Origin of the sequence: Providencia alcalifaciens, from assembly GCF_020271745.1 — a bacterium.
In the GTDB taxonomy this organism is placed as follows: domain Bacteria; phylum Pseudomonadota; class Gammaproteobacteria; order Enterobacterales; family Enterobacteriaceae; genus Providencia; species Providencia alcalifaciens_B.
Genome location: NZ_CP084296.1, coordinates 3,920,118 through 3,977,788 on the forward strand (window position 1 = coordinate 3,920,118; position 57,671 = coordinate 3,977,788).

Here is a 57,671-nt window from a genome sequence, read left to right on the forward strand (position 1 = left end):
AATGCCGCTAGCGGCAGCAGGTGTTGGCTTCACTGGAATAGTATGTTTGTTAATTGGTTTATGGATGCTAATGAGTTATACCTCATTACTACTGGTCGAAGTTTATCAGCATAATCCTGCCAATATGGGTCTCGGTAGTGTCGCGAAAAAGTACCTTGGTCCCATCGGTCAAGTTGTCACTGGTTTGAGTATGTTATTGCTGATGTATGCTCTGACAACTGCCTATATTGGCGGAGCTGGAGTGCTAATCTCTGATAGCCTATCCTCTTGGTGGGGGTTCACCGTTTCGACTCAAACTGCCATTATCATGTTTACTATTGTTGGTGGTGCCGTGGTCTGTGTGGGGACTCATTCCGTCGATTTTATTAACCGAATTCTTTTCACGGCGAAAACTATTTTCTTAGTGATCATGCTTGCCGTTATGATGCCCCATGCCGAGGCGGTTAACCTAAGCACCATGCCGCTGGAAAAAGGTCTTATACTCGCCGCTGTTCCCGTGATTTTTACCTCTTTTGGGTTCCACGGAAGCGTACCAAGTTTAGTCAATTACATGAATGGGGATGTACGCAAGCTGCGTATCATTTTCATTACAGGGAGTGCTATTCCTCTCGTTGCCTATATTTTATGGCAGATTGCGACTCTCGGGGCCATTCCATCCAATACATTTATGGGGATCCTTGCCCAGTCTTCAGGTTTAAATGGATTATTAACCGCAATCCGTGACGTGGTTGCCACCCCACGAGTGAATATGGCGGTTGCTCTGTTTATGGATTTAGCATTAGCGACTTCGTTCTTAGGTGTGGCTTTAGGTTTGTTTGATTACCTTGCAGACTTATTTAAGCGTAGTAATGATTTCATTGGTCGTGTGCAAACCACGCTGCTGACCTTCGTCCCCCCGTTACTCGCAGCATTGTTCTTCAGTAGTTTCGTCCAAGCATTGACCTACGCCGCTGTCGCATTATCTGTCTTAGCATTAATCATACCGGCACTATTAACTATGCGCGTACGCAAGTTAGAAGCCAATGGCATTTACCGCGTCAAAGGCGGCACGCCAATCCTCACTTTAGTCCTGCTGTGTGGTATTGCGGTCATCGCCATCCAGTTCGCCATTGTGGCCGGCTTCCTACCGAATGTAGGTTAATCCCTCACAAATTTCACACATAAAAAAACACCCCAATATGGGGTGTTTTTGCTTTATCTTTTTGCTTTGCTCTTGAAAAAATTGAACACTGCTATTTTTCAAAATAGTTCATGTTGTAGCTAGGCGGCAAACGCGCTAATCCCTAGGAGCATACACAAGTATGTGACTAGGGTTGGCAAGAGCAGCCAACAACGCTACAGCGTGAAATATGAAGAAAAATCTATCCCAGGGAGCATACATAAGTATGCGACCAGGGTTAGCAAGTGCGGCCAACAACGCCACAAATCAAAATATAACGAGAATATTAGAAGGATAGGCCGGCACCTACATACCACCCATCCGCCAGCTTCTCATTACGATCATCATGCGCACCCTTCATCTCAATCAGACGATAACCCGCATCAACCGACAGCGGTTTAAACACGGTATAGCGCGCACCTGCTTTCGCTTCTACATAAGATTTGCTACCTGAAGTCAGTGATTCTGGTGCGCCATACGCTTCACCGTAGAAGCTTAAAGATGGCAGAGCTTGCCAGCTTAAACCGCCACCTAAGGCTGCTGCTGCACCGTTAGAACCATCTTCAGGGGATAAATACAGAGCTTTACCACCTACATAGGCATTAAATGGTCCTAATGGCAAACCGAACGTTGCGCCTAGGCTACCTAACTCGCCATTGTGGTCACTGCGCGCCCATGAACCATTAAATGCTAATCCTGAACCTTGGGTTCCGAAACCACCGCTTAATTCGGTAAAGTGCTCACCTGCACTGAAATCAGCAGAAATCGCTTGGGCTGCCCCCATATAAAATGCGGATGTTGCCGCAACGGCTAAAAGAACTTTGCGCATTATTATTTCCTTTATTATTAAAAATTAAAGTATCATGACGATGTTACGTGATTTAGTGCACGTACTCAGTCTTTTTTGCCTAAATTTACGTTAGAACACCTTTTAACGCACGATAAGTTAAATTTATCAGTGAGTTACTTCAATTTAATTATTTTCTGACTAAACTTCTTACTATGATTACAGTAATTGGTCAGAGCGATTAGATAATTATTTCTTTACTTATTATAGTATTTATCAAGTTTATTATAGAGATGAAGTGATATTCTACAAACATTCATCCAGTTAGTTACTTTTGTATAGCCTATAAATCTAATAGCTTGGGAGTATTGTAATGAAAAAAAGAGGTTTAACTACCGCTTCAGGTGCACCTGTTGTAGATAACAATAACGTGATGACCGCGGGTAAACGTGGCCCGATGCTGTTGCAAGATGTTTGGTTTTTGGAAAAACTCGCCCACTTCGATCGTGAAGTGATCCCAGAGCGTCGCATGCACGCGAAAGGTTCAGGGGCATTCGGTACCTTTACCGTCACCCATGATATTACTCGTTATACTCGCGCAAAATTATTCAGTGAAGTAGGTAAAAAAACGGATCTATTCGTACGTTTCTCCACTGTAGCGGGTGAACGTGGTGCCGCTGATGCCGAGCGCGATATTCGTGGTTTTGCCATGAAGTTTTATACCGAAGAAGGTAACTGGGATATGGTGGGTAACAACACCCCTGTATTCTATCTGCGTGACCCATTGAAATTCCCTGACTTAAACCACGTTGTCAAACGCTGCCCTTACACTAATATGCGTAGCGCTGCCTATAAATGGGATTTCTTCTCCCATTTACCTGAAGCACTTCATCAATTAACCATTGATGTCAGCGACCGTGGCTTACCGAAAAGTTATCGCTTTATGCACGGTTTTGGTAGCCATACCTATAGCTTTATCAATGCGAATAACGAACGTTTTTGGGTGAAATTCCACTTCCGTAGCCAGCAAGGTATCGAAAACCTCATGGATGACGAAGCAGAAGCGCTGATTGGTAAAGATCGTGAAAGCTCTCAACGTGACCTGTTTGACGCTATCCAACGTAAAGAATATCCTCGCTGGAACTTACAGATTCAGGTCATGCCAGAAAAAGAGGCGTCAACCGTCCCTTATAACCCATTTGACCTAACCAAAGTATGGCCACACAAAGATTATCCATTGATTGATGTGGGCTATTTTGAACTGAACCGTAACCCAGACAACTATTTCTCTGATGTGGAACAAGCTGCATTTAGCCCTGCGAACATCGTACCGGGGATTGGATTCTCTCCAGACAAAATGCTGCAAGGCCGCTTGTTCTCTTATGGGGATACTCAGCGTTATCGTTTAGGTGTTAATCACTATCAAATTCCGGTGAATTCCCCACGCTGCCCATTCCATAATTATCATCGTGATGGTGCAATGCGCGTTGATGGCAATAGCAGCAATACCGTGACCTATGAGCCAAACAGCGCGGGTATGTTCCAAGAACAACCTGATTACAGTGAACCACCATTATCTATCGAAGGTGCTGCTGATCATTGGAATCACCGTGAAGATGAGGACTACTTCAGCCAGCCTCGTGCACTGTATGAATTGCTGGACGATGCTGAACATCAACGTATGTTCCAACGTTTAGCAGGCGAACTGATTGAAGCGTCAGAAGAGACACAAAAACGTCAAATCGAGTTGTTTAAGAAAGTGCACCCAGAATACGGTGCTGGCGTTGAAAACGCATTGAATGCGCTGAAATAAGCAAGCATTTCCTATGATGACCAAGCGCTAGAACTTTCTAGCGCTTTTATTTATTCCTTAATGAGTTCATTCCACGCTTAATTCGTCACTATCTTTGTGTTAACACCCACTGCTTCACCTGCTGGCGAGAAACTTTAATCCCCCCAGCTTTCAATTCAGGAACTAAACGATAAAACGCCATTGGGAATTGATATGGGGCAAGTTTATCTTTTAGCCAATCCGCCAGTATGTTCAAGTCGATTGATTCATCAGCGTCAATCACTGCCACCGGACGCTGTCCAAATTGCACATCATCAACAGGAACAATAAAGCTTTGGTGCACATTAGAATGAGCATTGATCACCGCTTCAATATCTTCCGGCTGCACACACTCCCCACCACTGATAAATAAATTATCTAAACGGCCTAAAACCTGATATTCACCATCAATAAAGGCACCTTTATCATTCGTTTTAAACCATCCATCCACTAAATTTAAAGGATGTAATTCACCATCAAACCAATACCCTAAGGATTGACTGTCCGACTGAATTTGAATTTCATCATCCACCAGCCGTACTTGTTTCCCCATTAACGCAAGCCCTACACCTTTCTTACCATCTGTACGTTTGGCGCACACGGTTGACGCCATTTCTGTCATCCCATAACCACTCCAACATACAATACCGCGCTGCTCGGCTAGCTCCGTTAAACTGGTTGGGATCATCGCGCCCCCCAACAACACCTCTTTCAACGCAATATTGAATGGCATCTCGTCATTTAATAACCGCCATAGCTGAGTCGGCACTAATGATGCATGGGTGACCCCCTGTAATGCCTCTGGTAATGGTGTAGAACGAATAGCGAGTTTTGCACCGCTCAGTAACCAACGCCATACAATCCCTTGCCCTGAAACGTGAAATAGTGGCAACGAAAGTAACCAGCAATCATCTTGCTGATAATTCATGGCATCCAGTACGCCAGCCGCACTGTTCAGATGGGCTGAAACACTGTGTACTGCCGCTTTTGGTAACCCTGTTGAACCAGAGGTTAATATCAGCGTGGCGGGCTGGTTATAAGCTTTTTGAAAGCTAACTGGCGGGAAATCATCATGCTCAGTAAAATGATAATAAAACGGATAGTCTAAATGGCGGTAACCAGACAATGCATCAGATTCATCAGTAAAATCCATCACTGAGCTGATATCAAGATGAGGAAGCAACTCAGTCAACAAGCGTTCAGGAAGACGAGGATTGAGAGGAAGCACCCTCACCCCACATGCAATAAGCGCCAGCTGGCTCAGTAACAGTTCCTTGGAGTTTTTACCGCGTAACGCAACACATTGCCCTTTGCTGACACCTTGCATCGTGAAGTAAGTGACTAAATCCGCAATTTGCTGATTTAACACCGCCCACGTCACCGCGTCAGTATCATTAAAAAGTGCAATGTTATTTGGTTGAAGACTGGCCCAATGCTGCCAAGGCCAGTCGGTAAAGCGGATAGACGATAATGTTAACTCTGCCATACAACCGTCAGTTCATCTAACTGTTGAACAGGAATTTGGCATTGTGGCCAAGGTCTAACTAACTGAGATTGGATCAGCGAAACCGTATCTAAACCTGGAATAGTGTTCGGTGTTAACCAATTTGCGACCCGCGCCAATTGGGTTAAGCCAAAGCTACTCTCGATGGATGAGCTGATCACTGCCTGCATCCCTAACTGATGAGCTTGTTCCACCAAGCTACGGCAATAACTCAAACTGCCCGTTAAGGTCGGCTTAATGATAATAGCTGCCACACCTGGTTGTGCTTCTACTTTGAAGCCTTCTTCACGCACACTTTCATCCCATGCGATAGCGATGCCAGTATCCGCAGAAAATTGCAATGATTCTTCACGGGTTTTGCAAGGCTCTTCAAGGAACGCAATGCGCGCACGGTAATCTGGGTTCACATATTTAGCGAAACCATCTGCTTTTGCACGAGTCCAGCTGCGGTTAGCATCCAAACGCAATTTTAGCTCAGGCACCGCTTCCAATAATAAGTTTGCCACCATGCCATCACGCACAGCTTCGTAGAGCCCCACTTTCACTTTGGCGACTTTTTCCCCTTCCATTGCATCAAGGCTCAGGATCAGATCATCAGGGTCACCGCTGCATAATGGTGCTTTACGATAATCCGCTTGTTGTGGAAGCTCACCAGTTAGCTCTGCTAATGCACAGCTACAGCCAAAGGCAACTGAAGGTAAATGGCTTGGCGTCATTGTGCCTTCATTCACCCATTCATTTAGCCATGCGATGGTGTCTGCGGTTGCTTCTTCCAAGGTTTCACGGCTAAATTCCGGCAGAGGTGAAATCTCCCCCCAGCCTTCGCTATCCCCATCTTGTAAACAGACTAAAAGCCCATCACGGGTTTTCAATCGTTGATAGCGAAGGATAACGCCTGCCTCCATCGGCAGGCTGAACGAGTAAAGTTTGGCTTTTCTCATTATGGATTACGCTTATATTTAGAGAAATCTGGCGCACGTTTTTCGTTGAATGCGTTACGCCCTTCTTGACCTTCATCTGTCATATAGAACAACATCGTTGCGTTACCCGCTAACTCTTGCAGACCCGCTTGGCCATCACAGTCAGCATTCAGAGCCGCTTTCAAGCAACGTAATGCCATTGGGCTGTTTTCCAGCATTTCACGGCACCAGCGCACCGTTTCTTTTTCTAAATCAGCATACGGTACAACGGTATTTACCAGACCCATATCTAATGCTTCTTGCGCATTATACTGACGGCACAGGAACCAAATTTCACGGGCTTTCTTTTGACCAACGATGCGCGCCATATAAGATGCGCCCCAACCGCCATCAAACGAGCCAACTTTAGGACCAGTTTGGCCGAAAATCGCGTTATCGGCTGCGATGGTTAAGTCACACATCATATGTAAAACGTGACCGCCACCGATAGAGAAACCGGCAACCATTGCCACGACAGGTTTTGGACAAGTACGAATTTGGCGTTGGAAATCCAATACGTTCAGATGGTGAGTACCGCTTTCATCACGGTAACCGCCGTAGTCACCACGGATTTTCTGGTCACCACCTGCACAGAAGGCTTTTTCACCTTCACCTGTTAGGATGATAGTCCCGATATGGTCATCATAACGCGCGTCAGACAATGCTTGGATCATCTCTTTCACGGTTTGAGGACGGAATGCATTGCGCACTTCAGGGCGGTTAATGGTAATTTTAGCAATCCCTTCTGGGGATTTGTGATATCGAATATCGTCAAAACCTGCTGAGCAATCTTGCCACTCAATCGGTGCGTACAATTTTTCTTCGCTTGGATAAATCATTATCAAGTTCCTTTAACCACAGTGTGATAAAAAATGGTGAAGTGCAATCACATAATGTTGGGGATTTTCCCGATGCGCATTATGCCCTGCATTCTCAATTAGCGTAAACGGCAATGCGTATTGTTGCGAAACGCCTCGAAATTTTTGGTCTTTCTCGCCGCAAAAATAGCAGTAAGGGACCGACAATTGCTTTAATGACTCAACTAAAAACGGCTGTTTGGACAATGACGTGTTTTCCAACATATCAGCAATGGCCAATGGGTTATTTTGACAACGTAATGCCACCAATTTTTCACGTTGATCAAGAGTAAGGTCAGCAAAAACTGCTTGTTGGTACCAGTCACTCAAAACCTGTTCGATAGGCTGATGTCGAAAACGTTCTGCCCAGCGATGGTCGTTATCGGCTCGCGCAATACGTTCTTGTTCACTCTGTAAACCAACGTTGCCCCCTTCAATCACCAAACCTTGTAGCCCTTGATGAGTGCTAAAGCAGGCAAAGTGCATCGCTAAGCGGGCGCCGAGCGAATAGCCAATCAACACATATTGCGAAGCAGAGTAATGCGCCAACAACTGGGTCAGTTGCTTATCAAAATCCACAAAGCCTTGGCAACCAATACGGTGTGAATCACCATGACCCGGCAAATCGACCACTAAACGTGGATAATTGGGGCAAGCCTCAACAATCGATGACCAATCATCGTGACTACCTAATAAACCATGAAGAAAAACTAACCACGGTGTTTTTTCGCCGTTGGCGGGTTGTTCTTGACTCGGATAATAGTGCGCAGCTAGCACGGTAAACTTTCCACGTCTTGCAGCAATTGTTTTAGTGTTCGTGCACCTTCATCCCCATCAACCACTAACTCAATCAGCAGTGTGCCGTGTTGATTGCTTTGATTATGTTGCTTGTTTTGATTATGTTGCTTGTTTTGATTGTGCCAAAATTCTTGCACCGTCTCTTTTAAGCTCGACCAGTCTGTCGGGGAACAATATTGCAAGCCAAACATCATCGCTGCACCCGCAAAGCTCACATTTTGAGGCATGCAATAATAGTTTTGGCGAGCTTCCGGGGAGGTAGGCAGCATTGAGAAAATTTGTCCGCCATTATTGTTCACAATAATCAATATGCTAGGAGCAGAAGGTTCACGTAACAATGCCAAACTGTTTAAGTCATACAGGGCAGAGATATCCCCGACGATACCCAGTGTCGGCTTCGCCGTCGCTCTTTGTACGCCTGCCATCGTCGAGATCAAACCATCAATACCACTGGCACCACGGTTACTAAATACCGGATAACCCGCTGGCAATTGTGCTAGAGCATCAATTAAACGCACAATTAAGCTATTCCCCACGAAAAGTTGTCCGCGAGGTGGAAGAAGCTCAGGGAGTTGATGTGCCACCGCCGCTTCAGAAAATTGACCTTGTAGCTGGGCTTGAACATGTTGCAACGTGCGGCTTGTCAAATCCGTTAAGCCTTCACTCCATGCACCGCGCGGTTGAGCCGGATGTTGCTCTATCCACCCTTTTACGCTGCAAGTTAGCTTACGACCTTGATGGTTGGCAGGATCTAAGCGCCCTGGGATAGTATCAATTATCCAATACTCTTGAGGATGGCATTGGCTTTGCCACTGTAATGCGCGTTTTCCCGTTAAGCTTGAGCCAAACTGAACCACTAATTCTGCTTCATCTAACCAGGCTTTAGCGTTCGGGTGTTGTAACCATAAATCAGCACATGGATAAGGCTGCCCAGTCTGAGAGAGCACATCACCGATAACTGGCCAACCCAGTTGTGCCGCCCATTTTGCAACAAGCTCTCCATCACTGCTGCTCATACGACCAGCAATCACCACCCCTTTTTTCTGGCGCCAGAAATACCAATCAGCCACTAATGCAACAGTATGAGTCGGAGGTTCGCTTAGCCAGGGGTGAGACGATTGCCACCAATCACCTAAACTGGCTTGCCACTCGGTTTCCCCTTCAGTTTCACCATAGAGTGGTTCAGCAAAAGGACAGTTCACATGAAATGCCCCATGACGTAGCTGATTCATCCCGTTATCTAGCGCAGAAACCAACCATTTCGCTGAAATATCCCGTGTCGGCCTTGGCAGCATTAAACTTTCGAACGGATGGCTAGCAAAAATATGGGTTTGGCGGATAGCCTGATTGGCACCACAGTCAATTAATTCTGGCGGTCTGTCTGCCGTGAGAAAAATGACTTTTTCCCCGGTTAATCCGGCTTCTATCAATGAGGGATAAAGGTTAGCTACCGCCGTACCGGAGGTGACAATCACGCCAACAGGCTCGCCACTCGCTTTCGCAAGTCCAAGAGCAAGATGGCCTAATCCACGCTCATCAAAGTGCGTATGGCAATGAAGTTTTGTGTTATTCACTGCGGCTAACGTTAACGGCGTGGAGCGAGAGCCGGGAGCAATACAGATATTTTTCATTCCGTGACGGGCTAACGCCTCAATAATTACCTCAGCCCAACGGAGATTAAATGCTGAATTCGACATAATGTGCTCGGTAAATTATTCATGATGCTGAGTGTAATAGGATTGAGAAAAATTTCTTGATCTCAAAACAATTTTTCATGAACTAATTGAAAATAAAAAAGAAATAACCATTTTAGCTATAGGGTTTTAGGCTATTTTTTTCATTGTGCTTTAAGTAAAGATTTTAGCCCTGCCGCTTTGTTTTCAATTTCTTCCCACTCTTGTTCGGGATCTGAACCACTCACAATCCCTGCGCCTGAATAGAGTGAGATTTGGGCACCATTAATTTGAGCACAACGCAACGAAACCGCAAATTCACTGCGATTTAAACTGATAAAACCGCCTGTTCCGGCGTACCAGCCACGAGAAAATGGCTCGTGCTCGGCAAGGAATTCACGGGCAACGCGACGGGGTAAACCACATACCGCTGCCGTCGGTTGTAAACGCTGCAAACAATCGCTGTCTGAAGGCGCTAATAGCGTCGCTGAAATGGAGCGATATAAGTGTTGGATTTTTCTCAGGCGGATTACCTTCGCAGGTGAAACATCAATACCGGTTACTGCACCTTGTAATTGCTGACAAATATCATCAACCACCACTAAATTTTCATGCTGGTTTTTACTATCTTCCATCAACCATTTAGCATTTTCAGCCGCTATCTCATCATCAATATGGTTAGCAACCGTGCCAGCTAATGCCTCAGAGTTAAGTTGCGTTCCTTGGCGCAAGTAAAGACGCTCGGGTGTCGAAGACATAAAACCAGAATGCGCACTAAACGCCATCATAAAATGATAGCAATGGTGATTCACTTTTTGGCTATCGGATAGAAACTCTGCCACCGTTATGGGTTGGGATAGCAACAATTTGGTTTCTCGTGCCATCACCACCTTTTCCATTTTGCCTTCGCGCATATCTTGAATTGCTCCAGTGAGTAACACACACCACTCATCATGATCGGGAATATGCTGCTGCCCAATGATTTGAGTTGATAATGGTGATACACCTTTCGATGCCGAATTTAGCTGCTGTATAAATGCAATAGCAGCTTGGAGATCCTGCGCACCATCAATGTTTAGAGCAACAGTCACCGTTGAGCGCAAGCGGAAGATTTCTAATCGAGGTAGAAAATAGAATGTGGATTCTCGCTTAAGGGTTTCACTGATACCTTCACCCACCCCATTCCACCCATTGAGCCCCCATAACCGCATATCGGGAATGTCAGTATGCTCGGAGATAAATTGCTCAGCATCTGTGATCGTATTAAATGATTTTACTGTGCCTAAAGCACTGCATTCTTCTGAACCATTACGATGATACCAATAGAACTGAGGGTAGTTATCTTGGGACGATAACCACGCTAATCCCGGAAACGCCTCTTTTGCGTCCATCTTCCACGCTAAGCGGGTATATTCGTTAGGATTGAGTACTAATGTAGACAAATGGGTCAGAATTTCAGCTAATAATTTATCAATTTTTGTTTTTGTCACTTTAGATTCCCACTACACCATCACAACGACATCGATTTACTTATAATTATTATATATCGCAATGTAATTTATTAATACATTCATTATTAATAGCACAAGATGTTTAAAAAACCGTCAGATAAAAACCAAAAATGATAAGTTTATGACATGTGCACAATTTCAAAATCATGTCATATCAAGCTGTTAAATAAAACCTTAACCCTTCTTACTTTGCATAAACTGGCTATTAGGTTGCGAATTGAATATAAAATATTAATAATTCACCTTATAAACTATTTTTATTCTTTAGTTAATTCTAGATGTTTAACTCTAATTAAAATTAATTTCTTATCATTTAAAAATCATAATATTCACTTTAAGAACTCAGTGACGGTTCTATATCTAAGTTTTAGGATGGTAATTCATGTAATAAATAAATATTTAAAACTACAACCAATGAGTTATTTTTTAGCGCTGATTTTCATTTTTTAATATCAACGTAAGCCCTGCGTTTCGAGTAGGTTATGGGTTATAAATTTGAACGTGATAAGCCTCTTGTTTATGACTATTAAAAACTTATAACGATAAAAATTTCACAGTAACTAAAACTTCATCATCATTAGAACCTTATAACTATTAAAGACGAAACATAGATCGATACATTAATCATCAAAGTAATAAGATAATTAGCTCTCTAACTTTATCATTCCATCTTCATTTAATTAATTGGAAATCCAGAATGAATACTCAGTTTAACTATGACAGAATTATTGAAAAGGAAAATATTGGGGATGCAACATTAGCATTATTAACCAATCAAGACTCCTTATCCGCAAGATCAGCAGGTATATTCACCCTTGAAGATTTAATTAATATTCACCGACACGTCCAGTTTGCTTTAACCCTTCCCATCAAAGAAATTGATATTTTAAAATGGTTTGGTATTAATGACGATAATGATTCATTACTGCCTGCTAATGAATTAACTGAGACTATCCTGAGTATTCGTAAACACGCCAACACCTGGGATAATGTTGAAATTAAAGTCAAAGAGCAATCCATCGATTTGTCTTTAACCAGTCGCAACATCATACAAACTGGCGATCAAATTCTTGAATATATTAATCACATGCCGATTATTCAAAAAATCTCAGACAGCTTAGAAGATTTATCTGAAAGTGATTTAAATCAGATCACCTACCAAAATGACGACCAACAAATTGCTACTGAACTTTTAAGTATTTTGCATTTAATTAAAGGAGATATAAAACAGCAATCGATTAAAACTATTCAAATTAAAAACACAGTCTCAGATTTTCGTGCTCATATTACTGGTGGATATCTTTCAGACTATACCCATGTAGATTCATTACTCTTCACAACAAAAGGACTATATCAACAATTAGAATCTAACGAGGATCTCAGCAATAACGAATCATTCTTGAAAGAGCTTATCGCCTTTAAGAAAAACGAACTACACCAATTAGAGCAGGAATATAGCCACTTTGTTAAGCTTTCCTTTACAGGGCTTACGGGAGGCATTATTGGCTTAGTGATTACAGGTAGTATTTTTGGTGTAAAAGCAGAAAACATCCGTGATAGAAAAAATAAATTAATTAGAGAAATCGAAGAAATAAACCATAAATTACATCAAGAACAGCTACTACAGAAAACTATCTTTGACATTCAAATTAATTTACAAAAAATTGAAGGTTTATTTAAAGATGCTCGTCTCGCTATTGACCACTTAGATTATATGTGGCTCGTGATCCTCACAGAGATTAAACAATCTATTGATATATTTGCAAGGATAAACAATGCAGAAAAACTGATCCGGTTTATCACGCAATTCAAACGTATCATCACATCTTGGATTTCTATTCAAGATTATTCAGTTCATTTGATTAGGCTATTTGATGAGCTACAAATCAATGAAAAAAACTCACAATAAAAGGCGTTAATATGCATGATAACCTCGACTTACCTATGTTACCTTCCATTGATATCTACCAATTAAGGTGCATTTCAAATAGCATTAGCTCTTTTAATAAAAACATTCTTAATTATGATTATATCATCTATGGTCGAATTCAAAAAATTGCGATTAAGATTGAAAGGCTCAATGAACTGATTAGAAACTCCGTTCCCATTCTAAAAATTAAATTAAATTATATTATTAGAAATGATGATTATGCATTACTCTCATATGAAAGTAATGATAATAATCCATCAGATATTCGCCGTAAAATTGCGACTACAGGTTTTATTGATGATTTAATAGATGTCAAATTTGAACTTGAAAAGCTTATTTCAAAAACACGCTATACACTAGAGTCATTATTAGTTTTCCATTTAAATGAGCCTAACAAACTGAAACATTCACAATATACTAAACAAAAAGAGTTTCTCGTGAACTCTAAAAACAGTAAGCAATCCAAGGTTAATGAATTAAATAACAATCTCTCAGTGATCCTCGCTGCGGAAGATATTATATTAAAACATAAAATTACAGATTTCTTTGATCGATATTTTCAAGGGAAAGAGCTTATCGACTCTATTGATATTCAACCTAATAAAAAAGACATTCTGAAATCGGCTATTAGTTATATTCGTAATTTATTAACGATGGTGGATGATGGGCTCGAATTTAGTCAACTTGTTGATGTGAGAATCTATATTAGTGACCAAATTATTGAGGCGCGAGAAGAAATAAATACGATAGACAATAATATATTTCGACTCTCGCAGCTCATGAGCTATGCCAATGATATCAATCAAATAGAAACCCACAAACAGACCATTATTACTCAAGCTAGCGCTTTAAAGTCTTATTGGGAATCTTGGTGTGGTTTTATGAGTGAGAAAGTCTCCGAGGAGTGTTTGAATTTCAATCAAATTAAAACCGTTAGTCAAATGCTAATGACCTATCTCAACGATATTGAGTATCAATATCAACGACAATTGCCAGATTAAAAAAAGCCCCGTTACTGTTAAGTAGCGGGGCTTTTTATCGGAACTGACTTATTTCCAGAAAACTAATTGTTGACTAAAACCAAGTTGTTTACTGAAAACCCGTTATTTACCGAACTTAGCTAACTGCTGGCAATGTTGATGTTGCAATATCAATAATCGGTTGTGGCCACAGACCAAACACGATGACGGCTATCGCACACAGCGCTGCAAACACAGTTCCCAACGTCATTTTTTCTGGGCCAGTATAACGGTCTGCATGCTCTGCATCACGGCTATATAAGCTCGCCATAAAGCGCAAGTAGTAGAATAATCCAAGTGCACTACCTACCACCACAGCCCCTGTTAGCCACCACAATTGTGCATAAACGGCCGAAAGGATGGCATAGAACTTACCGATGAACCCAAGCGTAATTGGAATACCCGCTAGAGATAACATCATGACCGTCATCACCATCGCCAATACAGGCTTGTGCCAGAATAAGCCACGGAATGCACTGAAGTCATCTTGGTCATCACCACGGTATGGGCTTGAAATCACGCTAACCACACCAAACGCCCCCAAGCTCGCTAACAAGTAGCTCACCAGGTAGATAGCAATGGTAACTTGTGCCAATTGCGCATCAACACGCATTGCCACTAACGTGACCAGTAAGTAACCCATGTGGGCAATAGATGAGTAACCAAGCAGACGCTTAGCGCTCTTCTGAGTCAATGCCAGTAAGTTACCAAACAAGATTGACGCAACCGCAATCACACCAACAACCGCTAATAACGTATCTGTTTGCGCGATGCCATCAACATGGGTAATCGGTGCTTCTAAGAAAATACGAACCAACACAGCAAAAATAGCGATTTTACTGCCAGTTGCTAAGAAAGCAGCAACGGGTGCAGGCGCACCTTGATAAACATCTGGCGTCCATAATTGGAATGGGAACAATGATAATTTAAAGCCGAAGCCTACAATCATCATGCCTAAACCAACTAAAATCAGAGGTGCGTGAATGCTGCTATGCGCTAAGCTTTGGCCCACTACGCTGAAACTTAAGCTGCCTGACTCTGCGTATAGTAAAGCGATACCGAACAGCAGGAATGAAGATGCTGCTGCGGATAACACCATATACTTGATACCCGCTTCCAAAGTACGGCTACGTTCAAAGGTATAAGCAACCAGACCAAATAGTGGAATAGAGATCAATTCAATACCGATGAACATCGACGCCATATGGTTCGACATTCCCAGCAGAACGCCACCCGTGACCGCAATGCTCAATAAGAGGTAAAACTCTTCTTTGTTATCATTAAAGCCTTCTAGCCAATGATAAGCAAAAATAGCGGTACCCATGCCTGCGATCAGAACCAGTCCTGAGTAGAACAGTGCAAAACCATCCACTAGCAGCAATGAAGTCACTGCTCTTGGCAGTAATGCTTCCTCACCCACTGGTGTAGGGATGGCATAGCCGTTAACCCAAATCAGTGAAACAAATGTCAGGAGAAAACCAACCACCGTGATTGCGGCGCTGGTTAAATGATCTCGCCGCCACGCAATTGACAGCATCACAATCACTGCGGTTAATCCAGCGAGGATCAACGGCAGCATTGCTAACAATTCTAAAGGTGTTATTGTCATGGCGAATTACTACCCTTGTGTTGAAAGTGAAGCAGAATACAGGTTATGCAGTGTTTCCATCGAGCCCGCAGACGTATCTAAGATAGGTTGTGGGTAGAAACCAATGATAACCAATAAAGCCGCCAGAACCAGTAAAACACCAAACTCACGAGCCGTTAGCCCTTTCAATTCAGTTTCTGATTTCGGCGTTCCGTAGTAAGTCTGCTGCATCATCCATAGTGCATAGATAGAGGCAAACACCACACCAAACACCATAATGCAGGTCACTAATGTGAATTGGCTGAAGCTACCGAAGAAGATCATGAATTCGCCGATAAAGTTACCTGTGCCCGGCATACCTAAGGTTGCTGCGGCAAAGAACAGGGATAAACCCGGTAACCATTTGATGCGTTTCCATAATCCACCCATCATACGCATATCACGGGTCTGAGTACGTTCGTACAGCTGACCACTGATAATAATCAGTGCCGCACCCGACAGACCGTTGGTGATCATTTGCACCACAGCACCTTGATAGGCCAGTGTCGATGCTGCGTAGATAGCCACAGTCACAAAGCCCATGTGGGATAAGCTACTGTACGCCGCTAAACGTTTAATATCCGTCTGTTTGAATGCTAACCATGCACCGTAGAAGATACTGATCACACCCAGCGTCATTGCCACTGGTGTAAATTGCAGTGAAGCCTCAGGGAACAGTGGCAGTACAAAACGTAATAAGCCGTATGCGGCTGTTTTCAACATGATACCGGAGATATCCACAGAACCCGCCGTTGGCGATTGTTCTTGGGTATCTGCCATCCACCCATGGAATGGCACTAATGGCATTTTTACTGCGAAAGCAATAAAGAAGCCCAGCATCAGCAAGAAGCTCGCCGTACCTGACAACGCACTTTCCGTACCCAGTAACGCGTTATAGTCGAATGTCAGCTCATTGAACGCAATCCAGTGAAGGATAACCAAGCCGATAATCGCCACCAGCATGATCAAACCGCTGACTTGCGTATAGATAAAGAATTTGGTCGCAGCCTTAACATGCTGACGGTTACCTGACCCTTTGTGCCCCCAGTTCGCAATCAGGAAGTACATCGGGATCAACATCATCTCCCAGAAGAAGAAGAATAAGAACAGGTCAACCGCGGTGAAAATCCCCATCACACCTGCAATAATCCATAGCAGGTTAAAGTGATAAGCACCTTGGTTCTCTTGCTGTTCGCTCCACGAACTGAGGATAGAAAACGCGCCCATGATGGCGGTTAACACCACCATCAACAGCGATAATCCATCAACCGCTAACGAGAAATTGATACCTAGCGCAGGGATCCATTCCGTTGAGTATGTGCTTTGCCACTCTGGAATACCTTGCGGGTTAACCAGCGAATAATTCCCTTGCGCCCAAAATAGTACCGCAAGGATAAGCGTGATTCCCATTGTCCCCAGCGCAACCCAACGAGGTGCACGGTGACTGAATCGGTCAGCCTGCCAGCTTAGCAGGGCACCGATAAAGGGAATAAGTATTAGCCAATATAATTGCATGGCGCAATGTGTCCCTTAATTAAACCAAAAGCAGCAGAGCAAGAATCAGCACTGCACCCAGCCCCAGAGAGGCAACATACCAACGGATCTGACCGTTTTCACTCACTGCTAGCCCTTTGTTTGCCCAACGTGAAAGATGTGCAGGGATATTCATCAGTGAGTTAATCGGATCGCTTTCGAGTAACCATGCAATCCCTTTGAAAGGTTTTACAAAAATTACATCATACAACCAGTCGAAGCCCCATGCGTGGTACCACCACGTAGAGAAGAAACGACCAATTGCTGTTTTCGCAATCGCATCAACGATAGAACGTCTAAACAGATAGAGGAACGTTGCAATCAACAGACCTGCGATAGCAAAACCACCCGAGATAGCTTCGATAAACAGTTTACCGTCTTCAGCTTCCATTGGTTTTGCAGGGAATACGCCCTCTAATGGCTGATGGATCATCGCCCCCACAAAGGTCGCGAGGATTGCCAAAATAGCCAGTGGTACAGTGTGAGTGATGCCTTTAACTTTATGCGCTTTGATTTTTGCTTCACCGTGGAAGACGATGAAAATCATACGGAAGGTGTAAATTGCGGTCATTAATGCACCGATGATACCCGCCCATAACAGCACAGTTTGCCCATCCACTTTCGCGCCCCACAAGATGGCATCTTTACTGTAGAAACCAGAAGTAAACAGAGGCAACGCGGCCAATGCACTACCACCGATTAACATCACAATATAAACGAATGGAATTTGCTTACGCAGGCCACCCATTTTGAAGATGTTTTGCTCGTGATGACACGCGATGATCACCGAACCTGCGGACAGGAACAGTAACGCTTTGAAGAAGGCGTGCGTCATTAAGTGGAAAATTGCCGCATCCCATGCTTGTACGCCCAGAGCCAAGAACATGTAACCAATCTGGCTCATGGTCGAGTAAGCAAGAACACGTTTGATATCCGTTTGAACCAGTGCTGCGAAACCTGCAAACAGCAATGTTACCGCACCCACAACACCCACTAAATGCAGAATGTCTGGTGTTAACAGGAATAATCCATGAGTACGTGCAATTAAGTACACACCCGCAGTCACCATGGTTGCGGCGTGGATCAGTGCGGAAACTGGCGTTGGACCCGCCATCGCATCGGCTAACCATGTTTGTAATGGTAGCTGAGCTGATTTACCGACCGCACCACCTAATAACATCAGCGTTGCCCAGTTCAGCATCGATAAGCCTTCCGGAGACAACTGAGTCGCACGTTGTGCCATTTCGCTGAAGTTTAAGGTGCCCAATTCGTTGTACAGGATAAACATGCCGATAGCCAAGAACACGTCACCAATACGGGTCACGAAGAAGGCTTTCATTGCCGCTTTACCGTTATCTGGGTTGGTATAATAGAAACCAATTAACAGATAACTGCACAGCCCTACCCCTTCCCAACCGAGATACATTAGCATCATGTTATCGGCCAGCACTAATACCACCATGCTCGCGATAAACAGGTTAGTGTAAGTGAAGAAACGTGAGTAACCTTCCTCGCCGCGCATATACCAAGAGGCATACACATGAATAAGGAAGCCCACACCCGTTACCACACCTAACATGGTCAGAGAAAGACCATCAAGAGATAGGCTAAATGGGATAGTAAAATTACCCACAGACATCCAAGTCCATAACATTTGTGGATAAACATACCCAGCTTCATGAGTTAAAAACTCAGAGCCTGCATAAAATGCAACTAGAGCGGCCAGACCCACTGAGCCTGCACCGATAATCGCGGATACATTTTCTGACCAACGACCGCGGGAAAATGCGAGAAGCACAGACCCTAACAGCGGGAACAGAATCGTTAAATAGAGTAAGTTCATTCGCGCATCTCACTGACTTTATCAATGTTCAGGTTTTGACGATGACGATGGAGTTGCAGTAACAACGCCAATCCAATACTCGCCTCCGCTGCCGCCAGAGTGATTGCCAGAATATACATAATCTGACCATCTGGTTGCCCCCAAAAACTGCCCGCGACCACAAAGGCTAATGCCGTTGCGTTCACCATGATTTCCAGTCCGATCAGCATGAAAAGCAGGTTGCGGCGAATAACAAGACAACTCAGTCCCATTACAAAGATAATTGCCGCTAAAATCAGACCATGTTGAAGAGGTATCATTGTTTCTCCCCCGCATTACGGCTGTTGCTGACAAGATCAGCGCTGTTTTCTGAACGGTCACGACCCACGTGGAAGGCAACAACCAGACCCGCGAGTAATAATAATGATGCTAGCTCAACGGCTAAGACGTAAGGACCAAACAAGCTGATACCCACTTCTTTCGCTGTGATAATCACACCTTCCGTTTTTTCTTGGTGAGAAAGACTGGTGATCCCATACACTAAAATACCCAGTAAAACGGCAGATAGCACTGCGGGACCAATCCACGTTTTCGGTGTTAACCAAGCGCGCTCTTGTTCTTGTACTGAGCGACCTAAGTTCAACATCATCACCACGAAAACAAACAGAACCATAATGGCGCCAGCGTAAACGATAATCTCTAATGCTCCGGCAAAATATGCACCGAGCGAGAAGAACACCATTGACAGTGCCAACAGAGAAACCACCAGATACAGTAGCGCATGCACTGGATTGGTATTAGTAATCACCCTCAAAGTTGCTAGAACAGCAACTAGACCGGCGATATAAAATGTAAATTCCATGAATATCGCTCCTTACGGCAACAGGTCTTTGACGTTGATAGGTTTCGCTTCGTTATCCGCTTCGCCTTTATCTTTACCTGCGATCGCCATACCTGATTTACGGTAAAAGTTATAATCAGGATATTTACCCGGCCCTGAAATTAACAGGTCGTTTTTCTCATAAACCAGATCCTGACGACGCCAATCTGCCATTTCGAAGTCTGGCGTCAATTGGATTGCCGTGGTTGGGCAAGCCTCTTCACACAGACCACAGAAAATGCAGCGAGAGAAGTTCACGCGGAAAAATTCGGGATACCAGCGTCCATCTTCGTGCTCCGCTTTTTGCAGTGAGATACATCCCACTGGGCAAGCAACCGCACATAAGTTACACGCAACACAACGCTCTTCACCGTCAGGATCGCGCGTTAGCACGATGCGTCCACGGTAACGGGGTGGCAGATAAACCGGCTCTTCTGGGTACATTTGCGTTTCCCGTTTATCGAACGCGTGTAGACCCACCATCCAAATACTGCGTACTTGGGTGGCGAAACCGACCAATAACTCTTTTAATGTCATGGTTCAATCACCCCTTACTGAGCGTTGTATAAAATCACTGCTGCGGTACCCAGCAGGTTAAGCAGTGTCAGTGGCAGACAAATTTTCCAGCCGAAGGACATTACTTGGTCATAACGTGGGCGCGGTAATGAAGCACGGATCAAGATAAACATCATCATGAAGAAGGCTGTTTTAATCGCAAACCACAGGAAAGCAGGCAGGAACGGACCATGCCAACCACCAAAGAACAGCGTCACAATCAGCGCGGACACAGTCACGATACCGATATATTCACCCACGAAGAACAGACCGAATTTCATACCGGAATATTCCACATGGTAACCGTCGGCAATCTCTTGTTCCGCTTCTGGCTGGTCAAATGGGTGACGGTGACAGACCGCGACACCCGCAATCGCAAACGTGATAAAACCAAAGAATTGTGGGATCACGTTCCACATACCTTCTTGGGAATTCACGATGTCGATTAAGTTGAATGAGCCCGCTTGCGCGACCACACCCATCAGTGACAAGCCTAAGAACACTTCATAACTCACCGTTTGAGCCGATGCACGCATCGCACCTAATAAGGAGTATTTGTTGTTACTTGACCAACCGGCGAACAGTACCGCGTACACCGCGAGACCCGCCATCATCAGGAAGAATAAGATCCCGATGTTCAAGTCAGCAACGTGCCAAGTCGGGCTGACTGGCACAATAGCAAACGCTAAGAACAGAGAACAAAATGCGATAACCGGCGCAAGCGTAAAGATTTTCTTGTCCGCGAACTCTGGGATCCAGTCCTCTTTAAACAGCATTTTGAACATGTCGGCAATCAGTTGTCCCATTCCAAATGGACCCACACGGTTAGGACCGTAACGGTTTTGGAATAGACCGAGAATACGGCGTTCGCCGAGACTCATGTATGCCCCACAGGTCACAACAACCAGCAAGATAACAACGGATTTAAGGATGGAAATCAGGACTTCCATCACCGCAGGAGAAATCCAATCCATCATGCGCCCCTCCGCAGATTATTCACTGACACGCCCGCCATCACAGGAGCAATTCCCGGCATCCCCAGAGGTAAACCGATTTGACCTACAGCAAGGTGCTGACTAATGCGCACTGGCAGATTAAAGGTTTGACCTGCATGACTAAACTCAGCGTTCACGCCTGCATTCAGACCCAGCGCCGCCGCATCTTGCGCATTCAACATGATATAAGGCTCAGGCATACGCTGCTGGATCACATCAGAACGTTGTGACGTTTCATCACTACCAAACAGATGATAGTAAGGTGCCACAACCCACTGTGCTTCACCGCCTTGGTAAGCCGCAGGAACCTCAGTAAAGTACGCCAATTTGCTTTCTTTCGAATTGAATAAACGCACCCCCGGATCACCAAACAGTAAGTGTCCGCCCACCTCGGCTTGGAATTTGTTCCATGCTTGTGGTGAGTTCCAGCCCGGCGCCCATGCAAATGGAATTTGCTGACGTGGTGCTTTCGGTTGGTTATTCCCTTCCATTGAGAACGCAAATGGTGAATCGATATCTTGCGGTTGACGCGGTTCATGAACCGATTTGTCCGCCAGCATTGCCGTACGACCGCTGTAACGATGCGGTTCACGCGCCAGTTTTTGTCCACGAATACGGAAAGAGGCTTTCGGTGCTGTATCTCTAATACCCGCAAATTGTGGCAGTGCAGCCACACACTCTTCAATAACGTGGTCTAATTGCGACCAATCTGCATCACGTTGCTGCGCTTCAGTTTGCAGTGAATGCATCCAGCGCCAGCTTTCGTTCATCACGATGCTGTTATCGTAGTAGGTTGGGTCAAAGACTTGGAAGAAACGTTGAGCACGACCTTCTTGGTTGATAAGCGTACCGTCTGCTTCAGCAAAACTTGCCGCTGGCAGGACTAATGTCGCTTTATCCATGATGTCCGTGTGCTGGTGGTCTGCCACGATCAGGTGCTTCAATTTCGCTAATGCGCTATTGACGGCATCCACGGTGCTATGACGGTAAAGGTCATTTTCCATCACGATAGCCACATCCGCTTCGTTAGCTTCAATGCGTGAGAACGCATTTTCTAATGGCAAGGCGTTCATCATCGCAAGACCAAAGCTGTTGGCATGAGATGCTACATAAGACAGACCAACGTTTGCACCCTTCGCTTTCAGCGCAAATGCCACGTTAGCTGCGGCTTCGATCATCGCATCGCTAGCACTATGACTACCGCTGATAATCAGTGGTTTTTTCGCACCCGCTAAAGCTTGAGCCACGGTTTCTACTTTCGCTTTCACATCAGCCGGTAAATCATTCACTGCCGGTGCGTCACCGTTGATCAGGTTAGCAATCGCGAAACCGAAACGCGCTTGATCTGCCACTGGCGCACGGTAATTGTACGCTGCAACATCATCTAAACGCGTGTCATCCACGTTAGTGATAAACAGTGGATACTTGGCGTGTTGACCAATGTTTTGAATCGCTGCGATTTGCCAGTCAGCCACTTTCTGTGCTGCTGCCATTTCACGGGCTTTACCTTTCACCGCTTGGCGAACAGACAGTGCCATACGTGCGCCCGTCTGAGTCAAATCTTCACCCAGAACTAACACCGCATCATAGCCTTCAATTTCACGCAATGTTGGGGTGTAAACACCGCCGTTTTGCAGGATGTTTTGCATCAGCGCTAAGCGACGTTGTTCATCCTTAGAAATACCGGAGTAGAAGTTTTCCGCGCCCACTAAAGCACGCAGTGCATAGTTGCTTTCAACGCTCGCACGTGGAGAACCGATACCAATCACTTTCTTCGCTTGATTGATGATCTGTGCACCGCTTTGCATTGCTTCAATCGCCGAAACCACCTGCTGTACGCCATCTTTGGTTAACAGCGCTTGGCGAGGACGGTCTTTGCGGTTCACATAACCATAACCAAAGCGACCACGGTCACACAGGAAGTAGTGGTTTACAGAACCGTTATAGCGGTTTTCAATACGGCGCAGTTCACCATAACGCTCACCAGGGCTGGTGTTACAACCGATGCTGCACTGTTGGCAGATACCCGGTGCAAATTGCATATCCCATTTACGGTTATAGCGTTCTGAGTGCGTTTTGTCGGTGAATACCCCTGTTGGGCACACTTCGACGAGGTTACCAGAAAATTCACTTTCCAGTGTGCCGTCTTCAGTACGACCAAAGTAGACATAGTTATGCGCGCCATACACACCTAAGTCGGTGCCATCGGCATAATCTTTGTAGTAACGAACGCAACGGTAACACGCGATACAACGGTTCATTTCATGACTAATGAATGGACCGAGATCTTGGTTTACGTGAGTGCGTTTTGTAAAACGATACTTACGCATGGTATGACCGGTCATCACCGTCATATCTTGTAAGTGACAGTTACCGCCTTCCTCACAGACTGGGCAGTCGTGGGGGTGGTTGGTCATCAGCCATTCAACAACACTTTCACGGAATTGTTTGGCTTCTTCATCATCGATTGAGATGTAAGTGCCTTCCGTTGCCGGTGTCATACAAGACATCACGAGGCGACCACGAGTGTCATCTGCGTTTTGATACTGCTTCACCGCACACTGGCGGCAAGCGCCAACGCTTCCCAGCGCCGGATGCCAGCAAAAATAAGGAATATCTAGCCCCAACGATAAGCAGGCTTGTAACAGGTTTTCAGACCCGTTTACGTCATATTCTTTGCCGTCTACATATATCGTAGCCATAGTCAGCATGCTTCCCAAAGGCCCGCTTTAGCAGGCGTTAAACATAAATACGTTCTTCGTCAAAAATTCGTTTAGCGGTTGCTCAATCGCTAAATGCTTACCAACGCTGCTTGAGCAGGTTTGGCTGGATCCCGGCAATCTGCACGATGTTACGCAGATCTTTTTTCGAGATACCCGCTTCGAACTCTCCACGGAAATATTTGATGGCGCTTTGTAATGGCTCAACCGCACCCGGTGCGTGTGCACAGAAGGTTTTGCCTGGTCCTAAGAAACGGCAAAGTTGTTCAAGAGTTTCGATATCCCCTTCTTGACCTTCGCCTTTTTCCAGTGCCTGTAGAATTTTTACGCTCCACGGCAGACCATCACGGCACGGTGTACACCAACCACAGGATTCACGCGCGAAAAAGGTTTCTAAGTTACGCACTAAAGAAACCATGTTGATTTCGTTATCTACCGCCATCGCCAGCGCTGTACCTAAACGGCTACCTGCTTTCGCGATATTTTCGAAATCCATCGGTAAATCGAGGTGATCGTTGGTCAGGAAGTCAGTTCCTGCGCCACCCGGTTGCCATGCTTTGAGTTTTAATCCATCACGCATACCGCCCGCGTAGTCTTCTAAGACTTCACGCGCCGTTGTACCAAATGGCAGTTCCCACAGACCCGGATTTTTCACGCGTCCAGAGAAGCCCATCAGCTTAGTGCCCGCGTCTTTACTCTTGCCGGCGCTTAAATCGATATACCACTGGTCACCGTGTTCTAAAATTGCAGGCACGTTACAGATGGTTTCAACGTTATTAACGCAGGTCGGTTTACCCCATGCACCTGAACTTGCAGGGAATGGTGGCTTAGAGCGTGGGTTTGCACGACGGCCTTCGAGGGAGTTAATCAGTGCGGTTTCTTCACCGCAGATATAACGACCAGCCCCGGTATGCACAAATAGCTCAAAATCAAAACCCGAACCGAGAATGTTTTTACCTAAGAGGCCCGCTGCTTTGGCTTCTTCGATGGCGCGACGTAAATGTTTAGCCGCTTCAACATATTCACCACGTAAGAAGATATAACCACGGTAGGCTTTTAATGCATAAGCACCGATAATCATCCCTTCCACTAATAAGTGTGGCAGTTGTTCCATCAATAAACGGTCTTTATAAGTGCCCGGCTCCATTTCATCCGCATTACATAAGAAGTAACGCAGTTTCATGTTTTCGTCTTTCGGCATTAAGCTCCATTTCAGACCCGTCGAGAACCCTGCACCACCACGACCTTTCAGTCCGGCGTCTTTGACAAGGTTAACCACTTCATCAGGAGCCATGCCTTTGAGGGCACGTTCGACACCTTTGTATCCGTTTTTACTGCGATACTCATCTAACCAGACTGGCTGCGCGTCATCGCGTAGGCGCCAAGTTAATGGATGCGTTTCCGCAGTACGGATCACAGGGTTTGCGGAGAAGTTTGTCATGGATACTGCTCCAGTAGCTTTTGAATATTTTCAGGCTGCACATGACTGTGGGTATCGTCATCGATCATCATCGTTGGACCCTTGTCACAGTTACCTAAGCAACAGGTTGGCAGCAGCGTAAAGCGACCATCAGCGGTGGTTTGACCTGGGCGAATACTCAGCTGTTTAATAATTTCAGCTTCTAAGCCTTGGTAGCCCGTAATATGGCAAACAACACTGTCGCAATAACGAATAATGTGGCGACCCACTGGTTGACGGAAAATTTGGCTATAGAATGTTGCCACGCCTTCTACGTCACTCGCAGGAATGCCTAAAACTTCTGCGATAGCGTGAATTGCGCCATCTTCGACCCAGCCACGATTTTTTTGCACAATTTTCAGCGCTTCAATTGACGCCGCGCGTGCATCTTCGTAGTGGTGTTTTTCCCCTTCAATTTCCGCTCGCTCATGTTCGGTTAAAACAAAACCGTGATTAGCTTGCGGTTCGAAGGTATTCACTACGTCAGACTGGCTGTTACAGCCACATTGGCCGGTGCCACATTGACCTTGTTTATCTTGTTCATTATGCATGGTTAGCGATCCACATCCGACATTACAAAATCGATACTACCCAGATAGACAATTAAGTCAGAAACCAAGCTACCTCTGATTGTCGCCGGAATTTGCTGCAAGTGCGCATAACTCGGGGTACGAATACGTGTACGGTAGCTCATGGTGCTGCCGTCACTGGTTAAGTAGTAGCTGTTGATCCCTTTGGTTGCTTCAACCATCTGGAATGATTCGTTAGCTGGCATAACCGGACCCCAAGACACTTGTAAGAAGTGGTTGATCAGGGTTTCGATATGCTGCAATGTGCGCTCTTTCGGCGGCGGCGTTGTCAGTGGATGGTCAGCTTTAAATGGACCTTCAGGCATATTCTTCAGACATTGCTCAAGAATACGGATACTTTGACGCATCTCTTCCACTTTGATCATTACGCGGTCATAGCAGTCACCGTTATGGGCGATTGGAATGTCAAATTCAAAGTTTTCATAACCTGAATAAGGACGTGCTTTACGTACGTCAAAGTCCACACCCGTTGCACGTAAGCCAGCACCCGTCACGCCCCACGCTAATGCCTCTTCCTTGGTGTAAGATGCCACACCAATAGAACGACCTTTCAAAATGGAGTTTTTCAGCGCGGAAGTCACATAGGATTCTAGACGTTTTGGTAACCAATCTAATAATTCACGCAGTAATTTATCCCAGCCACGCGGTAAATCGTGAGCAACCCCACCGATGCGGAACCAAGCTGGATGCATACGGAAACCGGTGATCGCTTCAATCACGTTGTACACTTTTTGTCTATCAGTGAACGCAAAGAACACTGGCGTCATTGCACCAACGTCTTGGATATAGGTACTGATATACAGCAGGTGGCTGTTGATACGGAACAGTTCAGACATCATGACACGGATAGTTTTTACGCGATCCGGTACTTCGATACCTGCCAGTTTTTCAACGGCAAGAATATACGGCATTTCATTCACACAACCGCCGAGATATTCGATACGGTCGGTATAAGGAATGTAGCTATGCCATGACTGACGCTCACCCATTTTTTCTGCACCACGGTGGTGGTAGCCGATATCGGGAACGCAGTTAACAATCTCTTCACCATCCAATTGCAGCACGATACGGAATGCACCGTGAGAAGATGGATGGTTTGGACCCAAGTTCAGGAACATGAAATCTTCGTTTTCATTTCCGCGATCTAAGCCCCACTCTTCTGGTTTGAAAGTCAATGCTTCCATTTCCAGATCTTGCTTTTGCTTAGTCAGAACAAATGGGTCAAATTCAGTGGCGCGCGCAGGATAATCTTTGCGCAGCGGGTGACCTTCCCAGCTTGGAGACATCAGCAGGCGACGTAAATTCGGGTGACCTTGGAAGGTGATCCCGAACATGTCCCACACTTCACGCTCATACCAGTTGGCATTTGGGAATAAAGAAACCACCGATGGCACGTTTAAGTCTTTCTCGTTAAGAGCCACTTTCAACATGATGTCGCGGTTTCGGTCAATGGAAATGATATGGTAGAACACACTAAAGTCTGCTTCTGGCAGACCTTGGCGATGAATACGCTGGCGTTCATCGACTCCGTGTAAGTCGAACAACATCACATAAGGTTTAGGTAGCTTCTGTAAGAAATCTACAATTTCCAGTAATTGTTCACGGCGTACCCAAACCACTGGCATGCCAGTGCGGGTTGCTTGAACTGAAAAGGCATCCGGGCCAAATTGGTTGCGCAGTTCCAGAAGCACAGGATCATTAATATGATCTTGTGTCTGCCATTCTGGCTGATTATGACTCGCTTGCGCTATCTGATCTGTCATCATTCTTCACCATAACGCTTGATCAGGTTTATTATTTCGCAACAACATTGCTCTGTTACGCTGTATGGCTAAAAGCCTTAAATTTCGTCAGGAGTACGCAGGTTGGTTACTGCAATACGTTCACCGTGTTTTCTTTCTCTTTCTGACTGCATATTCGCACGATAAACACCCTGATCACCGACAACCCATGAAAGTGGGCGACGTTCTTTGCCGATGGATTCTTGTAACAGAAGGAGAGCCTGCATGTAGGCTTCAGGGCGTGGTGGGCAGCCTGGAATGTACACATCCACGGGAATAAATTTGTCGACGCCTTGAACAACAGAGTAGATGTCATACATCCCACCTGAGTTCGCACATGACCCCATGGAGATAACCCATTTTGGTTCAAGCATTTGGTCATAAAGGCGCTGAATGACGGGAGCCATTTTGGTAAAACAAGTTCCCGCAACTACCATAAAGTCGGCTTGACGAGGAGAAGCACGCAGTACTTCCGCACCAAAGCGGGCTACGTCATGAACAGCCGTGAACGACGTCACCATTTCTACATAGCAACATGAAAGACCGAAGTTGTATGGCCACAGGGAGTTTTTACGTCCCCAGTTCACCACATCATGAAGTGCATGGGATAATTTCCCCATATACACACTGTTTTCAACTTGCTGCTCAAGGGGATCGGTAACGATTTCTTGAGTTTGCAGTGGGTAACGGTCGTTCTCACCGTTCGGATCTATGCGGGTGAGCGTATAATCCATTGTATAATGCCTCGCTTTTTACTGCGGATGACGATTGCTGATTTTAATAACTTCACTAGGACCTTTAACTGCGCGACGTGAACGGATTGGAGTCCAATCGAGTGCACCAACGCGGATCAGATAAAATAATCCCGCCAACAATACCAAGATAAAAATAGCGGCTTCGATGAAACCGACCCATCCCGCTTCGCGGATGGCGACAGACCATGCAAATAAGAACATAGCCTCCACATCGAAGATCACGAAAAACATCGCGACCAAGTAGAACTTGGCTGACATACGAAGACGAGCACTACCGACAGAGTCAATACCTGACTCGTAGGGAACGTGTTTTGTTCTGGCTTTGGCGCGGCTACCTAAGAAGTGACCTGCGGTCAACATGAAAGCGCAAAGACCAATAGCGCCGAGAAAGAATATAGCAAAGCCCCAGTTATGGGCTAACTCTAGGATTGATGTAGACATACTCGTTGCTTACTCATTACTTATGATACGTAACTGCTCTTTTTTGTAACACGGCAGTGTTGCACCACAATTGCCCAGTTAATCGAGAAGAAAGACCAAAATTGACCTCAAAACTAAAAGATCCCCAAACTAAAATCAGCCTGACGACTGCCGTTTGGTTTGCCCTTCTCTCACTACATTTTATTTTGCTCAAATGAGACAAAATAACCGTATTTATTACAAATAATTCACACGCTAAAAACATCTGCTAAACAAAATCAACTCATAAACTGCTAAAACGTGTCAGTGTTACTATACACAAATAAACACGCCAAGTAGTCTAACTGATTATTCGCTTTTACTACACTATTATCTCAGGAAAAACCTGTCTTAACAGACGAAAAAATGTGCTTTTTATTTGATCCAACGCACAGATTTATTGAAAAAATACTCAATTTGTTTACATAACATCCGAATTTAATTTAAGAGGTAATAACGAATTTTTATTCATCATCCCCACTAAGCCTATGACTACTCTCAGCTATTTTATCAATTCAGCAAATAAATATTGTTAACAGCGTAACAAATCGTTAACTAACTAATGAATTTCATGTTATGCCATATTCATCACAATTATTTCATGCTCTTACGCGTAAATCCATACTTAATAAGTGGTTAATTCGTGTATTTTGTCACCTATTGAGCAGAAACATTGTTCACTATTTTGTCACCTTAACTTTAAGTGAAATATCGTACTGTCAAAATCCCTTTTCCCCCCTATTAACCACTTAATGAGTACGGCCTGTAAATTTCAGTTAAAAACAATTTGATAACAATATAAATGTGTAACGTAAAATAATGAGGGAGATTTTAAGGAAGGGTATCGATTGAAAAAACGGCTGAGCCAGAATTAACTGGCTCAGCCGGATAAGCCTATTTTGATTAACTTGACACTTATCTTTGATAAAAATCCTATTTTATCGATAAGGACAGATCTCTATCTTATTGAGCGCTACTCTCAACTTGTTCAGCAACGGAATAAGAGATTTTTTTGTTTTCAATCGCATTAAAGACAGTGAGCACAAAATCTTTTTGCTCATCTGCATTTTTATATAGCCAGTACTGAATATCCGGCAAGCGAGGTAAACCATCTGACTCGCCTAAAACACGCAGATCCGCATTTTGCATTTCCATTGGACGTGCAGTGACTCCAACTTCGGCATTCACTGCTGCACGAACAGCAGGTAATGATGCCGCTTCATAAGCCACATGCCATGGTAAGCCTGCTTCATCTAAAGCATGAGTACATAACTTACGGTATGGGTTAGTTTCATCCATTACCACCAATGGAATTGGCTCATTTGGGCGTAACTGAAAATCAGGTGCGCTGTGCCATAAAATAGGAACAGTTCTTAATGCTGTTTTTGGGTGCTGGGGAATACGACTTGTCGTTAATGCTAAATCAATTTCATGATTATCTAGCATTGACTCAATAAACTGAGCACGTTTAATTCTCACTTCTACCGCGATGCGTGGAAATACGGAGGCAATACGGTTTAGTAAGAAAGGTAATAAGATATCGACTGTATCGTCGGATGCCCCGATACGCAATTCACCATCTGCATCGTTATAAGTCAAAGATGCGGTGGCATCATCATTAGCGCGTAAAATCTGTCTCGCATAGCCGAGTAGTTGCAAACCATGGGCAGTTAACAGCTTATTACGCCCGTGACGTGCAAATAATTCACGACCAACTAATTGCTCTAAACGTTGCATCTGCTGACTAACAGCAGACTGGGTACGACATACTGCGGCAGCGGCAGCGGCAAAAGTGTTAAGATCAGCCACTGCGACAAATGTGCGTAGTAAATCGAGATCTAAGTTCATTATGGGACGATTGGAATTTATCATCGTACATTCTCTTTATATAATTTTATGATACCTGGTGTTTCTGCTCTCCTCCGTGAGAATCAGCGAGTCTTAAAAATAATCCAACTTTTGCATTTCTAATCCGTAGATCTGCATTTATTGTATTCAATACTCTATATTGCTATATCTATTTGATAATTAACTTAAACAGCTTAATTATCCAAATAGCGTTTTAAATTTCTATCAATTAACGCGAGGTTGATTAATGTAAAACTCAATAAGCACGAAATAATTGAAGAAGGCTAAATAGTAACATATTTAATGTAGTTGCAATTATTTTAATGTAAGCTCTTTATGTAACATATGATGTAAATTAACAATTTTATTAATTATCAACACACTAAACATTATAAGCACGGTTTCACTAAGAATATTCTCATTAAAATAATCAATATTGCTAACAAAAAAAGCCAAAAACCCCCTAAAAAGCCCCGACCAATGGTTAAATTTATTTCTAATTTAATGATTTAAGATGCAAACTTACAGAGTGATACAATTTTTGTCACTTTGTCATTACGCGACTTTTTCGCCATTTTTTTACGACTCATTCACTGACACACTCCAAAACCACGATGATTATCAGGATTAGATCCTGACTTAATAACGACAATTAGAATCATAAGCTAACTTACTCAATACTTTAAGATAGCATATATCTGATTTATGTCTAAACCAACCTTTTGCACCAAAATTATCTAACATCTTCAAAAGCTTCCGAGGGAGGAGTACAGTAGATAGTAACGCCGGAAGTCCCCTATGATTGCTAGCCCGTTAGGGTAATGAGAGAACCATGAATACGATAATGAAATCCAATAAGCTTGATAATGTTTGCTATGACATTCGCGGGCCAGTTTTAAAAGAAGCGAAACGCTTAGAAGAAGAAGGCAATAAAGTCCTAAAACTGAACATTGGTAACCCGGCACCGTTTGGCTTTGAAGCACCCGATGAGATCCTCGTTGATGTCCTACGCAATCTGCCAAGCTCGCAAGGTTACTGTGATTCTAAAGGCTTATATTCTGCGCGTAAGGCAATTGTTCAACACTACCAAGCTCGTGATATTCACGATATGACCGTTGAAGATGTCTATATTGGTAACGGTGTTTCTGAATTAATCGTTCAAGCAATGCAAGCGCTATTAAACAATGGCGATGAAATGCTGGTTCCAGCCCCTGACTATCCACTCTGGACAGCAGCTGTTTCGTTATCGGGCGGTAATGCTGTTCACTATATGTGTGATGAACAACAAGGCTGGATGCCGGATATTGACGATATCCGCAAGAAAATCAGCCCACGTACCCGCGGGATTGTCATCATCAACCCAAATAACCCAACAGGGGCGGTGTACAGCAAAGAACTATTAATGGAAATCGTCGAGATTGCTCGTCAACATAGTTTGATTATCTTTGCCGACGAAATCTACGATAAAATTCTGTATGACGATGCGCAGCATCACTCTATCGCAGCACTAGCACCTGACTTACTCACCGTCACATTTAACGGGTTATCAAAAACCTACCGTGTCGCAGGTTTCCGTCAAGGTTGGATGGCGTTAAACGGTCCGAAAAAGCATGCTAAAGGTTATATTGAAGGGTTAGAAATGCTGGCATCTATGCGCTTATGTGCTAACGTGCCAATGCAACATGCTATCCAAACAGCATTAGGCGGTTACCAAAGTATCAGCGAATTTATCCAACCAGGCGGTCGTTTATATGAGCAGCGTAATCGTGCATGGGAATTGATCAACCAAATTCCTGGTGTCTCTTGTGTTAAACCACAAGGCGCCCTGTATATGTTCCCGAAAATTGATATTAAACGCTTTAATATCCACGATGACCAAAAAATGATCCTTGATCTGCTCCTGCAAGAAAAAGTGCTATTAGTTCAGGGAACCGCATTTAACTGGCCACAGCCAGACCATTTCCGTATTGTTACTCTGCCTTATGCAGATGACTTAGAGATGGCAATCAATAAATTTGGTCGTTTCTTAGAAAACTATCACCAATAACCCGTTATGCTGCATGACCAATAAAAATAGCCCTATATGGGCTATTTTTATTGCTGAACACTGAACATCTAAATATGAGGCTCTTTATTGGATAATTAAATAATCGAAATGAAATAAACAGCAGCCAAGAAAAATAAAAGTAATATAATAGGAAAATATTTCATGTTATCCTCAATTTTATTTACAGCGGAAATTTATTTTTATTATAGTTAATTATAATTACAGATCAATCCTATAAATATAAATTCATCATCATCCAATTAAGATTAGTCGGAATTGGAATATTATTTTACTGTCCTTTAAACTGTCTTTATTCGACTGTTTTATATAACAGATAAATACTCAACTTTATTCATTTTCATTATTTTCGATGGAAAAAACTAAATGCTAGTGTAAACATCACTTGATATCCAATGCTCAATGTTCTGAAAACGTATCGTCCCCCTATGGCAAAGTAAATTCAGCAATTGCCTTTTCTAAACCTCGATAGATTGATCTCATGACGTTAAGTGTTTCACCTCAGACATTTTCTAATATCATCCAGTGTTCTGCTGGTTACCCAAGCGCCATATAGCCCCCTGACGGTGTAAGCAAAAAATTATTTTCTCCTGCACCATTGCAATAATGGGCAGTTGTCATTTTTATAAGCTATTAAAAATACTAATTTTAATGAACACCCCTTGGCTTTGCTTAAAAAACACTCACTAACATTAAATATGATTTACTGTAAAATTACAGTATGATTTTATGATGAAATTATTGTTATAAAGAGGAATTATGAGCTACTTTTTCGCCCACCTTGCTAGAATGAAACTCATTCATCGCTGGCCGTTAATGCGTAATGTACGCACTGAAAATGTTTCAGAGCACAGTCTACAAGTCGCGATGGTGGCACATGCACTCGCAATCATTAAAAACCGCAAATTTGGTGGCAATGTCAACGCCGAAAAAATTGCCCTATTTGCCATGTACCATGATGCCAGTGAAGTTATCACGGGTGATTTACCAACACCGATTAAATATCATAATCAGCAAATAGCCCATGAATACAAAAAAATAGAAAAATTTGCTCAACAAAAACTGCTTGATATGCTACCTGAAGAACTGCAAGAGGATTTTAAATCTTTGCTGGTGGAAGAACTTCAATCTGAGGAAGAACATTTTATTGTGAAACAGGCTGATACTCTATGCGCCTATTTGAAATGTTTAGAAGAGCTATCTGCTGGCAATAGTGAATTCAAGTTAGCCAAAAGACGTCTTGAAAAAATGCTAGCTGAGCGCAATAGCCTTGAAATGGAGTATTTTATGAAAACGTTTGTACCTAGTTTTACGCTTTCATTAGATGAAATTAGCAATTAATATATAAGTACTGGTATGTTATATCTACCTATATATTATCTTTGTTAATCTACCAATCTAAAAAAAGAAACTTAGACCTAAGCTCCTTTATAAAAGAGCTTAATCAATTTTTTCTAATTTTACACTACAACCTATCATTGTAGAGAATGCAATATAAAATGTTTTCGCATCCCCATTAACACCCAATATGGCAAAATCAGATTCATCAATCGGGATAGTGCAACGTAAAGGCTCTTTTGTTTCATAAATCGCCCCACTCTTCGTTACGAATTTTATTGACCAAATATTATATGAATTTATTTTATTTTGCTCAAATAATATGGTGAATATTTTTTTCAATTCAATTTCGTTTGGAGTGTCATATATTTCTTTTGAAGTTGACATTTTTTTAGTTACATCAACATAACCAGAGTCAAAGTGAGTTAACACAACATAAGATAAATCCTCCCCCCAATAATTTTCGAAATCACAATAACCGTAAACAAATTTCTCATCTCCCCCAGATTCATTTTTATTCATTCCCCCCTCCTATAATTGACATGCATTGAATTAAAGAGAGTATCAATAAAAAACTCACTGTTATAATATATTAAATATTATAACTTTATTATTTTTAATATAAAAAGAGCTCTAATATATAATAGAGCTCTTTTTTGACGTGATTTTTATATTTGCTTAGAAAGGAAATAAGATAGGAATAACTGCCACACTGATAAACATTACAATTATCGTAAAAGGCACGCCAATCTTCAGAAAATCCGAAAATTTATAACCACCAGGTCCCAATACCAATGTATTCACAGGTGAAGAGACTGGCGTCATAAATGCAGCGGATGCCGCAATACCAATCACCATCGCGAAAGGTAATGGAGAGACTTCCATTTGATGCGCTGCGGCAATCGCAATAGGCGCCATGAGCACCGCGGTTGCCGTGTTAGAAATAAATAATCCAATGGTGGCACACAAGATAAACAGACACAGCAACATCACATGAGGCCCCAATCCACCAGCGACTTTCATCAGTGCATCTACCGCAAGGGCTATCCCCCCCGTTTCCTGTAAAGCGATAGCGAATGGCATCATACCAACAATCAAAATAATGCTCGGCCAGTGAATCGATTTGTACGCACTTTCCATATCGATACAGCGAAATTTCCCCATTAATAAACAGGCAATTAACGCTGCAATAAAGTTAGGGATTTCATTGGTAACCATCATCGCCACCATGAGTGCAAGGCAAAATAATGCATGGGGGGCTTGTGAGGCTGCCGGGGCAACGGCTTCTACTTCTGCGGCTAAGTTCAATACGATAAAATTACGCGGTTTGGTCGATAGAATACGGATCAATTTCCAATCACCGATGACCAACAAAATATCCCCTAATCGCAGAGATTCATCTACCAGTTTTCCATCAAGGGCTTTTCCATCACGGCGGATCCCAACGACGTTTAAACCATATCGCGTACGAAATTTAATCTCTCGTAAACTTTTACCCAATAATTCTGAGTCCGGGTTCATGGAAACTTCGGCCATGCCAACATCCCGTGATTGCTCGGAAAAATAATCACCGCGCAAGATCATCGGCTCAAGAAGTTGTTCACTGCAAAATTGACGCAGTTCATCGTCAGTCACTGAAATATCAATCAGCAAAACATCGCGCTCACGTAGCTCAGTCCCTCCCGTTGCACTCACCATCACACGCCGAAACTTACGCCAGCGCTCAATCCCTACTACGTTTGCACCATAACGGGAACGCAAATGAAGCTCATCAAGCGTGTGTCCAATCAGTGAAGACCCTTTACGAATAGCTAACCGGCGGGCACGCCCTGCTAGTTTATAATCGCGGATAAGGTCACGGAAACTGCGTTGATATTTAACGGGTTGTTTATCCGGTTCATTGCTACCCAACCAACGACGAGTCAGCCACATGTAGCCAATACCCGCGATTAAAATAAGGAGCCCTATCGGGGTAATTGAGAAAAATTGAAAGCTGGGTAATCCTTCGCGAACTAATTCACTGTTGACCACCATGTTGGGCGGCGTTGCGACTAATGTCATCATGCCACTGATTAAGCCGGCAAAGCCCAGCGGCATCATTAATCGACTTGGTGAGGTTTTCATCCGTGCTGCGACACTGAGCACCACCGGAATAAAGATAGCGACCACGCCAGTGGAGCTCATAAATGCACCGAGCCCCGCCACCGTTATCATTAAAAAGACGAGCATTTTACTTTCGCTGCTGCCTGCAACTCGAACGAGCCACTCCCCCATTTGGTAGGCAATACCAGTACGAACCAAGCCATCACCGATAACAAACAGAGCCGCAATCAACAAAACGTTAGGGTCAGCAAAACCCGCCGTTGCCTGTTGTAAGGTCAGTGTATCGCTTAATACAAACGCCACAATCACTAACAAGGCAACCACATCCATGCGGATTTTATTGGTAGTAAATAGAACAACCGCGATCAATAGTAGGGTTAGTACCCACAGCAATTCTCCGCTCAAAATATCCCCTTTCGACGAAAAAAAACAGGCTAAAGATTTTTGTTAGTTAACCATGTTTTTCAGAGGATTTCTTTGATTAGATCGCAATTAGACGTTTTTCGACACGAAAAGCTCAAAATAGCCGTTATCGTCAGGACCTGTCACGGAAATTTGTTCTAATGTACTAATAATTGCAGAGATTTCATCTCTTCTTGGCATGCCTTCTGGATCATGAACCGCAATAACATGGCAACCCGCACTTAATGCCGAATGAATCCCCGCGGGCGCATCTTCAAAAGCAATGCACTCTTCAGGAGGCAATTCGAGGCTTTTCGCTCCTAATTGGAAAGGCTCCGGGTCTGGTTTACCTTTAGAGACTTTTTCAAACGTGACCCAATGTTTAGGTTCAGGCAAACCTGCCGCAGCTCGGCGTCCGTGAGCGATTGGCACGGTGCCTGATGTTACAATCGCCCAAGGAGCACCTAATTTATTCAGTAAAGATAACAGCGCTATTGCACCTGGCAGTGCAACAACGCCGTCCATATCTTCGCTTTCTATTTTCTCTAACCAACGAAAATGGCTTTGTAGCTCTTCTTCGCTTGCATTAGGTAGGAAATGACGCAATGTGGTCATTGCAGGTTTTCCATGGATATAATCGATAATCGCTTGCTTATCTTCACCAATCCTATCGCCGAATAAACACCAACAGCGCTCAACAACAGCAAGTGAATCCGCCAACGTTCCATCGAGATCGAATAAAAAACCTTTTGCTTTTAACTTCACATCAAACCCTTTTTAAAAAATCATGTTACCTAATGTAAAACGTAAATGCGTCCACCTAAAGAGACAGGTTAAGCATTGAGAATTTGAGAAATTTCAACCGCTGAAAGGTGATATTGGCGAGGACACGCTTGCCAAATTTTCAGCATTCTTAAATATTTATCCCACATTGGTGTTTGTGAGTTAAAGCCATGAGTTCCGCTATCGAAATGGGTGTAGCGCCCTTCTGTATTGACCATAAAGCGCACATAACTCAGATAGCGTGCTTCAGTTGCGGCATCAAAGCCTAAAAATTGCACACGACGGCCATCCACACCATGTTTGTCTTCCATGTTGCCGTAAGAAACTTGCAGCGCATGGTACATTTCCATCACTTCAATAACAGTACGACACGTTTGCTCGCTGAGTTCACCAAAATCCCTATCCAACTCGCGCATTTGTAAACCAAATCCACGCTCAATGATAGTTTGCAGACGGCGGTAACGCTCCGCGTTATCAGGGTCTAACATGGTCATCATTTTATATTGATTGGATAAAATTAAGCGTTCAGCATTGGTCATTTCCATCACAGCTCTCCGTAGATAATTTTCTGTCATCTTCGCATTCAACGTTGATAATGCACAGATTAAATATCACTTTTATTGATCTAAATAGTTATTTTGCGTTAATTACTGTTAAATAAAGGTTTGTTATCAAATTGAATGCTAAATAAGCTTCAATGAACCGTTTAGATATCTTCCATAAAGGTATGATCTAACTGATTGAACGCTTTTTTCAAAAGTTCGGCTAGCGCCATATAGTCGGGCTGCTGCTCAACAGGTGCCATTGCAATTCCCGCTGCTGTAAATTTATCGCGAATTTCATAGAACCAGCTTAATAACCCTGCTGGTAACGGTGTTACGGCACGCTTACCTAACCACCATAACCCTTGCATTGGCAAACTGCAGGCAAATAATGCCGTAGCGACAGCTGGACCTAACTGCCCGCCTAACGCAATTTGCCAAGCCAGCGTAAATATCGCAATGGGCGGCATAAAGCGGATCCCAAACCGAATAGCTTTATTGATACGTAGTTCAGGAAACAGTGGCGTTAGCTTTTTTTCCATAGGGAAAACCTTCAGATAGTGATTACCTAATCTGAAGCGTTTAAAAAAACCCGGAGGGGTACTTTGCATTGTGCTCATCAATTCATTTCCTACCACTATTAATTTTCTACTGCTATTAATTTACAGCTACCATCACAAAAACAATATCAATCTATGGCTAGCTTACGTCAAATTGAGTGTGAACGCACACTCAGTTTTTAAGTTAATTTTTGCAAATTTAGCTTTATTCACGCCAACTTAACTAAAACCCACTATTCTCTTGAATACATAACTTACCGCTATAACTACACTTTATATGGCATTTATGATTTTAATCAACCAAACGCCCTATTTTTAAAAAAAACATATAAAATATAAAATAGTTTTAGTAGAATCGACCGCAATTAGAATTACTGCCGAACTATGTTACTTAATAGTTCTCTTTAATAAGTAAACAACAGTGATATATTGGGGTTCTGCGCGTTATTTCAACGCAATGCTGTAATTTATTTTTCACAGTTATTTAACAGCATGACGTAACGTTTGTACAAGAAAACCCTGTAAAATCATCGGCCCATGTGCTTTTTTGCACATATGATGATATCAATCATGAATTGGTCGGATATAAATGCGCTAGGCTCTAGCGAATGAGATTTTTCAACTAAGTCTGTGTGTCCTTATAACGGGCTTCACAACATCAACTAAGATAGGTATTTCCATGTCAAGTAAGCTGGTACTGGTTTTAAACTGCGGTAGCTCCTCACTGAAATTTGCAATCATCGATCCGACTAATGGAGATGAATTTCTATCAGGTTTAGCTGAATGTTTTAATTTGCCCGAAGCTCGCATTAAATGGAAAATGGACGGTGAAAAACATGAGGCACCTTTAGGTGCAGGCGCTGCGCATAGCGAAGCACTGAACTTCATCGTAAACACAATTCTTGCTGCGAAGCCTGAATTGTCAGCACAAATTTCCTCTATTGGTCACCGTATTGTTCATGGTGGCGAGAAATTCACTTCTTCTGTTGTTATTGATGACGAAGTTATCGCGGGTATTAAAGCGGCAATCCCATTCGCGCCGTTACATAACCCAGCTCACCTTATTGGTATTGAAGAGGCGAGAAAATCATTCCCTCACCTGATCACGAAAAATGTCGCGGTATTCGATACGGCATTCCATCAGACAATGCCTGAAGAAGCTTACCTGTATGCACTGCCATACGAATTATATTCCGAGCACAGCATCCGTCGTTATGGTGCGCACGGTACTAGCCATTTCTACGTTTCTCGCGAAGCGGCGAAAAAACTGAACAAGCCAGTTGATGAACTGAACGTTATCACTTGCCATTTAGGTAATGGTGGTTCAGTATCTGCAATCGTTAACGGTAAATGTGTTGATACATCAATGGGCTTAACCCCATTAGAAGGCTTAGTCATGGGGACTCGTAGCGGTGATATCGACCCTGCGATTATTTTCCACTTACATGATTCATTAGGCATGAGCGTTGACCAAATCAACAAAATGCTGACCAAAGAGTCTGGCTTATTAGGCTTAACTGGCGTGACTAGCGACTGCCGTTATGTTGAAGATAACTACGGCACCAAAGCAGATGCTACCCGCGCAATGGATGTGTTCTGCCACCGTTTAGCAAAATATGTTGGTGCGTACAGCGCGCTGATGGAAGGTCGTCTTGATGCAATCATCTTCACTGGTGGTATCGGTGAAAACTCTGCGCAAGTGCGTGAAATCACGCTGAAGAAACTGGCAATCCTTGGTTTCGAATATGACCACGAGCGCAACTTAGCGGCACGTTTCGGTAAAGAAGGTGTTATCACCACCGACAACAGCCGCCCGGCACTGGTTATCCCAACCAATGAAGAGTTGGTGATTGCCCAAGATGCTGCGCGCTTAACAGCATAAAGACTTTCTTGCCGCCAGCCTTATGCTGGCGGTACTGCTTTAGAGTAACCAAAAAACGAGGTTCCTGTGTCCCGTACAATTATGCTAATTCCTACTGGCACCAGCGTTGGTTTAACCAGCGTTAGTCTGGGTGTCGTCCGCTCAATGGAACAAAAAGGTGTCCAACTGAGCGTGTTTAAACCTATCGCACAACCACGCGTTTCCGGTAATAAAGATCAAACCACCGAAGTTTTACGCTCTCACTCCAGCATCACTACCATTGTTGAGCCTTTAACAATGGAATATGTTGAGTCTCTGCTGACATCATCGAAGAAAGACATTCTGATGGAAGAGATCGTGGCGCGCTACCACGCACACACCAAAAATGCAGAAGTGATCCTGATCGAAGGTTTAGTCCCAACTCGCAAGCACTCTTTTGCACAATCACTGAACTACGAAATAGCCAAAACCTTAGGTGCTGAAATTGTATTCGTTACAGCGCCAGGCAATAGCTCAATCCAGCAAATGCAAGAGCGTTTAGAGCTAGTTCGTAACGAATTCGGTGGTCAGCGTAACGAAAGCATCATCGGGGTTATCGTTAATAAAGTTAACGCACCAGTTGATGAGCAAGGCCGTACTCGTCCTGATCTGTCTGAAATTTTTGATGACTCAACCAAAGCGACAGTGGCAAATATCGATGCTAAAGCGCTGGAGTGTTTAAATCTGCCAGTTTTAGCGACTATTCCGTGGAACTTTGACCTGATTGCCACTCGTGCAATCGACATGGCAAAACACTTGAATGCACAAATAGTGAACGAAGGTGAAATCAATACTCGCCGTGTGAAATCCGTCACTTTCTGCGCACGTAGCATTCCACACATGCTGGAACATTTCCGCCCGGGTTCACTATTAGTGACCTCGGCAGACCGCCCTGATGTACTGGTTTCCGCCTCTTTAGCCGCAATGAACGGCGTAGAAATTGGGGCTATCTTATTAACAGGCGGCTATGATATCGATGCACCTATTCGCAAACTTTGTGAACAAGCATTCGAAACTGGCTTACCTGTGTTTATGGTGAACAGTAACACATGGCAAACTTCGCTGAATCTGCAAAGCTTCAGCCTTGAAGTACCGGCTGATGACCATGAGCGTATCGAAAAAATTCAAAACTATGTCGCTCGCCACATTAGCAGTAACTGGATTGAATCTCTGGTTGCTGATTCTGAGCGCCCTAACCGCCTGTCTCCGCCTGCATTCCGTTACCAGTTAACTGAACTGGCACGCAAAGCGGGTAAACGTATCGTCCTGCCTGAAGGTGATGAGCCACGTACCGTTAAAGCAGCATCGATTTGTGCTGAACGTGGTATCGCGACCTGCGTATTGTTAGGTAACCCTGACGATATCCGTCGCGTTGCGGCATCTCAAGGTATTGAATTAGGCGCTGGCATCGAAATCGTTGACCCAATTAAAGTTCGCGAAGAATATGTTGCACGCTTAGTCGAACTGCGTAAAAGCAAGGGCATGACCGAAGTGGTTGCTCGTGAACAACTGGAAGATAACGTTGTTCTGGGTACATTAATGCTCGAAAAAGGCGAAGTGGATGGCCTGGTTTCTGGTGCGGTTCATACTACTGCAAACACCATTCGCCCACCATTACAGTTAATCAAAACTGCGCCGGGTAGCTCATTAGTTTCTTCTGTATTCTTTATGTTGCTGCCAGAGCAAGTGTTTGTTTATGGTGACTGTGCGATTAACCCAGATCCAACTGCAGAGCAACTGTCTGAAATCGCAATTCAATCTGCGGATTCAGCAAAAGCCTTTGGTATTGAGCCTCGTGTTGCGATGATCTCTTACTCTACTGGTAATTCCGGTGCGGGTAGTGATGTTGAAAAAGTACGTGAAGCGACACGCTTAGCACAAGAAAAACGCCCTGATCTGATGATCGACGGCCCGTTACAGTATGATGCTGCGGTAATGGCAGATGTGGCTAAATCTAAAGCACCAAACTCGCCTGTTGCAGGTAAAGCAACTGTGTTTATCTTCCCTGACTTGAACACTGGTAATACGACCTATAAAGCGGTACAACGTTCTGCTGACTTGGTCTCTATCGGTCCAATGCTGCAAGGGATGCGCAAACCAGTTAACGACTTATCCCGTGGCGCACTAGTAGACGATATTGTTTACACTGTTGCACTGACTGCGATTCAAGCGGTACAAAACGAAAACGCATAATCGTAGTTATTAAGCATTGAGTAAAAAGGTCAATCCGGAAACGGGTTGACCTTTGTTTTTTCATCGCTATATGAAAATAACATTTCCTCCTTTTCATATCATTAGCCTCCATGTTTTCACAAGAATATTGAGGTTGATTATGATTATCCCCCAAAGAGCCAGTATTAAGTTTGAACAGATAAAATTAACAGATCATTTTAAAGATACCGATAAAAATGGATTTTCCCGTCATATAATCGGCATTAAAAATATGCAAGAAGCCGAAAAAGGTATCTGTTATGGGTTAACACATACCTTTTTATTTTATGCCCATGCAAATGATGAAAAAAAATATATAAAAAGCCTGGCGCGCGCATTAAAAAAAACACACAACGCCAAGGGAAACATTCGCCATTATCGTACTTTTTTAAATGACGCCTTTTGTCAAATAATCTATAGACAGAAATTAATTGATTATGTTCTACATATTGACCATGCCATAAAAAACTTTAATTTTTCAAATGACGATAATAAATTAAAACAAAAAAATATAATGAATTCTATCAATGTCATTTTTTTAAAAAATAGAGCGCTGTTACTGGATAATATAGGGGAAAATGAAGTGGTTGACTTTAAAAAATCATTACATCAGCTATATATTTATACCTATTCCACATCAGCAAGTGCCAGGGGGAATATATTAAAAGGAAAAAGCCAATTTGAAATGCATTTAATAAAACTAACTGCTAGAGAAATCAGGAAAAAATGTTCTAACTTTGCACTGACTAACTTATCACTAAATGGTATTAAACCGTTTTTTGAACTGGTTAAAAATCACCAGAAAAAAATTATTAAGTATCAAATAACACAAAAAAATAGCCAATATAATATAAAATATGACACCTATACGATTATTGATAATAATGTAAATTTAAATCCACAGAATTATATAACTTTTGAACAATTCAAGCAGCGCATTAATAATCGACTACAGCAAAAGAAGGATACTATTTGTGATTTCCTTACTAAAAATCATGCTATGGGGATCACGATAAAACATATCAACGATAAGGTCATATTCAAGTTCTTTGAACCTAATAAAGGCCTTTATATAACAAAAAATAAGAAAAAATTTTTTAATCTCATTGAAAAAACAATGTTACAGCAAGAGTGCTTAGTTAATGCCCAAGATGAGAAAATCATCGAGGTTAATACCTCCTACGCCGATAAACTTCATCAATATCCGCTGTCCAATAAAATCCAAGAACCTAAATTTTATAAATCATAACAATACAAAAGGACTACCGAGGTAGTCCTTTATTCAATACCCACATTTACTCTGGGCTTGAACAGCTAATCGCTTTATCCGCTTCATTATTACGTGTTAACCATAATGATAAGGCTTTGAGCGAATCTGGCGTGAACTCATCGCAACGAGCGGTAATCTCCTTGGGTGTCAACCAACTCACTTCCACCACTTCACTTTCTTGCAAAGCAAAAGGACCGTGACTCACACAACTAAATAACCCACCCCACACACGGCAAATGTCATTTTCATAATAGAAAGTGCCATGTTCTGCAAACGGAACGCCAGCAATCCCCAACTCTTCTTCAGCTTCACGCTTAGCTGATTCAAGGATCTGTTCATCTTGCATCACGACACCGCCCGCCGTCGCATCCAAAAGCCCTGGGTAGAAATCTTTAATACCCGTTCTTCGTTGCACCAGAATTTTACCCATCCCATCGTGTACCACGATATAGGTCGCACGGTGGCGTAAGTTTTCTGCACGCATTTGGCTACGGGTTGCTTGCGCTATTACATTGTTGTCTTCGTCAACGATATCTACCCATTCGACGAATTCGGTCTGTTGTTCCATCCTGAAAACCTTATTTAACTTGCCCACCGAAATACTTTGATACAAGGTATTCTTTTCGCAAATATGTTGCAAGGGTTCCTAACCAAATTTGACCTTGCTTTCCATCACAAAAATCAATGCATCTCTTTAAGATACAGTACAAACTTCTTTTTTATGAAGCGTTAACTGAAACCCAACAATTCCCATTTGCAAATGCTATAGTTATTTATACAGGGTGGTAAAAATTGGATTATTTAGAGTGTGATAGCGCTTTAAATATAGGGGATAAAAAATGAGAATTCTAATAACAGGTGGAACAGGGTTAATTGGTACCCAACTGGTTCAAACGTTAGTGATGCATTCACATCAGGTCACCGTATTAAGCCGTTCACCGCAAAAGGTATACAGCTTATTTTGTAAAGCCGTTGAATGCTGGACAACCCTTCAAGATAAAACTGACCTTGATGGGTTTGATGTAGTCATCAACCTTGCTGGTGAACCTATCGCAGAAAAGCGCTGGACGGCCGCACAAAAACAGATTCTTTGTGATAGCCGCTGGAAAATAACCCAGAAACTGGCCAATTTAATTAAATCCAGCCAAAATCCACCAAGTGTGTTTCTTTCAGGTTCTGCCGTTGGTTACTATGGAGACCAAGGCCAATCCGTCGTGACAGAAGAAGATCAACCCCATGATGAATTTACCCATCAGCTAGCGGCTCGCTGGGAAGCTATCGCCCAAGAAGCGCAATCGGATAAAACCCGAGTTTGTTTATTGCGCACAGGGTTAGTTTTATCCCCTAATGGTGGTTTGCTCGCGAAAATTCTACCTATTTTTAAAATGGGTGCTGGCGGGCCGATTGGTCACGGAAAACAATATATGCCGTGGATCCATATTAACGATATGGTGAAGGCGATTTTATTCTTAATGGAGACACCAACTCTTTCTGGTCCATTTAATATGACCTCGCCTTACCCTGTCCATAATGATCAATTTGCCGCCATGATGGGAGAGGTTACCAACCGCCCTTCCTTTATCCGCACCCCTGCATTTGCAGTCAGAGGTGTGCTTGGGGAATCCGCGACATTATTACTTGGTGGACAGCAAGCCATACCTAAACGTTTAGAAGAGGCTGGCTTTGCATTTGAATTTATTGAGCTGAGAATTGCGCTTGAAGATTTGTTAGCGCCAAAGCAGTAATAATTTAAAAACAATAATTATTTGAAAAATAATCGCTATTTAGCGCCCTGCCAACGGGTAAACAAATCTTGTTCAAGCTCGATATCAAATTGGTCAAGAACGCGGTTAACAGTTTGGTCAACAATATCTTGAATAGATTGAGGCTGATGATAAAACGCAGGCATTGGGGGCATAATCACCGCCCCCATTTCTGCTGCTTGAACTAATAACCGCAAATGCCCCAAGTGCAGTGGGGTTTCCCGTACCCCTAGCACCAGTTTTTTCCCTTCTTTTAAAACGACATCTGCGGCACGGGTGACTAACGTGTCTGTATAGCTGTGAACGATGCCAGAAAGGGTTTTCATGGTACACGGCATGATAACCATGCCTGCGGTACGAAAAGAGCCTGAAGAGATAGCTGCCGCAATATCGCGGCTATCATAAACATGGTCTGCGAGCTGTTGCACATCTTTAACACTAAACGCTGTTTCCAGTGCTAATGTCTGACGCGCTGCTGCACTCATCACGAGGTGGGTTTCCACATCCTTCACAGGTTTGAGGACTTCCAGCAATCGAATACCGTAGATTGCTCCACTCGCGCCTGTTAGCCCAATGATAAGTTTTTTCATGTTCAACCCCAATTCACGTAATTTCCTGCATTATATACCAAATATCGTGAAGTAGTGAGTGAGAGGCGAAGTGTGGAGATCAGGATAGTAAAAATACAGAGGAAAACTTTACTCACGGAAATAAGTGGGCATCAAGAAAAGCAATACGAGCAGAGGGGAATTCAGACTAACTTCATTTTCAGCTTAGTTTTAGATTTAATCCTCTAAATAATTCATGTTGTAGCTAGGCGGGCCGACCCAAATATCATTAATTTTCTATATAGTTAGGGTTACAGCTAGGCGGCAAATAAAGCTAGCCCAAGGAGCATACAAGAGTATGTGACTTGGGTAGCTGAATGAAGCCAACAACGCTGTAGCCCCAACTATGACGAAAATTTAGCCTTCGTTGTAAATCTCAAGATCCTCAACATCACTCTGATCTTTCAGCTTCAACTCATCATCTTTGCGCAGATTTTCCAGATAATCTAAATAGCTTTGGTCGATATCTTTAGTCACGTAGATGCCATCAAATACTGAACATTCAAATTCGTTGATTTCCGGATTTTCTTCACGAACCGCATCAATAAGGTCGCTGAGATCTTGGAAAATTAGGCCATCGGCGCCAATCAGTTTGCGGATTTCATCCACTTCACGACCGTGTGCAATCAACTCATTCGCATTTGGCATATCAATGCCGTATACGTTAGGGAAACGAACTTCCGGTGCTGCTGAAGCAAAGTAGACATTCTTTGCACCCGCTTCACGAGCCAATTCAACGATCTGTTCTGATGTAGTACCACGCACAATAGAGTCATCTACCAGTAGAACGTTTTTATCGCGAAACTCAGCACGGTTTGCATTCAGTTTACGGCGCACAGATTTACGACGTTCTTGTTGCCCTGGCATGATAAAGGTACGCCCAACATAGCGATTTTTCACAAAACCTTGGCGATACGGTTTATCGAGGATATGGGCGATTTCTAAGGCGATATCACATGAGGTTTCAGGGATTGGGATCACCACATCAATATGCAGGTCTTCCCATTCGCGAGCAATTTTTGCCCCTAATTTTTGCCCCATACGCAATCTTGCGTTATATACCGAGATTTTATCGATAAACGAATCTTGGCGAGCAAAATAAACATATTCAAAAATACACGGTGTCAGCTGCGGGTTTTCAGCACATTGGCGAGTAAATAATTTACCATCTTCAGTGACATAGACTGCTTCACCTGGCGCAACATCACGCAGGAATTCGAAGCCTAAAGTATCGAGTGCCACACTTTCAGACGCGACCATATACTCGTGTTCGCCAGTCGCTAAAATACGGCGACCAAGTACTAAAGGGCGAATACCGTGCGGATCACGGAATGCCAACATCCCGTGGCCAATAATCAGTGCCACACAAGCATAGGCGCCACGGATTTTTTTGTGCATTGATGCCACAGCACTAAAAATGTTATCGGGTTCGAGAGGAAAGTGGTCAAACTTATCTAATTCGTATGCTAATACGTTTAGAAGAATTTCGGAGTCTGACGTGGTATTCACATGGCGGCGTGCTGTTTCAAATAAACTCCGAGCGAGTTCGTGAGCATTTGTCAGATTACCATTATGTGCAAGGGTGATACCAAAAGGAGAGTTAACGTAAAAAGGCTGGGCTTCGGATGCGCTGGAGCTACCCGCGGTTGGGTAACGCACATGTCCAATACCCATTGAGCCTTGAAGGCGCAGCATATGGCGCGTTTCAAAGACATCTTTTACTAAACCATTTGCTTTACGCAAACGAATATTGTTTTTACCATCAATAGTCGCAATACCCGCTGCATCTTGCCCACGGTGCTGTAGCACCGTCAACGCATCATAAATTGATTGGTTTACCGGTGAAACACCGGCGATACCGACAATACCGCACATTTAGTCTTTCCTCATCAGCCAGACGGAGAGATATTCTCCGGTAGGAAACTTGACGCATTTTGCAGGTAGTCAAAGAACCACCTAATAATATGACTGAACTGGGGAATAAGCTGTGAACGATGCCAATCCTCACTTTGAGGAAGCGGTGTAAATGTATCGAGAAAAAACAACAGCGCCGATACAATTAATACCCCACGCAACGCACCGAAGCAGATCCCCAGTACACGATCTGTACCCGATAATCCGGTTTTTTGTACTAATGAGCTAATCACATAGTTCACCACTGCACCGACAATCAATGTCGCGATAAACAGTGCTGCAATCGCAATACCATTACGAACCAAAACATCCTCAAAGTTCGTAAAGTAACTCGCTAAGTAAGGATAAAACGTACTTGCTACGAAGAACGCACAACCCCAAGTGATTAACGATAATGCCTCACGTACAAATCCACGGATCAGGCTTACCAGTGCCGAGAAGCCAATAATGGCGATAATTGTGTAATCAATCCAGACCATATTTCATTCCAAAATTCGCATTCACGTCAGCGGCGAATGCATTCTAACAGAAAACGAAAACGTTTGCGTAACCATTTTTCATTGAATTTAAAAAAATCAGCGGCGAAAAGAAAAAATCATAATCGCCGCAGTAAGTTACTAAATACCCTTATTTTTTAGGGATAATTGAATGTCAATTTAAGGCTTAAAGGCTTGAATTATCCCTTTTGTACCGGTAATTGCGTTCAGTTCAGGTAAAGCAGATTCAAGCTTCTGCCTTGATGCTTCTGGTCCCACATAAATACGGGTTAATTTGTTATTCACCGGTTGCGCTGGCACCGTATAAACCTGATACCCGGACAATCTTAGCTTCGCCACAATTTCTTCAACCTTGCTGGCATTATTGAGGGCAATCACTTGCACCACATAGGCTTTACCTTGAGGTTCTTGTTTCGGTTCTGGCTTCGGTTCTGGTTTAGGTTCTGGTTTAGGTTCCACTTTAGGCTTAGGCTCAGGTTTTGGCTCTGGCTTAGGTTCCGGCTTCGGTTCTACTCGTGGTTTTTCTGGAGTGACATTAGCAGGAATGGCGCCTCCATTTTGATTCACCACATTTTGACCAGTATTACTTTGATTTGCACTGTTTGCGGTTACAGGAGGCAGCTCACTTTGCTTTTGCTCAGTAATCGCTTCCGATAACATCGCTTCAGAAGTTCCTTCCGAAGACGCGGTCGATGCACTGTGTGTAATCGGCGCAATTGACTCAATATCTTCTTCATCACCCGGTTTGGGAATAATCGGAATGGCTGCAAATTCATTCTCATTGTATTTCTTATCGCCATCCAGCAATGCAGGCAATACGATGACCCCCGCAGCGACTAAAACAATGGCGCCAGCAAGACGATTCTGGAATTTACTAGCCACTGGCTTTATCCTTCTGTTTTCTCTAATAGCATCATGACGTGAGCCACAGTATGGAATGATCCACACACCACAATAACATCTTGTGGTTGCGCATCCGCGCACGCTTGTTGCCAAGCTGCTTCCACGGAATCAAACTCATAGGCACCGTCAACGTGCTGACTAAGCTCAGTCACATCTGCACCACGAAACTCTTTCAGAGGTGCAAGATACCAGTCAGTTACCTGTTGGGATAAACAGGTTAATGTCCCTTGAATATCTTTATCCCCCAGCATTCCCACCACCGCACGAATTCGACGACCTTCTGTAACCGGTAATTGCGCAAGTTTGGAGACTAAATAACCCGCAGCATGAGGGTTATGGGCAACATCCAAAATCATTAACGGGTGTTCGCCAATAATTTGAAAACGTCCTGGTAACTGAGCAGTACTTAAACCTTGGTGGATAGCTTGGTCAGTGATTTTCTGCGCTAACTGGGAATCAATCTCCATCAAGCAGCTGATCACCCCCATCGCGGTGGCTGCATTAGCCAACGGCACATTAGGTAACGGTAAATTAGCCCATGACCGCTGAGAACTTTCCCAAGACCAATGTTGCCCCTGCTCTTGGTAATGCCAATCCTTGCCACGACGAAACAGTATGGTGCCTATTTTATCGGCATAAGCGCCTATAGAGTCTGGCATATCAGGTTCGCCCACCACGCCATAATGACCTTGACGGAAAATACCCGCTTTCTCATGACCAATATGCTCACGGTCAGAACCTAGCCAATCGGTATGATCAAGCGCAATACTGGTGATTGCCGCGATATCCGCATCCACGACGTTAGTTGCATCAAGGCGACCGCCTAGCCCTACTTCAAGGATCACAATATCTAACTCAGCTTGCTTAAATAATTGTAGTGCAGCTAAGGTGCCATATTCAAAGTAGGTTAACGAAATATTTCCACGCTGCGCTTCGATAGTCGCAAATGCTTGGCAGAACTCACTTTCAGTAAGCTCTTTACCTTGGATTCGGACGCGTTCCGTGTAGCGCACTAAATGTGGCGAACTGTAGACACCCACCTTCAAACCCGCCGCCATCAAAATGGACTCAAGTGTATGGCAGGTTGTGCCTTTACCATTGGTACCGGTGACAGTGATTACGCGAGGAGCAGGTTGAGTGAGGTGCATTTGACGGGCAGCTTGCCCTACTCGCTCCAACCCCATGTCAATATTTTGGCTATGCAGGTCGGTGAGATAAGAAAGCCAAGCCTCCAATGGAGACTTGGCTGTAGGAATGATTAGATTACTCATCATCTTTTTTATGTTTAGAGCCTTTTGCTTTATCTGCATCATCGGCAGCATCAACAAGATCAATTTCCACATCAACCACTTCAACAACCAGCGCTGGCGCGGTGTTAAGACTTGGACGATTGGTTAACATCGCTAGGATATCAGCCAGACGATCACGCATATCTTGACGACGCACGATCATGTCAATTGCCCCTTTTTCCAGCAGGAATTCACTGCGCTGGAAACCTTGTGGTAATTTTTCACGAACGGTTTGTTCGATAACACGAGGACCCGCGAAACCAATCAGTGCTTTAGGTTCAGCAACGTTAATATCACCCAACATCGCTAAACTTGCAGAAACACCCCCCATGGTTGGGTCGGTCAATACAGAAATGTACGGTAAGCCACGTTCTTGCATTTTCGCCAGTGCAGCACTGGTTTTCGCCATTTGCATCAGAGACAGCAACGCTTCTTGCATACGCGCACCACCACTGGATGAGAAGCAAACTAACGGACAGTTATCTTCCAAAGCTTGTTCTACGGCACGGACAAAACGTGCACCCACAACCGATGCCATTGAGCCCCCCATAAAGGAGAATTCAAACGCAGCCGCAACAACAGGCATCTCTTTGAGCGTACCTTTCATAACGACGATAGCATCTTTTTCACCCGTCTCTTTCTGGGCTGAGCTAATTCTGTCTTTGTATTTTTTAGAGTCGCGGAATTTGAGCACATCTTTTGGCTCTAATTCACTACCTAATTCCGTTGTTGAGTTTTCATCAAGGAAAGATTCAAGGCGTTGGCGAGCATGAATACGCATATGGTGGTCACATTTTGGACACACTTGTAGGTTACGCTCAAGCTCAGCACCGTAGAGGACTTGCCCACAGCTATCACATTTAGTCCAAACACCTTCAGGGATGTTTGCTTTATGGGATGGGGTTGAAGTACCTTTTTTTAAAATTTTCTCAATCCAGCTCATTAATGGACCTTTTCGTCTGATTGCACTCTGACAACACTTCGAATAATACCAGCTACTGAATTTCAGGGATGGTTATATAAGAAGCATCTATCAGTATGTTATTTTTTGCCATTAAACCACAATGATATCTCACTGTAGATAAAAACTTTTTTCAAACCGATTATTGGTTATCGTTTTTTTGCGTCGCCGCACTATTTTCTTTTGCCACTGCATTTTTTCCTTTTACAGCAGCTCGACGGTGGCGAATAATTTCAATGACACCCGGCAGAATCGAAATAAAGATAATCGCGACTATCAGTAATTTCAAATTCTTTTGTACTATTGGTAAATCACCAAATAAATACCCTGCATAGGTAAAGAGTAGTACCCATAATAGCGCACCTGCCACATTATAAAAGGCAAAATGGCGGTAAGACATTTTACCCATACCCGCAACGAAAGGTGCAAAAGTTCTCACGATAGGTACAAAACGCGCCAAAATAATCGCTTTTCCACCGTGTTTTTCATAAAACTCATGGGTTTTATCTAAATAGCTACGGCGGAAAATTTTTGAGTTCGGGTTCTTAAATAGCTTTTCACCAAAGATCCGCCCAATGGTGTAGTTCACTGCATCACCAATAATTGCCGCAATAATCATCAATAACACCATGAGGTGTACGTTCAAATCATTACTTGGTAATGCCGCTAACGCACCCGCGACAAATAATAATGAATCCCCAGGAAGGAAAGGCGTCACCACCAGCCCCGTCTCACAGAATAGGATCAGGAATAAAATACCGTAGACCCAAACACCATACTGGGCGACCAATTCCGCAAGATGCACATCAATATGTAAAATAAAATCAATAATAAAACTGATAAACTCCATGGTGTTCCTCATGTGGAGATTTATATTAACGATCTTTACAGCAGCTCATCCGCGAGAAATAGAGGCCCCATCACATTCTGTGGTAGGTCAAATTTTTCAGGATAATCCACGCTCACTAAATACAATCCTTCCGCTTTGGCTGTCGCCGCCGCTTTCGTTCTATCTTTTAATTCTAGAAGATACGCCATCCAATCAATTTCTTGATTACCACAACCTATCTCCAACAAACTGCCAACAATGTTTCTCACCATATGGTGTACAAACGCATTGGCTTTAATATCAACAACCACATAGTTTCCGTGACGCGTTACATTAACATGCATCACATTACGCCAAGGGCTTTTTGACTGGCACTGCACCGCTCGGAATGAGGTAAAATCACGCTCACCCAGCAATGCTTGTGCCGCTTGGTGCATACGCTTTTCATCAAGCGGAAAATGAAAGTGCGTGACACCATTCGATAAAATTGCAGGTCGATAACGGTGATTAAAAATCACATAACGATATCGACGTGCGGTTGCACTAAAACGCGCATGAAACTCATCATCCACAGGTTTACACCAGCGAACCGCAATATCGTCAGGAAGATGGGTATTCGCCCCCATCGTCCATGCAGCCTCTTTACGATTAACTGAAGTTTCAAAATGTACCACCTGCCCAGTCGCATGAACACCTGCATCCGTACGTCCTGCACAATTGACGGTGATTGGCTCCGCGGCAATTTTAGACAGGGCAGCCTCAAGGCAGCCCTGTACACTTTTTACTTCTTGCTGGCGTTGCCAACCATAATAACGACTACCGTTATACTCAATTCCGAGGGCAATGCGATGCAACTTTGAGGACTCCGACATTAGTAATACAGCTCCTGAGCCAGTTTTTCTGCTGTCTCAACCGCCATTAGCGCACCGCCAAAACGAACGTTATCCGCTACTGACCAGAACTGTAAAATCTCCGGTATACCATAATCGTTACGAATACAGCCGATACTTAAGAAGTCATTACCTGATGCGTCAGTCACTTGAGTTGGATAATCGCCCTCTTCTGAGACCTGTATATCATCAAAACGTTCAAATTCTTCGCGAGCTTCTTCCGCGCTAACTGGGCGTAATGTTTCTAAGTGCACCACTTGCGCATTACCATAAAATACAGGTGACTGAATAAAGCTTACGGAGACTGGCAAACCTTCATCTTGCAGCACTTTACGCACTTGCTCCACTAAACGGCGCTCTTGCACAACACTGCCTTCACCATCAGATAATAATGGCAGCATGTTAAAGGCTAATTGCTTAGTAAAACGCCCTTCTTCCGCAGGGATACCATTTAGTAAACGCGCGCTTTGACCTGCTAATTCATCAACAGCGGCTTTACCGTATGCTGACATCGACAGCATATTAGTAAGTGTAATGCGACCTAATCCAGCCGCATCCACTAACGGTTTGATGGAAGTTAATAGCTGGCTAACATAACTGTCTGCCACCGAAATAATATTGCGATTACGGTAATCCGCTAATACTTGCGGGTTAACGCCCGGTACCACTAACGGTACGTCGGGGTCTAACGCAAAAACACCGCTGTTATCAATCACAATGCAGCCTTCTTGCGCCGCTAATTCTGCATACTGTGCCGCGGCTTCTTCGCCTGCTGCAAAAAAGGCAATTTGCGCCTGCGACCAATCAAAGTCTGCGGCTTCTTGCACTTGATAGCTTTTACCGTTGAAACGAATGCTCTCCCCAGCACTGCGCTCACTGGCCAGTAAATAAAGCTCACCAACGGGAAACTCTCTTTCTTGAAGCAGGGAAAGAATACCTTCACCCACTGCGCCTGTTGCCCCGAGTAATGCAATATTCCAACCTTCTGTCATGGTTTTTCCTCTAAAAAAATCAAAGTGAAACGAGCTGTGATTAGCCGCTCATTTCACTTAAAAGAATCTGTTATTAAATTTTTACGTTAAAGCCTAATTCTCTCAGTAACTGAGCTGTCTCTAGGTTATCGCATTGAACTGTTAACGATGACCATTCACGGCGTTCTTGGTAATGTTTACGTAATTTATCGAACTCACCGGGAATGCCAGCCACTGCGCGCAGCGATGCATCATCACGGCGCACATCATACACGAGATGCACTAATCTTTTGAGCTGGCTTTGCGTTAATTTACCATTGATATTAATGCGGTCGATATCGGGTTTCGGTAACAGCGCTGCCAGTGACACATTCACAGGCTTACCTAAGAATTCGCAATAAGCTTCAAAGACTTGGGTTGTTCCTCGCGCTTTTCCTTCTAAAGTATAGCCTGCAATATGCGGCGTACTGATATCTACATACGCCAGCAACTCTGTATCCAGATCAGGCTCAGGCTCCCACACATCCAATACCACACTCAGCGGCTTGCCTTGTTCAAGCAACTGTAATAACGCTTGGTTATCCACCACTTCACCACGGCTCGCATTAACCAAAATGGTGCCATCGCGTAAATTTGCGAGTCGAGACTCATCCATTAAGTGGAAAGTAGAATATTCACCCTCCATGTTGAGCGGCGTATGGAAAGTTAAAATATCAGCCTGATCTAGTAGCGAATCGAATGAAACAAAAACTTCTTGGTCGCCTTTATCTGCTCGAGGAGGGTCACATAATACGGTATTAACGCCCCACGCTTGCAGACGCTTATACAAGCGCCCTCCCACATTCCCGACACCTACTATCCCAACGGTTTTATCGCGCAAATCAAAGTTATCGCGTTCCGCCAGCATCAGTAATGCAGAAAAAACATACTCAACGACGGCAATGGCATTGCACCCCGGCGCTGAAGAGAATCCAATATTGGCTTCGGCAAGCCACTGGGTATCTACGTGGTCAAACCCTGCTGTTGCCGTGCCGACGAATTTTACTGGCGTATTGCTCAGTAATGATTTATTCACTTTGGTAATTGACCGCACCATCAATGCATCTGCATCAGTCAGTTCCTGTTCTGGCACTGGGCGCCCTGGTACTGCTTTAACTTCACCTAGCTCACTAAATAGTGTTTGAGCATATGGCATGTTTTCATCAACCAAAATTTTCACGGAATTCGTCCCAATAGAATGTATGTCATGCCCGATTTGGCTGTCACACTATACTCCAAATCGTCGATGTGCTGAATTATTTACATGACATGCTTTTGGTTGAAATTGATAGGTTATTTGGCGACATTTAATTTTTCTTTTTATTAAACAAACTTACAGATGAGTCTGACTACCTAATCCCAAAGATTTCATGTTTAATCAGCAAAACCATATTAAAAATTATTCACTTTTCAGGAAGACATTTATTTTGAAAGGCATATTGATTGTGAAAAAAGTATTACTGTCGCTCCCCCTAATGTGCTCGTTTTATGCCTATGCTGGCGAGCAAAACTGCTCGGCAGACACCATCGCTATCAACAACTTTAATAATTTCGTCTTTGCCCAAGAGCGCCCATTTAACGACTCGTTAAAAGAGATGAATGCGCGTACCACCAGCCAAGATGATTACATCAACAACACGGTTCAGACGAAATTTGATAATTGTGGAGCCTTAATAGAATTAACAGGCCATGAAGTCGTCAGATTCAGCATTCACGACACCGTCACGGTCAAATCTATTGACATGATTATGAAAAAAAATGGTCGCGGCTGGGAGTACAAAGTCGCATTTAGGTTGTCTGTTATTAATCAAGATAATGTTGAAAATACCCTCTTGCAGCAAAAAACAACTGGGAAGTATCTCACTGACCCTAATGGGAAAATAATCGAAGCCAAAGATTCTTCTTATACGACGAATCTCGACAAATCGCGCATATTAACAAGAGCAGACACGCGCTTTTTAACTGACGATAATGGACGACTCTCTGAATCCAATCGTGTCAGTACACAAGAAAATGATAGTGTGAAAACAACCTACCACTATGATATGAGAAATCGTTTAATACGTACGCAGTCTGACTCGACCGTCGAAGAATTTACCTATGGTGATGATGACAGAGAGTTAAGTAACAAAACCATTAAAGAATTTTTTACCACCGAAACCACCGTGACGACCTCTAAAAGCTGGAATAAGTTCGGAAGATGCACTGAGGCAGAACAAACTATAACCACGTTAATTAAAGATGAGCACGGAGGGAAAGATAGCGTGTACAACTACCACGCTAATATCAAATACGATTATGTATATTGATTTTGTCGCTGCTATGGGATCAGCTCTTTCATCCGAAATCGCTCAGGAGTGACCCCTGAAATTTGCTGGAACATCGCAATAAATGCGGATGCCGAGCTGTATCCAACATCCAAGGCAACTTCGTGGACACTTTTACCTTTGTCTAGTCCAGCAACTGCATGTAAGTAACGCAGTCTCTGGCGCCACTCACTGAATGACATGCCCAACTCTTGTTGGCAACGGCGAGATAACGTTCGCTCCGAGGTATAAGCCCGCTTTGCCCACTGGGCGAGCGTTGTATTATCCGCAGGATCTTGCTGTAGTTCCGCTAAAATTGGCGCTAACAATTTATCTTTGCTGGTGGGTAAATAGGTATCTTGGCTCGGCGAAATAGCAAACTGGTCAATCAATACCTCCCCCAAACGAATATCCTGTTCGGTTTCGGGCTGAACAATTCCCCGTTGGTACATATCCGTCATGATGGTGTGGAAAA

49 protein-coding genes (2 of these 49 cut by a window edge) are annotated in these 57,671 nt (G+C 43.6%); 11 read left to right on the top strand and 38 right to left on the bottom strand.

Annotated features, from left to right (window positions below):
- On the top strand, positions 1 to 1,141 hold the 3' portion of the coding sequence (gene tyrP / locus LDO51_RS18200) for a tyrosine transporter TyrP (RefSeq protein ID WP_423810950.1). The gene continues 8 nt to the left of window position 1, outside the view; 1,141 of the gene's 1,149 nt are visible here — the last part of the coding sequence; the start codon falls outside the window, past its left edge; its stop codon occupies positions 1,139 to 1,141.
- A gap of 304 nt (positions 1,142 to 1,445) precedes the next feature.
- Here the strand turns inward: tyrP and LDO51_RS18205 are convergent, their stop codons facing one another.
- Positions 1,446 to 1,988 carry a YfaZ family outer membrane protein gene (locus tag LDO51_RS18205; protein ID WP_225575685.1) on the bottom strand — a complete coding sequence of 181 codons (543 nt, stop codon included), beginning with the start codon at positions 1,986 to 1,988 and terminating at the stop codon, positions 1,446 to 1,448.
- 331 nt (positions 1,989 to 2,319) lie between these two features.
- On the opposite strand from LDO51_RS18205, the gene LDO51_RS18210 reads away from it, so the two are divergent.
- The gene (locus LDO51_RS18210; protein ID WP_225575686.1) at positions 2,320 to 3,759 is read left to right on the top strand and encodes a catalase; all 1,440 of its coding nucleotides are present in this window, start codon (positions 2,320 to 2,322) and stop codon (positions 3,757 to 3,759) included.
- An 88-nt stretch (positions 3,760 to 3,847) separates the two neighbouring features.
- On the opposite strand, the gene menE is transcribed toward LDO51_RS18210, so the two are convergent.
- From menE to LDO51_RS18240, 6 genes are all read right to left on the bottom strand, one after another.
- Positions 3,848 to 5,263, bottom strand: a complete 1,416-nt coding sequence (gene menE, locus LDO51_RS18215) for an o-succinylbenzoate--CoA ligase (protein WP_225575687.1) — start codon at positions 5,261 to 5,263, stop codon at positions 3,848 to 3,850.
- Positions 5,251 to 6,222, bottom strand: a complete 972-nt coding sequence (gene menC, locus LDO51_RS18220; protein WP_225575688.1) for an o-succinylbenzoate synthase — start codon at positions 6,220 to 6,222, stop codon at positions 5,251 to 5,253. The genes menE and menC overlap by 13 nt, the downstream gene beginning before the upstream one ends.
- Complete coding sequence (gene menB / locus LDO51_RS18225; RefSeq protein ID WP_036952775.1) at positions 6,222 to 7,079, bottom strand: 1,4-dihydroxy-2-naphthoyl-CoA synthase; 858 nt, start codon at positions 7,077 to 7,079, stop codon at positions 6,222 to 6,224. The genes menC and menB overlap by 1 nt, the downstream gene beginning before the upstream one ends.
- Positions 7,080 to 7,091: 12 nt before the next feature.
- Positions 7,092 to 7,874 (bottom strand): 2-succinyl-6-hydroxy-2,4-cyclohexadiene-1-carboxylate synthase, encoded by a 783-nt coding sequence (gene menH / locus LDO51_RS18230; RefSeq protein WP_225575689.1) that lies wholly within the window; start codon positions 7,872 to 7,874, stop codon positions 7,092 to 7,094.
- The gene (gene menD / locus LDO51_RS18235) at positions 7,868 to 9,592 is read right to left on the bottom strand and encodes a 2-succinyl-5-enolpyruvyl-6-hydroxy-3-cyclohexene-1-carboxylic-acid synthase (protein ID WP_225575690.1); all 1,725 of its coding nucleotides are present in this window, start codon (positions 9,590 to 9,592) and stop codon (positions 7,868 to 7,870) included. Before menD ends, menH begins: the two co-directional genes overlap by 7 nt.
- Before the next feature lie 140 nt (positions 9,593 to 9,732).
- On the bottom strand, positions 9,733 to 11,058 hold the full coding sequence (locus LDO51_RS18240; RefSeq protein ID WP_225575691.1) for an isochorismate synthase: 1,326 nt from the start codon (positions 11,056 to 11,058) through the stop codon (positions 9,733 to 9,735).
- Positions 11,059 to 11,776: 718 nt separating this feature from the next.
- On the opposite strand from LDO51_RS18240, the gene LDO51_RS18245 reads away from it, so the two are divergent.
- On the top strand, positions 11,777 to 12,988 hold the full coding sequence (locus tag LDO51_RS18245; RefSeq protein WP_225575692.1) for an alpha-xenorhabdolysin family binary toxin subunit A: 1,212 nt from the start codon (positions 11,777 to 11,779) through the stop codon (positions 12,986 to 12,988).
- Between the two features lie 11 nt (positions 12,989 to 12,999).
- Positions 13,000 to 14,010: an alpha-xenorhabdolysin family binary toxin subunit B gene (locus tag LDO51_RS18250; protein ID WP_225575693.1), complete on the top strand. Its 1,011-nt coding sequence runs from the start codon at positions 13,000 to 13,002 to the stop codon at positions 14,008 to 14,010.
- A 115-nt stretch (positions 14,011 to 14,125) separates the two neighbouring features.
- Here LDO51_RS18250 and nuoN read toward each other — a convergent pair whose 3' ends face one another.
- From nuoN to LDO51_RS18320, 14 genes are all read right to left on the bottom strand, one after another.
- Positions 14,126 to 15,637 (bottom strand): NADH-quinone oxidoreductase subunit NuoN, encoded by a 1,512-nt coding sequence (nuoN, locus tag LDO51_RS18255; RefSeq protein WP_225575694.1) that lies wholly within the window; start codon positions 15,635 to 15,637, stop codon positions 14,126 to 14,128.
- Positions 15,638 to 15,646: 9 nt separating this feature from the next.
- Positions 15,647 to 17,170: an NADH-quinone oxidoreductase subunit M gene (gene nuoM, locus LDO51_RS18260; protein WP_225575695.1), complete on the bottom strand. Its 1,524-nt coding sequence runs from the start codon at positions 17,168 to 17,170 to the stop codon at positions 15,647 to 15,649.
- Positions 17,171 to 17,189: 19 nt separating this feature from the next.
- Positions 17,190 to 19,031: an NADH-quinone oxidoreductase subunit L gene (nuoL, locus tag LDO51_RS18265; RefSeq protein ID WP_224057947.1), complete on the bottom strand. Its 1,842-nt coding sequence runs from the start codon at positions 19,029 to 19,031 to the stop codon at positions 17,190 to 17,192.
- Entirely contained in the window at positions 19,028 to 19,330 is a 303-nt protein-coding gene (nuoK, locus tag LDO51_RS18270; RefSeq protein ID WP_006660292.1) for an NADH-quinone oxidoreductase subunit NuoK, read from the bottom strand. Before nuoK ends, nuoL begins: the two co-directional genes overlap by 4 nt.
- Positions 19,327 to 19,872 carry an NADH-quinone oxidoreductase subunit J gene (gene nuoJ / locus LDO51_RS18275; RefSeq protein ID WP_036952750.1) on the bottom strand — a complete coding sequence of 182 codons (546 nt, stop codon included), beginning with the start codon at positions 19,870 to 19,872 and terminating at the stop codon, positions 19,327 to 19,329. Before nuoJ ends, nuoK begins: the two co-directional genes overlap by 4 nt.
- A gap of 12 nt (positions 19,873 to 19,884) precedes the next feature.
- On the bottom strand, positions 19,885 to 20,427 hold the full coding sequence (nuoI, locus tag LDO51_RS18280; protein WP_004259834.1) for an NADH-quinone oxidoreductase subunit NuoI: 543 nt from the start codon (positions 20,425 to 20,427) through the stop codon (positions 19,885 to 19,887).
- Between the two features lie 14 nt (positions 20,428 to 20,441).
- Positions 20,442 to 21,419 (bottom strand): NADH-quinone oxidoreductase subunit NuoH, encoded by a 978-nt coding sequence (gene nuoH, locus LDO51_RS18285; RefSeq protein ID WP_036952747.1) that lies wholly within the window; start codon positions 21,417 to 21,419, stop codon positions 20,442 to 20,444.
- Complete coding sequence (gene nuoG / locus LDO51_RS18290) at positions 21,419 to 24,151, bottom strand: NADH-quinone oxidoreductase subunit NuoG (protein WP_225575696.1); 2,733 nt, start codon at positions 24,149 to 24,151, stop codon at positions 21,419 to 21,421. The genes nuoH and nuoG overlap by 1 nt, the downstream gene beginning before the upstream one ends.
- An 88-nt stretch (positions 24,152 to 24,239) precedes the next feature.
- Entirely contained in the window at positions 24,240 to 25,601 is a 1,362-nt protein-coding gene (gene nuoF, locus LDO51_RS18295; RefSeq protein WP_036952742.1) for an NADH-quinone oxidoreductase subunit NuoF, read from the bottom strand.
- On the bottom strand, positions 25,598 to 26,170 hold the full coding sequence (gene nuoE / locus LDO51_RS18300) for an NADH-quinone oxidoreductase subunit NuoE (protein WP_225575697.1): 573 nt from the start codon (positions 26,168 to 26,170) through the stop codon (positions 25,598 to 25,600). The genes nuoF and nuoE overlap by 4 nt, the downstream gene beginning before the upstream one ends.
- A gap of 2 nt (positions 26,171 to 26,172) precedes the next feature.
- Positions 26,173 to 27,975, bottom strand: coding sequence for an NADH-quinone oxidoreductase subunit C/D (gene nuoC, locus LDO51_RS18305; RefSeq protein ID WP_181477305.1), 1,803 nt, complete (start codon positions 27,973 to 27,975; stop codon positions 26,173 to 26,175).
- 74 nt (positions 27,976 to 28,049) lie between these two features.
- Positions 28,050 to 28,724 carry a NuoB/complex I 20 kDa subunit family protein gene (locus LDO51_RS18310; protein ID WP_004912254.1) on the bottom strand — a complete coding sequence of 225 codons (675 nt, stop codon included), beginning with the start codon at positions 28,722 to 28,724 and terminating at the stop codon, positions 28,050 to 28,052.
- Between the two features lie 18 nt (positions 28,725 to 28,742).
- Positions 28,743 to 29,186 carry an NADH-quinone oxidoreductase subunit A gene (locus LDO51_RS18315; RefSeq protein WP_224057952.1) on the bottom strand — a complete coding sequence of 148 codons (444 nt, stop codon included), beginning with the start codon at positions 29,184 to 29,186 and terminating at the stop codon, positions 28,743 to 28,745.
- A gap of 981 nt (positions 29,187 to 30,167) precedes the next feature.
- Entirely contained in the window at positions 30,168 to 31,076 is a 909-nt protein-coding gene (locus LDO51_RS18320) for a LysR family transcriptional regulator (RefSeq protein WP_225575698.1), read from the bottom strand.
- Between the two features lie 808 nt (positions 31,077 to 31,884).
- Here LDO51_RS18320 and LDO51_RS18325 point away from each other — a divergent pair.
- Complete coding sequence (locus LDO51_RS18325) at positions 31,885 to 33,099, top strand: pyridoxal phosphate-dependent aminotransferase (RefSeq protein WP_225575699.1); 1,215 nt, start codon at positions 31,885 to 31,887, stop codon at positions 33,097 to 33,099.
- Between the two features lie 777 nt (positions 33,100 to 33,876).
- On the top strand, positions 33,877 to 34,458 hold the full coding sequence (gene yfbR, locus LDO51_RS18330) for a 5'-deoxynucleotidase (RefSeq protein ID WP_225575700.1): 582 nt from the start codon (positions 33,877 to 33,879) through the stop codon (positions 34,456 to 34,458).
- A gap of 99 nt (positions 34,459 to 34,557) precedes the next feature.
- On the opposite strand, the gene LDO51_RS18335 is transcribed toward yfbR, so the two are convergent.
- The 5 genes from LDO51_RS18335 to yfbV form a co-directional block, all read right to left on the bottom strand.
- Entirely contained in the window at positions 34,558 to 34,977 is a 420-nt protein-coding gene (locus LDO51_RS18335; RefSeq protein WP_225575701.1) for a hypothetical protein, read from the bottom strand.
- Positions 34,978 to 35,133: 156 nt separating this feature from the next.
- The gene (locus LDO51_RS18340) at positions 35,134 to 36,963 is read right to left on the bottom strand and encodes an SLC13 family permease (RefSeq protein WP_225575702.1); all 1,830 of its coding nucleotides are present in this window, start codon (positions 36,961 to 36,963) and stop codon (positions 35,134 to 35,136) included.
- An 87-nt stretch (positions 36,964 to 37,050) separates the two neighbouring features.
- Positions 37,051 to 37,725 carry a sugar phosphatase gene (locus LDO51_RS18345; RefSeq protein WP_225575703.1) on the bottom strand — a complete coding sequence of 225 codons (675 nt, stop codon included), beginning with the start codon at positions 37,723 to 37,725 and terminating at the stop codon, positions 37,051 to 37,053.
- Positions 37,726 to 37,793: 68 nt separating this feature from the next.
- Complete coding sequence (locus LDO51_RS18350; protein WP_225575704.1) at positions 37,794 to 38,288, bottom strand: YfbU family protein; 495 nt, start codon at positions 38,286 to 38,288, stop codon at positions 37,794 to 37,796.
- 161 nt (positions 38,289 to 38,449) lie between these two features.
- Positions 38,450 to 38,905, bottom strand: coding sequence for a terminus macrodomain insulation protein YfbV (gene yfbV / locus LDO51_RS18355; RefSeq protein ID WP_225575705.1), 456 nt, complete (start codon positions 38,903 to 38,905; stop codon positions 38,450 to 38,452).
- A 619-nt stretch (positions 38,906 to 39,524) separates the two neighbouring features.
- Here yfbV and ackA point away from each other — a divergent pair.
- The 3 genes from ackA to LDO51_RS18370 all read left to right on the top strand — a co-directional run bounded on the left by ackA (position 39,525) and on the right by LDO51_RS18370 (position 44,205).
- Positions 39,525 to 40,727 carry an acetate kinase gene (ackA, locus tag LDO51_RS18360; protein WP_036952711.1) on the top strand — a complete coding sequence of 401 codons (1,203 nt, stop codon included), beginning with the start codon at positions 39,525 to 39,527 and terminating at the stop codon, positions 40,725 to 40,727.
- An 81-nt stretch (positions 40,728 to 40,808) separates the two neighbouring features.
- On the top strand, positions 40,809 to 42,938 hold the full coding sequence (gene pta, locus LDO51_RS18365) for a phosphate acetyltransferase (RefSeq protein WP_225577311.1): 2,130 nt from the start codon (positions 40,809 to 40,811) through the stop codon (positions 42,936 to 42,938).
- Between the two features lie 139 nt (positions 42,939 to 43,077).
- Positions 43,078 to 44,205 (top strand): hypothetical protein, encoded by a 1,128-nt coding sequence (locus LDO51_RS18370; protein WP_225575706.1) that lies wholly within the window; start codon positions 43,078 to 43,080, stop codon positions 44,203 to 44,205.
- A 46-nt stretch (positions 44,206 to 44,251) separates the two neighbouring features.
- Here the strand turns inward: LDO51_RS18370 and yfcD are convergent, their stop codons facing one another.
- Positions 44,252 to 44,794: an NUDIX hydrolase YfcD gene (gene yfcD / locus LDO51_RS18375; RefSeq protein ID WP_225575707.1), complete on the bottom strand. Its 543-nt coding sequence runs from the start codon at positions 44,792 to 44,794 to the stop codon at positions 44,252 to 44,254.
- A 271-nt stretch (positions 44,795 to 45,065) separates the two neighbouring features.
- Here yfcD and LDO51_RS18380 point away from each other — a divergent pair, with 271 nt between their 5' ends.
- Positions 45,066 to 45,971, top strand: a complete 906-nt coding sequence (locus LDO51_RS18380) for a TIGR01777 family oxidoreductase (RefSeq protein WP_225575708.1) — start codon at positions 45,066 to 45,068, stop codon at positions 45,969 to 45,971.
- A gap of 35 nt (positions 45,972 to 46,006) precedes the next feature.
- On the opposite strand, the gene LDO51_RS18385 is transcribed toward LDO51_RS18380, so the two are convergent.
- The 10 genes from LDO51_RS18385 to pdxB all read right to left on the bottom strand — a co-directional run bounded on the left by LDO51_RS18385 (position 46,007) and on the right by pdxB (position 56,070).
- Positions 46,007 to 46,579 (bottom strand): UbiX family flavin prenyltransferase, encoded by a 573-nt coding sequence (locus LDO51_RS18385; protein ID WP_225575709.1) that lies wholly within the window; start codon positions 46,577 to 46,579, stop codon positions 46,007 to 46,009.
- Between the two features lie 375 nt (positions 46,580 to 46,954).
- Entirely contained in the window at positions 46,955 to 48,472 is a 1,518-nt protein-coding gene (gene purF / locus LDO51_RS18390) for an amidophosphoribosyltransferase (RefSeq protein WP_154600204.1), read from the bottom strand.
- A gap of 14 nt (positions 48,473 to 48,486) precedes the next feature.
- Positions 48,487 to 48,990, bottom strand: coding sequence for a colicin V production protein (cvpA, locus tag LDO51_RS18395; RefSeq protein WP_132495458.1), 504 nt, complete (start codon positions 48,988 to 48,990; stop codon positions 48,487 to 48,489).
- Positions 48,991 to 49,167: 177 nt separating this feature from the next.
- Positions 49,168 to 49,890 carry a cell division protein DedD gene (gene dedD, locus LDO51_RS18400; protein WP_225575710.1) on the bottom strand — a complete coding sequence of 241 codons (723 nt, stop codon included), beginning with the start codon at positions 49,888 to 49,890 and terminating at the stop codon, positions 49,168 to 49,170.
- Positions 49,891 to 49,895: 5 nt separating this feature from the next.
- Positions 49,896 to 51,185, bottom strand: a complete 1,290-nt coding sequence (gene folC, locus LDO51_RS18405) for a bifunctional tetrahydrofolate synthase/dihydrofolate synthase (protein WP_225575711.1) — start codon at positions 51,183 to 51,185, stop codon at positions 49,896 to 49,898.
- Positions 51,175 to 52,143, bottom strand: a complete 969-nt coding sequence (gene accD / locus LDO51_RS18410) for an acetyl-CoA carboxylase, carboxyltransferase subunit beta (protein WP_225575712.1) — start codon at positions 52,141 to 52,143, stop codon at positions 51,175 to 51,177. The genes folC and accD overlap by 11 nt, the downstream gene beginning before the upstream one ends.
- A gap of 160 nt (positions 52,144 to 52,303) precedes the next feature.
- Entirely contained in the window at positions 52,304 to 53,011 is a 708-nt protein-coding gene (locus tag LDO51_RS18415; protein WP_225575713.1) for a DedA family protein, read from the bottom strand.
- Between the two features lie 35 nt (positions 53,012 to 53,046).
- The gene (gene truA, locus LDO51_RS18420; RefSeq protein ID WP_225575714.1) at positions 53,047 to 53,862 is read right to left on the bottom strand and encodes a tRNA pseudouridine(38-40) synthase TruA; all 816 of its coding nucleotides are present in this window, start codon (positions 53,860 to 53,862) and stop codon (positions 53,047 to 53,049) included.
- Positions 53,862 to 54,872 (bottom strand): aspartate-semialdehyde dehydrogenase, encoded by a 1,011-nt coding sequence (locus LDO51_RS18425; protein ID WP_225575715.1) that lies wholly within the window; start codon positions 54,870 to 54,872, stop codon positions 53,862 to 53,864. The genes truA and LDO51_RS18425 overlap by 1 nt, the downstream gene beginning before the upstream one ends.
- A gap of 73 nt (positions 54,873 to 54,945) precedes the next feature.
- A complete protein-coding gene (pdxB, locus tag LDO51_RS18430) occupies positions 54,946 to 56,070 on the bottom strand; it encodes a 4-phosphoerythronate dehydrogenase PdxB (protein ID WP_225575716.1) in 1,125 nt (374 codons plus the stop codon).
- 265 nt (positions 56,071 to 56,335) lie between these two features.
- Here pdxB and LDO51_RS19845 point away from each other — a divergent pair, with 265 nt between their 5' ends.
- Positions 56,336 to 57,199 (top strand): hypothetical protein, encoded by an 864-nt coding sequence (locus LDO51_RS19845; protein ID WP_225575717.1) that lies wholly within the window; start codon positions 56,336 to 56,338, stop codon positions 57,197 to 57,199.
- A gap of 11 nt (positions 57,200 to 57,210) precedes the next feature.
- On the opposite strand, the gene LDO51_RS18440 is transcribed toward LDO51_RS19845, so the two are convergent.
- Positions 57,211 to 57,671 carry the 3' portion of an AraC family transcriptional regulator gene (locus LDO51_RS18440; protein ID WP_225575718.1) on the bottom strand. It continues 337 nt past the right edge of the window, so only the last 461 of its 798 coding nucleotides appear in the window; the start codon falls outside the window, past its right edge; it ends in the stop codon at positions 57,211 to 57,213.

What these genes read in the sequence shown, in the direction of transcription:
- LDO51_RS18320 (WP_225575698.1), bottom strand. Translation starts at nt 31,076, where the DNA reads ATGATAAATTCCAATCGTCCCATAATGAACTTAGATCTCGATTTACTA.
- nuoL (WP_224057947.1), bottom strand. Translation starts at nt 19,031, where the DNA reads ATGAACTTACTCTATTTAACGATTCTGTTCCCGCTGTTAGGGTCTGTG.
- nuoJ (WP_036952750.1), bottom strand. Translation starts at nt 19,872, where the DNA reads ATGGAATTTACATTTTATATCGCCGGTCTAGTTGCTGTTCTAGCAACT.
- menE (WP_225575687.1), bottom strand. Translation starts at nt 5,263, where the DNA reads ATGGCAGAGTTAACATTATCGTCTATCCGCTTTACCGACTGGCCTTGG.
- menB (WP_036952775.1), bottom strand. Translation starts at nt 7,079, where the DNA reads ATGATTTATCCAAGCGAAGAAAAATTGTACGCACCGATTGAGTGGCAA.
- nuoH (WP_036952747.1), bottom strand. Translation starts at nt 21,419, where the DNA reads ATGGATTGGATTTCTCCTGCGGTGATGGAAGTCCTGATTTCCATCCTT.
- LDO51_RS18205 (WP_225575685.1), bottom strand. Translation starts at nt 1,988, where the DNA reads ATGCGCAAAGTTCTTTTAGCCGTTGCGGCAACATCCGCATTTTATATG.
- LDO51_RS18245 (WP_225575692.1), top strand. Translation starts at nt 11,777, where the DNA reads ATGAATACTCAGTTTAACTATGACAGAATTATTGAAAAGGAAAATATT.
- LDO51_RS18315 (WP_224057952.1), bottom strand. Translation starts at nt 29,186, where the DNA reads ATGTCTACATCAATCCTAGAGTTAGCCCATAACTGGGGCTTTGCTATA.
- nuoF (WP_036952742.1), bottom strand. Translation starts at nt 25,601, where the DNA reads ATGACAAACTTCTCCGCAAACCCTGTGATCCGTACTGCGGAAACGCAT.
- purF (WP_154600204.1), bottom strand. Translation starts at nt 48,472, where the DNA reads ATGTGCGGTATTGTCGGTATCGCCGGTGTTTCACCGGTAAACCAATCA.
- nuoN (WP_225575694.1), bottom strand. Translation starts at nt 15,637, where the DNA reads ATGACAATAACACCTTTAGAATTGTTAGCAATGCTGCCGTTGATCCTC.
- nuoI (WP_004259834.1), bottom strand. Translation starts at nt 20,427, where the DNA reads ATGACATTAAAAGAGTTATTGGTCGGTTTCGCCACCCAAGTACGCAGT.
- nuoG (WP_225575696.1), bottom strand. Translation starts at nt 24,151, where the DNA reads ATGCTGACTATGGCTACGATATATGTAGACGGCAAAGAATATGACGTA.
- LDO51_RS18380 (WP_225575708.1), top strand. Translation starts at nt 45,066, where the DNA reads ATGAGAATTCTAATAACAGGTGGAACAGGGTTAATTGGTACCCAACTG.
- accD (WP_225575712.1), bottom strand. Translation starts at nt 52,143, where the DNA reads ATGAGCTGGATTGAGAAAATTTTAAAAAAAGGTACTTCAACCCCATCC.
- nuoK (WP_006660292.1), bottom strand. Translation starts at nt 19,330, where the DNA reads ATGATACCTCTTCAACATGGTCTGATTTTAGCGGCAATTATCTTTGTA.
- LDO51_RS18310 (WP_004912254.1), bottom strand. Translation starts at nt 28,724, where the DNA reads ATGGATTATACGCTCACCCGCATAGATCCGAACGGTGAGAACGACCGT.
- LDO51_RS18385 (WP_225575709.1), bottom strand. Translation starts at nt 46,579, where the DNA reads ATGAAAAAACTTATCATTGGGCTAACAGGCGCGAGTGGAGCAATCTAC.
- truA (WP_225575714.1), bottom strand. Translation starts at nt 53,862, where the DNA reads ATGTCGGAGTCCTCAAAGTTGCATCGCATTGCCCTCGGAATTGAGTAT.
- LDO51_RS18335 (WP_225575701.1), bottom strand. Translation starts at nt 34,977, where the DNA reads ATGAATAAAAATGAATCTGGGGGAGATGAGAAATTTGTTTACGGTTAT.
- nuoM (WP_225575695.1), bottom strand. Translation starts at nt 17,170, where the DNA reads ATGCAATTATATTGGCTAATACTTATTCCCTTTATCGGTGCCCTGCTA.
- ackA (WP_036952711.1), top strand. Translation starts at nt 39,525, where the DNA reads ATGTCAAGTAAGCTGGTACTGGTTTTAAACTGCGGTAGCTCCTCACTG.
- LDO51_RS18350 (WP_225575704.1), bottom strand. Translation starts at nt 38,288, where the DNA reads ATGGAAATGACCAATGCTGAACGCTTAATTTTATCCAATCAATATAAA.
- nuoE (WP_225575697.1), bottom strand. Translation starts at nt 26,170, where the DNA reads ATGCATAATGAACAAGATAAACAAGGTCAATGTGGCACCGGCCAATGT.
- LDO51_RS18210 (WP_225575686.1), top strand. Translation starts at nt 2,320, where the DNA reads ATGAAAAAAAGAGGTTTAACTACCGCTTCAGGTGCACCTGTTGTAGAT.
- nuoC (WP_181477305.1), bottom strand. Translation starts at nt 27,975, where the DNA reads ATGATGACAGATCAGATAGCGCAAGCGAGTCATAATCAGCCAGAATGG.
- LDO51_RS18425 (WP_225575715.1), bottom strand. Translation starts at nt 54,872, where the DNA reads ATGACAGAAGGTTGGAATATTGCATTACTCGGGGCAACAGGCGCAGTG.
- folC (WP_225575711.1), bottom strand. Translation starts at nt 51,185, where the DNA reads ATGATGAGTAATCTAATCATTCCTACAGCCAAGTCTCCATTGGAGGCT.
- yfbR (WP_225575700.1), top strand. Translation starts at nt 33,877, where the DNA reads ATGAGCTACTTTTTCGCCCACCTTGCTAGAATGAAACTCATTCATCGC.
- LDO51_RS18250 (WP_225575693.1), top strand. Translation starts at nt 13,000, where the DNA reads ATGCATGATAACCTCGACTTACCTATGTTACCTTCCATTGATATCTAC.
- yfbV (WP_225575705.1), bottom strand. Translation starts at nt 38,905, where the DNA reads ATGAGCACAATGCAAAGTACCCCTCCGGGTTTTTTTAAACGCTTCAGA.
- yfcD (WP_225575707.1), bottom strand. Translation starts at nt 44,794, where the DNA reads ATGGAACAACAGACCGAATTCGTCGAATGGGTAGATATCGTTGACGAA.
- menD (WP_225575690.1), bottom strand. Translation starts at nt 9,592, where the DNA reads ATGTCGAATTCAGCATTTAATCTCCGTTGGGCTGAGGTAATTATTGAG.
- LDO51_RS18325 (WP_225575699.1), top strand. Translation starts at nt 31,885, where the DNA reads ATGAATACGATAATGAAATCCAATAAGCTTGATAATGTTTGCTATGAC.
- cvpA (WP_132495458.1), bottom strand. Translation starts at nt 48,990, where the DNA reads ATGGTCTGGATTGATTACACAATTATCGCCATTATTGGCTTCTCGGCA.
- LDO51_RS18415 (WP_225575713.1), bottom strand. Translation starts at nt 53,011, where the DNA reads ATGGAGTTTATCAGTTTTATTATTGATTTTATTTTACATATTGATGTG.
- LDO51_RS18370 (WP_225575706.1), top strand. Translation starts at nt 43,078, where the DNA reads ATGATTATCCCCCAAAGAGCCAGTATTAAGTTTGAACAGATAAAATTA.
- pta (WP_225577311.1), top strand. Translation starts at nt 40,809, where the DNA reads ATGCTAATTCCTACTGGCACCAGCGTTGGTTTAACCAGCGTTAGTCTG.
- menC (WP_225575688.1), bottom strand. Translation starts at nt 6,222, where the DNA reads ATGAGAAAAGCCAAACTTTACTCGTTCAGCCTGCCGATGGAGGCAGGC.